Source organism: Ravibacter arvi, from assembly GCF_039540405.1.
Classification (GTDB): Bacteria; Bacteroidota; Bacteroidia; order Cytophagales; family Spirosomataceae; genus Ravibacter; species Ravibacter arvi.
On sequence record NZ_BAABEY010000018.1, the window covers coordinates 57,672 to 115,342 of the forward strand.

Genomic DNA, 57,671 nt, shown 5'->3' on the forward strand with positions numbered 1-57,671 from the left:
GCTGACCGATTTCGGCCTGGATTTCTCGCTCTTCGGTGGAAAGCTCTCGGGAACCTTCGATCTCTACCGGAAGATCACGGACGATATTCTGTACAACATAGAAATCCCGCTGAGCATCGGCCTGGACGCGCCCACGGTCAACTTCGCTAAAATGGAGAACAAAGGCTTCGAGCTGGAGCTCAGCCATACCAACCGGCTGGGTGGCTTGAAATATACCGTCCACGGCAACTTTTCGACCAACCGCAACAAGGTGCTGAAAGTGAGAGCACCTTTTTATGACACCAACAATACGATCCAGGAGGGGCTTCCGTGGATGTCGAACTATATGGTGGAGTGGATTGGGATTTTCCAGTCGCAGCAGGATATCGACAATAGTCCGGCACACCCGTTCAATCCCAAGCCGGGCGACCTGAAATTCAAGGATCAGAACAACGACGGTGTAATCAATGCCGACGACCGCGTGGTGGTCGACGGCGCCTACCCGGACTTTTACTACGGCGGCGGGCTGAACCTTTCCTGGAAGCAGTTTGACTTGTCTGCCTTTTTCCAGGGCCTGGAGGGGATGAAGTTTTTTGTAGACCGCTGGGGAACGGTCCCCTTTACCCAGGGCGCGGCCCCTACGGTTGAGTTTGCCAAAAACGCCTGGACTGAAGAAAACAAAACCAATAAATATCCCGCCATGTACCAGGACGGCTACGGCCCGGTTACCGGCACCCGGTCTACCTTCTTTCTCCAGGATGCTTCCTACCTGAGGCTAAAAAATCTTGTCGTCGGGTATACGCTGCCTGTAGCGCTGGCGCGGAAGGTAAAGATGAAAAACCTCAGGGTTTACGTCTCAGGCGATAACCTGCTGACTTTCACGAAGTATCCCGGCGCAGATCCCGAACGGCTCGGGGTAGGACGCCAGCGGTTTGCGACCTATCCGCAGGTAAAAATACTCTCAGCCGGGTTAAATGTCAGATTCTAATCTCTTGAAGCATATGAACAGGTTTATAAAGGTATTTCTGGGGACGGCCATCGTAGGGACGCTTTCATCCTGCGAAGATTTTCTGACTAAAAATCCGCCGGATAAAATATCCATTCAGACATTCTGGAAAAGCGAGACCGACGCTGAAATGGCGCTGGCCGGGATCTACAGCCGTCTGCTCAACAATACGTTTGATATCAACCAGCTTGACTGGGACGCCATAAGCGATGATTTTTATCTTTTCGGGACTTACGGCCGGATCGATAATATCGCCAAGGGAATAGTGGAACCTACCACGGGCGGCGTCGTGGAAGCAATTTATCAGGACGCCTATCGCGGTATTTCCTCCTGCAATGTTTTCCTTAACAATATCGACCGAACACCCGTAAGCGAAGAAAAAAAGAATGCCTTTAAAGCGGAGGCATTGTTCCTGCGGTCACTCTTTTACTTTACGCTGACGGAGTTTTACGGGGGCGTGCCGTTCTACCTTACCGCGGCAACACTTGAAAATGCGTTCGTCACCCAAACGGCTAAAGCAGAAATTATCAGCCGGTTGGTAACCGACCTGGATTTCGCGATTGCCCATCTTCCCGATGCCGCCTACAAAGGGCATGCAGTCAAAGGATCGGCGCACGCGCTGAAGGCTAAAATATTGCTTCACCAGGGGAAATGGGCCGAGGCTGCAGACGCTGCGCTCCAGGTAATGCAGTCGGGCAAATTCAGTCTTTCGGGCAAATACCCGGACCTGTTCCTGGCCGCCAGGCAGGATAATAACCCTGAAATTATCTTTTCCGCACGCTACCTGAATCCCGACCGGTACGCGACCGAAGGGGCCGATATGAAGTACGGGGCATCGCTGGCATTGAACGCTCGGCAGGATTTTGTAGACGAGTTTGAGTGCACAGACGGAAAGCCCATTTCCGAATCACCGCTCTACCGGCCGGACAGTATTTTTAAAAACCGTGACCCGCGCCTCTCCTTCACAATCAGGCATGTCTCCGAGCCTATTGTCAACCCGGATAACGGGATGAAGCATGTGAGCAGCGTAAGCGGGCTGCATAGTCCTTATGCGGTCAGGAAATACGTAGATCCCACCCATCTGCCGTTGTCGTATGCTACCCGGAGCGACCAGGATTTTGTGCTGCTGCGCTATGCGGAAGTGCTGCTGATCTATGCGGAAGCCCGCAATGAAGCGAGCGGCCCCGACCAGGGCGTCTACGATGCCGTGAACCAGGTGCGTAACAGGCCCGGGGTAAAAATGCCGCCGCTCCCGGCAGGTTTGGATAAGGAGGGGATGCGCCTGAAGATCAGGCATGAACGCCGTGTGGAGCTGGGAGCCGAAGGCCGCAGGTACCTGGACCTGAAACGTTGGAAAACAGCCGAAACGGTTATACCTTCCATTGTAGATCCCGGGGGCGTGCGCAGGAATTTCGATCCGTCCCGGCATTACGTTTTCCCCTTTCCTCAAAGTGAAGTTGATGTCAATACGTTGCTCCGGCAAAACCCGAATTATTAGCCCGCCGATACGGCTTTTCCTCCTGGCCCTTTGTTTAGGGTGGATGGTGCAAACCGCCCATACCGTCCGGGCAGACGACGGGACCAGGCCTCCCTGCAGAAGCTGTGAAAGCCTGAAAGAACTCCTGCTTCCCGATGTGCGTGTCGACTCCGTATCGGTATTGACCCAAAAGGAGGTCTGCGTGCTGAAAGGGGTGATAGGAAGGGAGATCACTTTTGAGCTGTTGCTGCCGGCCCGGTGGAACGAGCGTTTCGTAATGGGCGGCGGCGGCGGTTTCGTGGGGTATGTGATGAACCGCGCAAGAAACATGGCCTTTGACGGCTTCGCAACGGTAGGAACCGACACCGGCCATAAAGGTACCGATGCCGGTTGGGGGCTCAACAATATGGAGCGGCAACTGAACTTTGGTCATGCTGCAGTTCACCGGACGGCCGAAGTGGCAAAGGCGGTCATCCGCCACTACTATGCCGCCCCGCCCCGGTATTCGTATTTCATTGGACTTTCCAGGGGTGGCGGACAGGCGATGATGGAAGCCCAGCGGTATCCGCAGGATTTCGACGGCATAGTGGCCGGAGCCCCGGCCTTTAATTGGGTAGGGATGGCTGTGAAATTCAATCTGAACACGCGGGCCCTGTATGGTTCTCCCGAAAACCGGCAGCCCGTCATCACCAGCGACCACCTGCAGGTATTACAGCGGCATATACTGGGACATTGCGACGCATATGACGGGGTAAGGGATTCGATAATAAGCGACCCGCTCCGGTGTAGCTTTAGCCTGGAAGATCTTCCGCGGTGCAAAAACGATATGCCGGGAGCTGATTGTTTCACGGCGAAGCAGGTAGAGACCCTGAAAAGCATCTATGCCCCCGTCAGGGACGGTGATCAAGTAATACACAGCGGGTTTCCCCCGGGCGGGGAGAACGAGAAGACCGGTTGGTTTCCTTCGGTTACGGGGCCGATAGAAGGCAGCAGGCCCTATCCGACCTGGCAGGCATTCTACGGGATGGAAACGTTCAGATACCTGGTTTTTAATGACAGCGAATGGCGGTATGACCGCTATGACTGGCAACGGGTTTACCGCGATACGCGTTATGCGGCGGCCTACCTCAATGCAGCACAGACAGATTATTCGGCCTTCAAGGCCCGTGGCGGGAAAATGATCCTGTACCAGGGCTGGGCTGACCCGCTGATATCGGCGCTTGACCTGGTCCGCCACTATGAGGAAGCCGCTGCTGCGGATACTCATCTCGAAAACAATATCCGCTTGTTTATGCTGCCCGGCGTTACCCATACCGGCGGCAGAGGGCCGGGTAAGGCCGACTGGTTCAGGCTGATAACCGATTGGGTGGAAAAAGACATGGCGCCGGAAAGGGTGATCCTTTCGAAGACGGAAAACGGTAAAGTGGTTATGACAAGGCCGGCATTTCCTTACCCGAGGGTACCCGTATACGACGGCGCCGGTGACCCGAATCTGGAAAGCAGCTTTAAATAAACGGCTCAATTGTGTTGGAAATGAAATTCATTTTAAAGTTTATCATTCTTTTGTTTGCCGCGCTACCCGGGCTTTCGCAGTCAAAACCGAATATCATCCTGGTTATGGCCGATGATCTGGGCTGGGGAGATGTCGGATTCAACGGCAACCCGTTTATACACACCCCGCACCTCGATCGGATGGCCGCCGGCAGTATCCAGTTTACCCGCGCTTACGCGGCCGCACCGGTCTGTTCGCCCACACGGGCCAGTTGCCTTACCGGAAGAAATGCAGAGCGACACGGGATCTTCTTTGCCAACGTCGGTCACCTTCCCGCGGAAGAAATTACCCTGCCGCAGATCCTGAAAAAGGAAGGCTATTCGACCGGTTTTTTCGGCAAATGGCACCTGGGTACGCTGACCACCACACAGCGGGACGGGCACAGAGGCGGAAAGGAAAAAGAGCGGGAACATTTTGCCCCGCCCTGGTCGTTCGGGTTCGACAACGTACTGGCTACTGAAATCGCGGTCCCTACTTGGGACCCTATGAAGGAGCAGTCAACGCCCTCCAGGTATTGGACTGCCCCGGACCGGGAAGCAACCGGGAGTCTGGACGGTGACGATTCCAGGGTTATCATGGACCGCGCCCTGCCTTTTATAGAGAAATCAGCAAAAAATAAGACCCCTTTCTTTTCGGTGATATGGTTTCATGCGCCTCACAGCCCCGTAGCCGCCGGGCCTGCGTACCGGGCCCGGTATACAGGCTTCGACGAGGACCGGCAGCATTACTACGGGTGTATTACGGCCATGGACGAGCAAATCGGGCGTTTGAGAAGCTTTTTGAGACAACTGAAAATTGAAAAGAATACGATCATCATCTTTACTTCCGATAACGGCCCCGCCGGGGAGGGCGGGGGAATAGCGCAATACCCGGGGAAAAGACAGCAGGGCGTTCCCGGTCTTTTCAGAGGCAGGAAGGGTAGTCTTTATGAAGGAGGCGTGCGTGTGCCGGGACTCCTGGAATGGCCTGCCAGGTTTGGCAGTCACCGGAAAGTATCAGTGCCCGTTTCTACCTCCGACTACCTGCCTACCATCCTGGCCATCCTCGGCAAAAGCCCGGCTGCTCATCCGCGCCCGCTCGACGGTGTGGACCTCACCGGTCTGCTGGAAGGCGACAACCACCCGCGCAACCACCCGATAGCTTTCAAGTCCTACAAGCAAAGGGCTTATACCGACGACCGTTTTAAGCTTTATTCGCCGGACGACGGCGCCAGCTATGAGTTATATGACCTGCTGAACGATCCCTATGAAACAAAGGATATAGCGGCAGAGAACCGGGAGCGCGTATCAGATATGGCTGCGGCCTATGAACAGTGGCTGGCTTCGTGCCTGCGCAGCGCGAAAGGAGAAGATTATAAATAACCGGGACAAGATAAGTCAAGAGCGTTTCCAAACCACAAAGTGGTAATATGATCAGAGCATTCATACGGGTACCGGCGTGGTGGCCTGGCATAATCCCCGCGTTGTTTTTTCTGAATCCTGCGCCGGCAGAGGGGCAGGACAGCGGGCATCGTCTTCCCTACACCGCGGTTGCGCTGGCAGATCTGTCAGCTTTTAAAACGACCGGCGCCAACTGGCGAATAGCTGGCAATGCCAACGCAGACCGGAATGCGGCAGGAGATTTGTCAGTATCGCCTGGGGTGGGTATCCTGGCCAACCTGATGGATGCCGGTAACCGGGCACCCCTTTTGTCCCGTTTTGAGCACGGGGACCTGGAGCTTGAGCTGGAAGTTCTCATGGCCAAAGGCGCCAATTCCGGGATATACTTACAGGGGCGCTACGAGGTTCAGCTTCTCGATAGCTGGGGCAAGGAAAGCCTGAGCTACGGCGACATGGGCGGGATTTACCAACGTACGGACCCGGTCACACAGAAAGGGTACGAAGGCTACGCGCCGCTTGTCAATGCCTGCCGGGCGCCGGGTCTGTGGCAGAAAATTTACATACACTTCAAGGCGCCCGAATTTGACGATGGCGGAAAGAAAATTGCCGATGCCAGGTTCATAACGGTGTCTGTAAACGGCGTAGTAGTGCAGAAGGATATTGCCGTCAGCGGACCTACGCGTTCCGGCGCCTACACGGATGAGCAGCCGTACGGACCGCTGATGATCCAGGGAAATCATGGCAAAATAGCGGTCCGGAATATCCGGTACAAGCTTTATAACCGTAAAAAGGTCACGCTTCACCAGATGACCTGTACGGAATATCCCACTCCCGGAGATTCGCTCAGGAGTTTTGCTCCGCGAAATGCCGGGACCACCACGCAGGCAGACAGTCTTTCGTGGCGAAGGGAGGGAGCAGGAGATACGTTTCTCTTGCTTTTCAGGGGAGAAATGCAATTCCCGGAGAAGGGTGACTACCTGTTCAGCATACAGACCGGTGGCGGCGGTATGCTGGTGGTAGGCGGGGATACGGTCCTGGTTCACGACGGAGCTAACCCTTTCGACCGGGTAGCCGCCGGCCGCTACCGGGTAACACAGGAGCGGGTACCGTTTGAGCTGATATACAACAAACCGCTTCAATGGCGCGAAGGACTTGCCTTGTATGCAGAAGGGCCGGGTATGGAAATGCACCCCCTCCATTCGAAGGGGTCTGTTTTTAAAGAACCCCCTGTTGCGCCGGTCCTGATCCGTATCGGCAAAGACAAAGCAGAGGTACAGCGGAGTTTTGTGAACACCGGGAAGGAAAAGAAGACGCACTGCATTTCGGTCGGAACCCCTCAGGGAACGCATTTCTCAATTGACCTGGAAACCGGGAGCCTGCTGCAGGTATGGGACGGCGGCTTCCTGGACGCTACTCCGATGTGGCACCGGCGGGGGAACCAGCAGGTAGCCGTGCCGCTCGGACCGGTCATTGCTATGAAAGGGGACCATGGCTTCTCCAAAGCGGAGGGCGAGCCGCTAACGCTGCAGTTGAAATCGTATGTATTGGATAGAGAAGGCCTGCCCGAATTTTTTTACACCGGCGATGGGCTCGAGGTATCGGATAAGCTCGTTCCCGGCAAGGTGGGCAGAAGCCTCGAAAGGAGGCTGAAAGTCAGGGCCCGGCAACCTTACGTCTTCAGAGTAGCTTCCGGTACGGTGATAGAGCAGCTGCCCGGGGGCGACTACCTGGTCAACGACAAGGAATATTACCTTAGGCTAAAGGCCACCGGGAACGCGCCGGTGCTGCGCGCCAACGCCGAAGGTCAGGAAATACTGCTCAGGGCGGGCGGGAACGGGGTTTCAGAAATAGCATACGTCATATCGTGGTAACTAAAAATCGACAGTCAGGGGTGTTCCTGAAATGCCTGGCAGGGTTGATCCTCCTGACCGGAATGCGCACGGCATCGGCGCAGAATGCAACCGGTGACGACTACTACCGGATCGAGACCATACCCGTTCCCGCGGGCGTATCGCTGGAGGTGGGCGGAATGGCTTTTACTGAAAACGGCCGGCAGTTGGGCATCGCAACGCGCCGGGGCGAGGTGTGGGTGCTTGAAAACCCCTACCTGAAGGTCGGGGAAGCCCCGGTTTTTAGAAAGTTTGCTTCGGGCCTGCATGAACCGCTCGGGCTGGTCTCGCAGCCGGGAGGATTTGTACTTGCACAGAGAGGCGAGCTTACTTCGCTGACCGATACGGATAAAGACCGGGCGGCCGACAGGTTCAGGACAATCTACGCCTGGCCGCTGTCCGGCAACTACCATGAGTATTCCTACGGGCCCGTTTTTACACCACAGGGAAATATGCTGGCTACCCTCAACCTTTCGTGGATAGGCCGGGGCGAAAGTCTTGCCAAATGGCGTGGCTGGCTGGTGGAAATAACGCCGAAAGGAAAGATGACGCCGCTTGCGACCGGCCTCCGGTCTCCGGCCGGCCTGGTCGTCAACGGCAGGGGCGATATTTTCTACAGTGAAAACCAGGGCGATTGGGTAGGGGCAGGCCGTATTACCCACCTCCGGAAAGGCGATTTCGCCGGGAATCCTGCCGGGTTGAAGTGGACTTCGGAACCCGGCTCCCCTTTGAAGCTGAAAAAAGAGGATATACAGAATACCGGCCTGCCTATGCATGAAATAGCGGCCGGTATAAAAGCGTTCAAGCTCCCGGCCGTCTGGTTCCCGCACGGGGTGATGGGCGTTTCTACTTCCGATATGCTGTTTGACGATTCTAAAGGCGCGTTCGGCCCTTTCGCCGGGCAGATGTTCGTGGGCGACCAGGGGCATAGCAAAGTGATGCGGGTGTTCCTCGAAAATGTGGAGGGAGCCTACCAGGGGGCCTGCTTTCCCTTTGCCGAAGGCTTTTCGTCAGGGGTGTTCCGGATGAAATGGGGAGCCGACCACTCGATGTTTGTCGGGATGACCAGCCGCGGATGGAACTCGGTAGGCCCGGAGCCGTTCGGACTGCAGCGATTGCGGTGGACGGGCAAAACGCCGTTTGAAATCAGGTCTATTAAAGCCCGGCCCGACGGGTTCCTGCTCGAGTTTACGCGGCCTGCCGACCCGGGAGTGGCTTCTGACCCGTCGGCTTATTCAGTGATCAGCTTTACCTACCACTACTGGAGCAGGTACGGCAGCAAAGTGCTGAACCAGAGAACCTGTATGGTACATGAAGTACGGCTTTCGCCTGACCGGCTGTCGGCGCAGCTCATTGTGCACGGGCTGCGCAAGGGATATATCCACGAAATAAAAGCCCGGGACGTGAAGTCCGCGGCGGGTGAGCCGCTGCGCCATGCCGTCGGATATTATACCCTCAATAACGTGCCGGGAGGAAAAATCGCTGGAGATGTCGTTCACGAAGCCCATGTAAATGAAACGGACGGAGACGCGGATCATCACAAACGTATCAGGCAGTTGCCGGAAGGGTGGGGCAGTCCCGACCAGACGCTGACGGTAGGCACCCGGCCGGGTATGCTGTTTGATATCGCAGAGATAAAAGTCAGGGCGGGACAGAAGATAGCGCTCACTTTCAACAATAACGACGATATGCTGCACAACCTGGTGATTACCATGCCCGGCGACGCAGTGAATAAGGTAGGCGCTATGGCACAGGAGATGGGATTAAAGGGGCCCGAGCTTCACTGGGTGCCTCTAAGTGAGCAGGTACTGTTTCATACCGGCCTCCTGCAGCCCGATACGAGGGAAACTATTTATTTCGTTGCGCCGGAACCTGGAATATACCCGTTTGTATGTACCTTCCCGGGGCACTACATGACCATGAGAGGAAACCTGATCGTAGAATAAACTAATCCGATAATGAAATCTGACAGAAGAAAATTCCTGAAAATAGCCGGCGGACTGCTCGCGGCCCTGCCTTCAGGCGCTTTCCCGCTGCGTGTATCAAAGCCATTGCCGAGAGTACTCATTCTAGGCGATTCTATCTCCATCGGGTATACGCCGCATGTTGTAGAGTTGCTGAAAGAGGTGGCCGAGGTCTCCAGGCCCGCTGAGAACTGTCAGGGCACTACCAACGGCGTGAAAAAAATAGATACCTGGCTGGGTGATTCCCGGTGGGATGTGATACACTTTAATTTCGGCCTCCACGACCTGAAGCACGTGGACCCGGTTACTTTTCAGAACAGTACGCGCGAAGAAGACCCGAAACAGGCTGATGTGAAACAATATGCCCGTAATCTGAAAGCTATCACAGAAAAGCTGAAAAGCACAGGGGCGGTTTTGATTTTTGCCACAACCACACCGTTCCCGGACAAGCCGGACGGCCCCTTGCGCCGGGCTTCCGATGTGAAGGCCTACAACCGGGCGGCATTGAAGATTATGAAAAAAAACGGCGTCCTGATCAATGATCTCCACAGTTTTGCCCTCCCGAGGATGTCCGCATTGCAGATTCCTAAAAATGTACATTTTACCAAAGAAGGCAGTAAAGTACTGGCGGAGCAGGTAGCCGGCGTTATCAGAAAAGAAATACGATGAATAGCCATGAGCCTTGAGCTTTGAGGTATTAGCTACAAGCGGCACACAAACGACTGATGAATAAATAGCTCACCCCTCACAGCTCAAACCTTACAGCTCACCCCTCACCCCTCAAACCTTTCTATACACATGAAACAGATATTCTTTATTTGGCTTCTTTTGGTAGTAAGCCATAGTCTTCAGGGCGCTTCCGGAAAGGAGCAGGGCCCGGCCAAGCCGAATATTGTATTCATTTTTACTGACGATCAGCGCTACAACACCATCCATGCCCTGGGGGGACATGAAGTCATTACGCCCAATCTGGATGCGCTGGTGGCCGGCGGTACCACGTTTACGCATGCCTACAATATGGGCGGGTGGCATGGCGCGATCTGCGTCGCGAGCCGTACCATGCTCCTCACCGGGAAGTCGCTATGGCAGGCGCAGAAAATTGAAAGGGACCTTACCGGTCTGGTTTCCGGGGAGCAGCTCTGGGTGCAGCAGATGAAGAAGGCGGGGTATGAGACCTACATGACCGGTAAGTGGCACGTCAGGACGGACCCGTCCAAAATCGTGGATCACGTGGTCAACGAGCGGCCGGGCATGCCCAATCAGACACCTGAAGGTTACAACCGTCCGCTGTCGGAAAACGATACGCTGTGGACGCCCTGGAATACGAAGTTCGAAGGATTCTGGAAAGGAGGCCGCCACTGGAGCGAAGTACTGGCAGACGACGCCGTCAGCTTCATGGAGTCTGCCGCGAAGAAGCCGGAGCCGTTCTTTATGTACCTGGCTTTCAATGCGCCGCACGATCCACGCCAGGCGCCAAAGCGGTTTGTTGATCAATACCCGCTGGACAAGATCAGCGTACCGGCCAGCTACAAGGACCTGTATCCTTTCAGGGAAGAGATGGGTGCGGGCGCCGGCTTGAGGGATGAGCAGCTCGCACCTTTCCCCCGCACCAGGTATGCGGTAAAGAAGCAGATTCAGGAATATTACGCTTCCATTACCCACCTCGACGAGCAGATCGGCAGGATACTGTCGGCCCTGGCCAGGACCGGGAAGCTGGAAAATACCTATATCATTTTCACCTCCGATCACGGACTGGCGGTAGGGCATCACGGGCTCATGGGCAAGCAGAATATGTACGACCATAGTGTCAGGGTGCCCCTGGTTATTTCCGGGCCCGGTATCCCGAAGGGAGAAAAAAGGTCGCAACAGGTTTATCTCCAGGACGTGGCGTCTACCGCTTACCAGATGGCAAAGGTGGACAAGCCCGGTGAAGTTTTTTTCAACAGCTTGCTCCCGATGGCCCGTAGTGCCAAAGTAAAATCGCCTTACCGCGAAATCTACGGGGCGTACATGAACCTGCAGCGGATGGTGCGGACCGACCGGTACAAGCTCATCGTATACCCCAAAGCGGAAAAGGTAATGCTGTTTGACCTGCAAAAAGATCCCGAAGAAATGCAGGACCTGGCGGGACATCCCAGCCACCGCGCGGTTTTGGAAGAAATGAAAACCCGTTTGACCCGTCAACAGGCACTGTTGGGGGATACCCTTAATCTTGAACCTGTTTTCAGGTCGCCGGCCAGACGATGAAAAAAAGCCGTATCGCATATTTTTTGATACTTTGGGGGAGCTTCATTGGCACGTCCGGGGTGCAGGGACAGGGAGAAAACGAACTTTGGTACAAAGCCCCTGCAAAGGAGTGGACCGAAGCGTTGCCGGTAGGAAATGGCCGTATGGGCGCGATGGTATTCGGCGATCCGTACATGGAGCGGATCCAGTTTAACGAGGAAAGTGTCTGGGGCGGGAGCAGGATGGATAACAATAATCCAAAGGCGTTGGAGCATTTGCCTGAGATCAGGCAGGCATTGTTCAGGGGGGAATATACCCGGGCCTGGAAACTTTCCGATCAATACCTGCTGGGTACTCCCCCCCGTATCAGGTCCTACCAGACGCTGGGCGATGTGCTGATCAGGTATCACCGCGACGCCGCTCCCACAGATTACAGGCGCTCGCTGAAGCTGGACAAAGGGATAGTTGAAACCGTATATAAGGTTGAAGGAGTTAATTTTAAGCAGGAGGTGTATGCTTCAGCTCCGCATAATGTGATCGTCATCCGGTTGAGCGCTGACCAGGCTTTCGGAGCTGATGTTTCCCTGACGCGCGAAAAGGATGTGGATCAGTACCGGCACCAGGACGGGACCGCCTGGTTTGAAGGTCAGGTGCGTGATGAAGATTCGCCGTTGATGGGACCGGGAGGAAGGCACATGCGGTTTTGCTCGGCAATACAGGTCCTGGCTTGTGACGGGAAAGTCGTTTCCTTTGCAGATCAGGGTGCTTCCGGGTTCAGGATTTCGGAAGCGCGCCAGGTTACGCTGGTGCTGACCGCTGCAACCGACTATAATTTTGACCAGCTTGATACTGATGCTTCCATACAGCCGCTGGAGGTTTGTAAAGCCATACTCGGCCAGGTGAGCGGGACCAGCCCGGAGGTACTGCGGGACCGTCACGAAAACGATCACCGGCGTTTGTTCGACCGCGTGAAGTTCCGGATGGGCAGTGCTGAAAGGGACCGCCTGCCGACAGACGAACGGTTGGCGGCCGTGAAAGCCGGGAAGCAGGACAATGGGTTGATCACTTTGTACTTCCAGTATGCGCGCTACCTCCTCATGGCTTCGTCCCGTAAACCCGGGAGGCTGCCTGCAAATTTACAGGGAGTCTGGAATGACCTTTATACTGCGAAGTGGAATTCGGATTTTCATACCAACATCAACCTGCAGATGAACTACTGGCCGGCAGAGGTAGCGAACCTGCCGGAGACGGTGGAGCCGCTGTCCGGTTTCCTGACCCGGCTGACGGTACCCGGCGGCCGGACCGCCAAAGCTACCTACGGAACGGAAGGCTGGACGCTGCACCACCTGACGGATGTATTCGGCCGGACCGGCGTAGCGGACGGCGTATGGGGGTTGTCGCCTATGGCCGGCCCCTGGATGACCTTCCCGCTTTTCAGGCACTACGAATTTACGCTCGACAGGTCGTATCTTGAACGAACGTACCCGGTTATGAAAGGTTCCGTGCAGTTCGTACTCGGTTTCCTGGTAGAGTCGCCGGAGGGCTACCTGGTTACCAATCCTTCCCATTCGCCGGAAAATGCTTTTTTTGTCCCCCGTACCGACAAAAAAGAGAAAACGTTCCTTTGCTACGGCGCCACCATTGATACGCAGATTATTCACGGGCTGTTCTCCAATTTTATCAAAGCTGCGGCGGTTTTGAACCAGGATGCCGCGTTGGTCGAAAAGCTGAAGGAAACATTGAAGCGGCTTCCGCCCATGAAGGTGGGCGCAAACGGCACGCTGCAGGAATGGATGCATGATTATGACGAGGCGGAGCCGGGCCACCGCCATATCTCTCACCTGCTCGGGCTGTACCCGCTTTCACTCATTACAAAGGACACCCCCGTTTTGTTTGAGGCGGCCCGGAAGACCATCGAACGACGAATGGCCTACAGTACCCGTCATGTCGGCTGGAGCAGCGCCTGGATCATCAACTTCTATGCAAGGTTGTATGACGGCGAAAAAGCGGGCGACCAGGTACAAAAGCTGTTGCAGCAGAGCACTCTCGGCAATCTTTTTAATACCATTCCTCCTTTCCAGATAGACGGCAACATGGGCGGGGCTGCCGGGATTGCGGAAATGTTGCTGCAATCGCACAACGACCAGATCCACATCCTTCCGGCGTTGCCCGCCTCCTGGAAGGATGGCAGTATAACCGGCCTCAAGGCGCGGGGTAACTATACGGTGGATCTTAAATGGCGGAACGGTATACTGGTGTCGCTTTCAGTTCACAGTCCCGGGAGCAGGGTGTGCAGATTGCGGTACGGCGCCCGGGTGAAGGAGGTGCGTTTGAAAAAGGGTGAGAATTCGTTTTCGGTGAAAGAGCTTGGTTTTATTCGCCCCTCCGGGTCATCCCGACCGTAGCGGAGGGATCTCCCGGTCCCCGTACCCAATCCCTTTCAAAGGACTTTTTTATAGCAACAGGAGATCCTTTAGTTCCACCTGCGTTCCATTCAGGATGACCATCCGGCAGATGCGCTACCATTGACAACAACAGGTTTGGCGCCGCTCCAACCCCCGGGTCATCCCGACCGCAGCGGAGGGATCTCCCGGTCCCCGTACCCAATCCCTTTCAAAGGACTTTTTTATAGCAACAGGAGATCCTTCAGTTCCACTGCGTTCCATTCAGGATGACCATCCGGCAGATGCGCTACCATTGACAACCACAGGTTTGGCGCCGCTCCAACCCCCGGGTCATCCCGACCGCAGCGGAGGGATCTCCCTTTCCCCGTACCCAATCCCTTTCAAAGGACTTTTTTATAGCAACAGGAGATCCTTCAGTTCCACTGCGTTCCATTCAGGATGACCATCCGGCAGATGCGCTACCATTGACAACCACAGGTTTGGCGCCGCTCCAACCCCCGGGTCATCCCGACCGCAGCGGAGGGATCTCCCTTTCCCCGTACCCAATCCCTTTCAGAGGACTTTTTTTTTAGCACCAGGAGATCCTTCAGTTCCACTGTGTTCCATTCAGGATGACCATCCGGCAGATGCGCTACCATTGACAACAACAGGTTTGAGGCCGCACCAACCAACCGGAGGGTCATCCCGACCGCAGCGGAGGGATCTCCCTTTCCCCGTACCCAATCCCTTTCAGAGGACTTTTTTTTTAGCACCAGGAGATCCTTCAGTTCCACTGCGTTCCATTCAGGATGACCATCCGGCAGATGCGCTACCATTGACAACAACAGGTTTGAGGCCGCACCAACCAACCTCCGGGTCATCCCGACCGCAGCGGAGGGATCTCCCTTTCCCGGCATCCAATCCCTTTCAGAGGGCTTTTTTCTTGCAACAGGAGATCCTTCGACTCCGCTGCGCTCCGCTCAGGATGACCGTCCGGGTGGCAGCCTCCGGCTACCATTGACTTCCATTGACAACATCTATTTGTCATCTCCGCTACAAGGTGTTTTCGCAAAAAACTTCTTTCTCGGAATGACTCTTTTTTATCGATCAATACTTCACCACCTTTACCGAACGTTCGCCATCCTTTGTACTAATCCTGCAAACATATACCCCCGCCGTCAGCGTACCGCCGTAAACGGGGATTTCATGCCAGCCCGGACCAAATTGCGTTTCGCGGATAAGAAGTTGTTTCCGGCCGTTCATATCATGAAGTTCAAGCGAAACAGGCTGTGCTGCGGGCAGGAAGAACGCGATGCGGGTGGACGTAATAAAGGGATTAGGAGCGTTCTGAAGCAGCGTCAGCTCCTGCGGTTCCGGAAGGGAAAGTTCCACCATTTCGGATACCACCGTACACTGGCCGGGGTTGGTCGCCGAAAGAGCATACTGACCTGACTGAGTGGCCTCCAGCTGCGTACCGGTTTCTCCTGGAATCGGCTCGCCGTTACGCAGCCACTGGTAGCTGTTACCGGCGACGGCTGTGGTGGTGAGCAGCCGTTTGTAGGTGCCGATCACCTCCACCGAAATTTCGGGTTTTATCCTGGCATGGACCTGGAAGGGCGCGCTCTCGTTGCTGGTGAGTACCGGGCTGGTCGCTACGGTCCGGAGTTGGTAGGTGCCTGCCGGCAGAGCAGCGGGAATTTCTGCGTTCAATTGATCGCGGCCCTCTACCAGGGTGGCTATCGTTTTTGATTCGCCGGTTTGCACGTTAACCAGCTCCAGGCCGAAACGGTTGTCTTTCCCGAAGCTGGAATTGGAGGTCACCGTGACCGCTATTCTATCGCCGTGACAGTAGTGCGGGGCAGGGGTGAACCGCTGTATCTGTGTTTCGTCGAAGGCATGGACTTCCCCGCCGGTGGTCATGATGAGCAGTTTCTTGTGAAAATACTCAATATCAAATGCCTCTTTCAGGAAATTGAAGCCGTCGGTATAGCTGGTCAATACGTCGTTTTTCAGCTTCATCAGGGCATAATCCCGGAATCCCTCACGGTTGATGCTGTAAACGGCCATCCAGAGCTGTCCGGCGTCGTCAAACACGGCCTTTCGTACCGGAACCGCTTTCAGGGCCGGAATATTTTGCCAGCCTGACGCGTCGAATTTCGCCAGGCCGAACTCACCGTAAAGCCAGGTTCCGCCCTGCTGGTCGAAGCAAAAAGAAGCGGCAATTTCCCAGTAGGGGAACCTGGAATGGAAATTCCAGGCGCCGTTCGAGAAAATGTAGACGTCGCCGCCTTCCATCAGTGCCCAGACCCGTCTTTCCCGGTCGATCGACAAGGCACGTGCCTGGTAGTTCGGAAAAGTGCCGTCCTGGAAATACCTGAGGTTGCCGTTCTGCACCTGGGCGATTCCCATGGCGTCTGCAACAAAAAACAAGCCGTGGTCAGGCGTTACGCTCGCTTCCTGGGCATTGTATAGGTAAAGATCCCGGGACATTTCCGTTTGTTCGGCAGTTCCGTCCGGTTTCATCTTTACAATGGTTTTGGGCGGATGAAGCATCCATACCGTTCCATCCGGCGTGGCTCCGAATGCCGAGAAATAGTTGGGGATCTTGCCACGGGTAGAAGACGTGGTCCGCTCCTGCCAGTTTACCAGGTCGGTGGTGAAATAATAACCCGACGAAAAGTTGCCGTACAGGTACAACCGGTCTCCGGACTTGTAAAATTTCACTGCCAAAGGGTTTTGGCTGTCGTAGAGGTTGACATTCGAAAATTTAGGGAAGTTGGTCAGGTAGGTAAACCGGCTGTCCAGCCTCGCGGTCTCCAGGGGATACTGACGCCACCCGGTATATTTTCCGGGGGTGTCGCGCAGGCGCGTCCGTAAAAAGTAGTGCTCATTTTCTTCCAGTTTCGGAAAGAACCTGTATTTGTTGGTCTGGTACTGGTTCATCAGGTTGGATCTGGCAGAATCGCTGAAAACAATCGTTTGAAAATTTTCGTCACGGCCGATCTCCAGGAACTGCGTGAGGCCGATGGGTATCCGGCCGTATTGGCTTTGAAATGACAGGATGGGTGTGGCCGATGTGTTGACTAAGGGTGTGGAGGCGACTAGCTTATTCTCCCATTCCATGCTGAGGTTTTTCGGATAAGGCGACCACCTGGTCCATTCTTGTCCGTACCGTACCCGAAGCCGGATCATGTTATTGGTCGGGAGGCTATAAAAGCTGATTTCCTGGATGGGACGGCCGGAGGCGGCTGCGTCAAACCTGGTGACGACGTTCCCGGAGTAGGGTTCAAATACCTCAACCTCGTACGCGTCTGCGTGCTCTATGTTGCGGAAAGTGGCATCTACCCTGCCGTCAGGGTAAATATAGGGGGCGATCAGGACCGGAGGCAGGTGGTGCGTGCCGACACCGGGCATGGTAAATGACACCTGGTTGGACCATTCTCCTTTTTCAGCACCGTTCTCAGGCCGTACGCGGGCGAAGTAGCTTCCCGACGGCAGATAATCCGGTTGATAAAAAGCACTGTGCAATAACGTGTCTTCAGCAAGCTCGCTGAAGCCCGGATCACGGGAAACCTGTATCCTGAAATCACCGGTCCGGAATGTGCTCAGCCACGAGAAGGCGGGCAGCGCGGCGGCATCAGGCTGGGGAATTTCGCTCAACCGAAGCCGGACAGAGCCGACCGGCGTATAGCCTTCAAGGCGGTAGGGGTCGCCCTGTTGAACAATTCCCTCGGCGTAATCCCGCATCAGGTTACGGCAGTACGGATGAAATTCCAGTACACTTCTGCAATAGGACATAAGAGAGCCCACCACATAGTCGGTGAAAGGCGCAGTGCATTCCGGTGACTGCATTTCTACCGATGCACAAACGTCAATAGGACCTCCGGGCCAGTAGCACGAATGGGTGTGAGGGGAACCGAGCGTATGGCCCAGTTCGTGGCAGAGAAGATCTACCGCCAGTGTTGTGTTATCCGGTGCCGGGAAGTTGGAAGAGCACATCCGGCCGCCGCCATAAAACCAGCCGTTTCTTACCGACATGGAAACCACGCAATCCCGGTCTCCGGGTCTTTGCTTTGTCCAGTAATCAAAAACGTTGTTGTAGTAATCCGTGTCTGTATTGAGCGGGTAAGGCTCGGGATTCTCCCAGATCAGCAGATCCGATACCACCAGCCTGACATTGATTTCTTTTTCGAAGACTTCCGATGCGCTCCTGACAAACTCATGAACGACTTTGGTGATTTGCGTCTTGTCTTTTCGGTACAACAGGTAAGTGTTGTAGTTGATATCTATCGCCAATCTGTACACCAGCATTTCACCCATAGCGGTACGGGCAGTGGTCAGCCTGGCGGAATTCCGGAAATAGTTTTCCAGTTTCGGAAAGAGCGTGGCATCGCTGGTACCGCAGTGTGTGACCGGTGACTGTGCCGCCAGTTGAGGTGCGGTGATCGATAGTAACCAGAAACAGAAGAACGTAATGGTTCGTAAGCTGCCGGAAAAATTGTACCGGGACAGTGAGGGAGAATGGATTGTTTTCATGGTCCGGAGGTCTGACTCCTGGAAAATAGGGGAGTGTGTAAGGTATTTTACGTAAAGTGGTGAGGTGGGTTAGAGGTCGGAGCAGGGGATACTACCCGGAAAATTCATCCAGCATATCGAGTGAGGGGACAAAGAAAAGTGAGCCGGTCTTTGCCGTACTGAAATCCAGGATGCGGTCATAATTCTGCGGCGGATCACCAATGAACATGTTCCGGAGCATTTTTTCGACGGTGGTGAAAGTGGCGGCGTAGCAAATAAAGTAAGTGCCCATTTCATTGGTCGATACGTTCCCGAACGGCATATTGTCGCGGACAACCTTCAGGTCGTCGCCTACGTTGGACAGCGCAATATGGGAGTTTTTGGGTTTAACGTCGTCACTCATCTCGATATCGTCTGCCTTGGAGCGTCCGATTACCTTTTCCTGTTCGGCGACAGGAAGTGCCTTCCATTGCGCCAGGTCGTGGATGTATTTCTGTACGAAAAGGTAGCTGCCGCCTTTGTAGGCAGGGTCCTGCGCATTGATTACCGCGAAGTAATCGCGTTCGGCGCCGTGCGGGTTTTCGGTGCCGTCGACAAAACCCAGTATGGACCGGCTGTCCCAATACCGGAATCCCTGGATTTCCACCACGCATTCGGCGATTGCTTTTACAGCATCGGTAATGACGGAAGCCATGTCGTAAGCGTGACTTTTCACGTCGGAGCGGATATGAAAGTGGAGGTCTCCCCGCGTGGCAACTGCCGTATGCTTGCTTCCGGCAATGGGTTCAAAATTTTTCAGCTCCGCGGGCAGCGGCGTGGGAAGCTCCAGCCTGAGCCAGGCGTCGTGCCCGATCCCCATGACGCAGCTTGCCCTTGAGTCAGGGAAGCGGTCCAGCGCCGAGTTGTTGAGGTTGATCACCAGTGCACACAATCGCTGAAATACGGATTTTAGTTGGCCTGAATCAATATCTTGCCTGAAATTCCAGACTAAAAAATAGGTGTTGTTGTTGGGGTAGTCCGTCACGTTTTGCGGATTACCGGGACTAATTTTATTATCAGGTGCCATTTTATACTACTACATGTAAAACACATTGTACCGGTGCCCATCCGGGTCTGCAAACATAAACCCGTAATAGCCTGCCCCGAACGCCTCGGGTTGGGAGAGCATTTTTCCACCCGCCTTCACGACCTCGTCCGCCCAGTCGTCCACCTGCTTTTGGCTATCGGCCGAAAGCGTGAACAGTATTTCAGCTGCCGAATGCGCATCCGATACGACCATATTCATATTGGACTGCAGAACTTCCTTCCTGAAAAAATGTATAATAAAATCATTTTCTCCCATGATAAAACTGGTGAGTTGCTCATTGGGAGCGCCGTTGGGTTTGAAACCCAGGTCGGTGTAAAATTTCGTCGTACGTTCTAAATTGTCGACCGCCAGGTTGGCCCAGATCATTTTTGGTTTCATAGCGCCGGATGTTTTTTTGAAGTTAGGATTTTTCTTCCAGAACCTGAATACCCCAGGACTTTTTAAGAAAATCATTAGGGTAGTACCCTCTTTTTGTATCTAAGGGGGGAACACGAATTATTTTGCCTAATGATTTCAAATAGTTCGATAGATCCTATGGATGCAGGTTGTGGGAAACGTCCGGCAGATTCCCCGGTCGTCAAGGCACCTCCATCCACCGATGACGAAATCCTGATCAGAAAGGGGTTTGAAGTGGATGTTTACCAGGGGTGTGACCTGTTGTTCCGGCGCTACTACCAGCCGCTTTGCAGTCATGCGGCGCGCTTTGTATACGACAAAGCGGTTGCCGAAGACATTGTGGCCGACCTTTTCCAGGTGTTCTGGCAGAAGAAAGTATACGAACGCATTGACTATTCCTACCGTGCCTATCTCTACCAGGCAGTTCGCCAGAACTGCCTGCTTTACCTTCAGCGCGAAGCCGGGATAACGGTTTCAGCCGATCAGTATCCATCAAAGGAGGCCCTGGTGGCGACCGGCGGATCTCCAACCGACCAGATCCAGTACGACGAACTTGCCTTGCGGATTGATACGGTCATACGCTCGCTGAGCCCGTCGGTAAGAAAGGTGTTTTTATTAAGCCGTTTTGAAGGGCTGAAAAACCTGGAAATAGCAACCGAATTAGAAATATCTATCAAAACCGTAGAGGCGCACCTGACCAAAGCCCTCTCCCTTTTTCGTAAAGCACTGAAGAACGATGAATGAATCACCATTCCATATTACCAGGCCTATGGTGTTCGCTTATTTTGCGCACCGCGCTACTCCGTTGGAGAAGCAACAGATAGAAGCATGGTTAAAGACGGAAGAAGGAGCCGAAGCTTATTTTACCTACCTCGACGAGTGGGAACGGCAGTTCCCGCAATTCCAGGCAAACCTGGACGATGCCCGGCAGAAGTTTAGTTCTTTTATGCAGGAACAGCCGGAAACGCCGTATGCATCAGCGACAGGAGAACAACCGCCCGTCCATACGGATCGGGAAACAGAAGTAACACGGCTAAAACCCTTTTATGGCTGGGTAGCGGCTGCTTCGGTAATCCTGCTGGCCGGTCTCTGGTTGTTTAGGCCGGTGTGGTACTACCGTACGCTGTCCAGCGGGGACAAACAGCAGGTGTCCGTAACCCTGGACGACGGTTCGGAGGTAGTGCTTGGGGCGAATTCTTCACTGCGGTACCCGCGGTTTGGTTTTGACAGGCGGGTGCGCGAGGTATGGCTGGAAGGCGATGCGGAATTCAGGGTGGAGCATTTCCCTGATGGACGGCGTTTCAATGTGCATACGGCGGGAGAAATGGTGATAGAAGTCCTGGGAACCGAATTTGTGGTGAATAACCGGCTGAAGACTACAAGGGTGATGCTAAAAACAGGGAGTATCCGGCTCACACATCCTGTTGTGGCGCAACCGGTGCTGATGGAACCGGGCGACCTGGTCACCATTTCCTCAGAACAGAAAATCTACCGGGAGAAATTGCCGGATAAAGCCGGAAAATTCAATTGGAAAGTATTGGATTTTGAGTTTAAAGATACGCCGCTAAAAACGGTCGCCAGGCAGTTACAGACTGCCTACGGGGTAAGGGTGGAGATCGATCAGCCGGAGATCGCCGCACGTACCGTTTCCGGTTCTTTCAGCGCCGAAACCGCGGAAGACCTGCTGGACGCAATTGCCGAGATGATGGGTTTGACCGTTGAAAAGACAGCCACGGGGTACGTGGTCAGGAAGTGAAACGAGGGTATATGTCGTTCCGAGAAAGAAGTTTTTTGCGAAAACACCTTGTAGCGGAGATGACAAATAGATTTTGTCAATGGAAATCAATGGTAGCCGGAGGCTACCACCCGGACGGTCATCCTGAAGCGGAGCGCAGCGGAGTCGAAGGATCTCCTGTTGTTATAAAAAGTCCTCTAAAAGGGATTGGGTACGGGGAAAGGGAGATCCCTCCACTGCGGTCGGGATGACCTCCGGTTGGAGCGGCGCCAAACTTGTTGTTGTCAATGGTAGCGCATCTGCCGGATGGTCATCCTGAGCGGAGCGCAGCGGAGTCGAAGGATCTCCTGTTGTTATAAAAAGTCCTCTGAAAGGGATTGGGTACAAGGAGCGGGAGATCCCTCCACTGCGGTCGGGATGACCTCCGGTTGGAGCGGCGCCAAACTTGTTGTTGCCAATGGTAGCGCATCTGCCGGATGGTCATCCTGAGCGGAGCGCAGCGGAGTCGAAGGATCTCCTGTTGTTATAAAAAGTCCTCTGAAAGGGATTGGGTACGGGGAGCGGGAGATCCCTCCACTGCGGTCGGGATGACCCGTGCACGGCCGACAAAAAAAGTAAAAAAATATTAGGGTATCCCGGCGGTCTTGTATCTGTAGGGGCAGACCAATGCCGTTGGCGTACACTGTTGACATTCTTTTACCTAACCTTTAATCTGCATATAATGAAATGTTATTTACCTGACGCTTTCATCAGACGAAAGTGGCTTCGTTACGGATTGAGCTGCTTCCTGCTTGCTCAGTCGCCGGTATCCGCCCAATTGCTCGCCCAGGTGGAAAAAGTGCCCGGGTCACCTGCGGAGCAGACTTCGCCGCTCACGCTTACCGAAGCGCTGGCAAGGCTGAAAGTGCAATACCGGGTAAATATCCTTTTTGAAGAGAGAACGCTTCTCCATCACACGGTTTCGCCCGAAGTGTTAAAATCGAACACTACATTGGAAGCCAGTCTGAAAGCCCTTCTCGAACCCTTGGGGCTCCGGTTTAAAAAGAAAAAAAACAACTACATCATCCTGTCCGGAAACGCACAGTTAAAAAAGGAACCGGAAGCGGAATCACAAAGACTGGCGCCGGATGTCCTGCCTCCTGCATCCGCTGATGGAGGCAGCAGCCTGCTTTCTTTCAGAACAAAAGCGGAGCGTTTGGTTTCGGGGAAAGTGGCCGATGAAAAAGGAGAAGGTTTACCGGGCGTAAGCATTTTACAGAAAGGCACCCAGCGCGGCACTATCACCGACGGTGCAGGTAATTTCAGCCTGGAGATAACGGGCGGGGAAGCCATCCTGGTATTCTCGTTTGTCGGTTTTCGTAGCCAGGAGGTCGCAGCGGGAAACAGGGCCACGCTGGACGTCGTGATGCAGGTAGACGAAAAAAGCCTGGAAGAGGTAGTGATCGTTGGGTATGGTACACAAAAAAGAGTCAACATGACCGGGGCTGTGGACGTTATTTCCGGTGCGCAACTGGAATCCAGGCCGGCACCGACGGTATCACAATTGCTGCAGGGACAATCGCCCGGGTTGAATTTTTCGGTTGGAAGCAGCGGTATGGAGCCGGGAGCCTCGATGAATGTTAACATAAGGGGGATCGGCTCATTAAACGGCGGCAGCCCTTTTGTGCTGATCGACGGTTTTCCCGGGTCAATGGATCGCCTGAACCCGAATGACATAGAATCCATTTCAGTGCTGAAAGATGCCGCGGCTTCCGCTATTTACGGCGCCAGGGCCCCGTACGGCGTGATTTTAATTACGACTAAGAAAGGAAAACGCGAGGGGAAAATGACCGTTTCCTACAATGGGAACGTCTCCCGGAATACCCCCGACCGCCTGCCGAGCATGCTGGATTCCTATACGTTTGCACGGGTAATGAATGAAATGGGAGACAACGCCGGAGGACGGGCTTATCCCCAGGCGACGCTGGACCGGATTATCGCCTACCAAAAGGGAGACTGGGACTACCTGAAGCAATTTCTGCCGACAGACGCCACCCACTACGAGACGGTGGCGTTGCCGGGCGGCCGCTGGGCGCATACGAACGACAGCCACGCCAACTACGACTGGTACAAAGATTTCTACGGGCACAGCATCAATCAAAACCACAACGTTTCGATACAGGGCGGAAGCGCGAAAGCCGGCTACTACCTTTCTGCCGGATATGTAGGGCAAAACGGCGTGCTCAACTACGGGGTGGATACCTATCGCCGGTACAACCTGAATGCCAAAATAAATATGGCGGTTAACGACCGTTGGGATATCCGGTACGAAACCCGCTTTATGAAAGCCCCCCGCGAACGGTTCAATTCGGAAAACGGATCGGCTGAAACCGGGTATGACCTGCTATTCAGGCAGATCACCAGGACTGTGCCCACCCAGGCGAAGTATGACCCGTATGGAAATTACTCCATGATCTCGAAAATCCCTGCCATAGAATACCGCGGAACGGACCGCACCGAAACAACCGACAACTGGCAGATTTTAGCTACCGAGTTCAGGCCGCTGAAAGGCTGGAAAATTAACGCCGATTTTGCCTATAACGGTATTGCCGTAGACCGTTCCAACCGGAACAACCTGCTTACCGAGTTTTATTCAGACGGGAGGATTGTGCCCCTGGCTTCAACCGTCCCCAACCGCATCGAGCAGATTACCCAGAACAACCACTACTGGGTGGCCAATCTTTTTACTACCTACGACTGGCAAATCAACGCCAACCATCACTTGCAGGCCATGGCTGGTATGCAACAGGAGTACGATAAAACCCACGCCATAAATGTGGCAAAAACAGCGCTGGTGGTAGAAAGCGTGCCGTCTCTGCAAACCGCCAACGGAGATGTGACGGCCTCGGAACGACTGTTGAACTGGTCTACGCAGGGCTATTTTGCCAGAGTGACCTACGATTTCAAAGAAAAATACCTTTTCGAAGTAAACGGCCGCTACGATGGAACTTCACGGTTTATCTCCAACCGGAGATGGGGCTTTTTCCCGTCTTTCTCCATGGGATGGAACCTGGACAAGGAAAATTTCTGGCGGAGCATTCAACCCTATGTAAACAGTTTTAAAGTCCGCGCTTCCTGGGGCCAGCTCGGCAACCAGCAGGTTAGCCCGTACCAGGACCTGGCCCTTATGCCGCTTAATACCGGCAAGCTGAACTGGATTTTCCGTTACGGTGACAATCGCCAGGCCGGCTATACCGGAACGCCGGTGCTGGTGAGCCCGAACCTGACCTGGGAAACGGCAACCACGAAGAACCTCGGTTTTAACCTTTCTTTCCTGGATCACAGCCTGACCACCGATGTAGACATTTACGAGCGGGTCACTACCGATATGATCGGTCCCTCCGAACCGGTGCCGGGCGTGCTCGGTGCCGCGGTTCCTTCGTCCAATAACGCCACCTTGCGAACCAGGGGCTGGGAAGTCGCTTTGAAATGGAATAAGCGGGCCAACGCCAATTTGTCGTATTACGCTGGATTAAACTATCACGACGCCCGCTCTTTTGTGTCTAAATACAGGAATCCAACGGGATTGATCACCGACTGGTACCCGGGTAAAGAAGTAGGGGAGATATGGGGTTTTACGGTGAACAAACTATTCCAGACCGATGCCGAAGTAGAAGCCTACCGGGCCAACGTGGATCTCTCGAACATTTTTAACAGCTGGTCGGCGGGCGATGTAAAATACGAGGATATTAACGGCGACGGGAAGATCAATCGCGGCGCCAACACATTAAGTGATCCCGGCGATCTTTCCATCATCGGGAACAACTCTCCGCGCCACCAGTTCGGTCTCAGCGCCGGGGTGAACTTCAGGTCCTTTGACTTTTCTTTTTTGATCAGGGCAACGGCCAAGAGAGATTATTTCTTTGCTACAGGAAGCAACAATATCAGGTACTGGGGGGTAAATACCATCTATTTTACGGGGATGACGCCCGAGCACCTGGACTATTTCCGTGACAAGGAAGGAGATGCGGCGACAGGGTTGTATGAAGGACGGGACAATCTTAACCAGGATGCATTCTGGCCCAAGCCTTACCTCGACCAGGCTCAGAATGATAAAAACCGCCATGCGTCTACGCGTTACCTGGTAAATGCCGCCTATATCAGGCTGCAGAATATGCAGCTGGGCTATACCCTTCCTTCCGGCCTGCTTAACAAATACAGCATACGCAACCTGCGGGTGTATGCATCCTGCGAAAACCTCTTCACCCGGACCGGGCTCATGAAGGGTATGGACCCGGTAGCGCTTACCGGGTTTGGTGGGGGAGCCGGCGCTACCTACGGCTCCGACAGGATTATTTCATTGGGTCTATCACTTTCCTTATAAACCAAAGACATGGCATTGCGACACAAAATATACAGCCTGCTGTTGATTCTTTCATTGTCGGCATGTGATCCTGGTTTCCTGGATCGTCCGCCTTTGGATGCCATCAGCTCAGACGCCTATTGGCAAAAAGCAAGAGATCTTGAAAATTATGTTTTACAGTATTACCCGACCTTACCCGGTCACGGTACTTACGGCGGAGGATACGGCTATCCTATTAACCATTCGGACGACGCCATACTGGTAACGCCGAGCCTCGAAATGAACGGGGTCAGGGGGACGGTCGGCGGGCGCTGGATTTCGGACTGGACCTCCATCAGGAGCATTAATATCTTTTTCGATAACTACCGGAAATGTAAGGATGACTTTGAACTTTACAGACACTATGTAGGCGAGGCGCACTTTTTCAGGGCCTGGTATTACTTTATTCTACTCAAAAAATACGGGAGTGTTCCCTGGTATTCGTCGGCGCTCAGGCCGGATATGTCCGCGGAACTTGCTTTGCCCCGAACGCCGCGCCATGAGCTGGTGGACCACCTGCTGGAGGACCTGGACAAAGCTTCCGAGTATCTTTCCCTCCGGAGTGTGGTAGGCAATAACCGGCTTAATAAGGAAACTGCCCTGGCTTTTAAGACAAGAGTCGCCTTGTATGAAGGTACCTGGCAGAAATATCATGCCGGAACGCCCCTGGCAACCCAGGGAGCAAATCCTGCGCGGTATTTCCAGGCGGTAGTAGACGCGTACAAAGAATTGTCGGGGAAAGGCGGGTACCAGGTAGGACTGCACGACGATTATTATGAAATGTTCGGGTTGGACGACATGTCGGCCGTTAAGGAAGTGCTGTTTTATAAAACCTACAACTATGCAGACGGCCTGAGCAATGACGTACAGTATGCGACCATTTTATCCCCGGTGGAAATCGGCATCACCTGGAGCCTGGTTTCATCATATCTCGACAAAACCGGGAAACCCTATGATCTGGCCGCCCGGGCAGTAGAAAAGCAGGGCAATGACTTTCTGACCCAGTTGAGTGCCGACCTTGACCCCAGGTACCGGGCTACGGTATGGGCGCCCGGAGATCTCCAGGTGAGCAGCAGCAACCTCCGTTTTAGCAAACCACCGATCGACCAGTCGGGGATGAACCTCTGCACCACCGGCTTCCAGTTGAAAAAAGGCTCGAATCCGCGGTCCACGGGAGCGGGGAAGGGCGGAAGCGGGAACAGTGAAACCGGGTACATTTATTTCAGGTACGGTGAGGTAGTTCTCAATTACGCGGAAGCGCTTTATGAGCTGAATGGCGAAATAGATTACGAGGCTTTGAATACCCTGAGGCATCGGGTTAATATGCCTGATTTCAAGGTAGTTGCGCCGCAAAGCGACCCGGAAAGGGTGGATTACGGTTACCCGGTGCCGGATGCGCTTTATGAAATCAGGCGCGAGCGAAGGGTAGAGCTGGCAATGGAAGGGCACCGTACGGATGATTACAAGCGTTGGGCAGCTCATAAGCTCTTTAAGGGAAAGCGGCCCAAGGGATACCCGTTCAGGAAGGAGGAGTTTCCGAATTTTAAAGCACGGGTTGACGAAAAGGGATTAATTGACTATTACCAGGCGGCGATGCCGGCAGGGTATGGTTTCAGGGAGAACCAGGACTATTTGAGCCCTATTCCCCAGGATGAGCTTTCGTTAAACCCGAATCTGGTACAGAACCCGGGCTGGCAGTAAATTGCCGGCCCGGTTCCAAAAAAAGAATATAGGGTGGTAGTAAGTGCACGCAACCTGTTATCTTCGGTGCTGTTTTAAGTGGAATCTCAAGCGGGGAGAGCCAATAGCCAGGCGAGAGATTTTATAATTCAGCACGTAGAGTTTTTTGACGATGGATGACAACAGTTTGACGGATAGGGATTTCTGGTTGAAATATTGGGAAAGTAAGGAGAATCTTGTTTTTGAAATCCCCCGCCAGTACCCTTTCCTGAAAGAACTCGAAAGGTTGGTCCGGGAAAGAGACATTCGCACGCTGCTTGAGATCGGGGGTTTTCCCGGGTACTACTCCGTTTGGGGACAGAGGAACGGTGTGACAGCTACACTCCTGGATTTCGTGGTTCATCGTCCGCTGTTAAAGCGTCTGGAGCAATCAAACGGTGTTGAGGAGGGCACGGTGAGAGTGATCGAAGCGGACCTTTTTTCGCTACCGGCCGACCCTCGTTTTGACCTGGTATTGTCGAACGGGTTAATTGAGCATTTTCATGATACCGAAGATGTGTTGCGAAGGCACACGCAGTTTTTAAAGCCGGGAGGGGTGCTTTTTGTGACACTTCCCAACTTCCGCGGGCTAAATGGCTGGTTTCAAAAGAAGTTTGATCGTGAAAATTACGACAAACATAACCTTGCCAGTATGGACATAAAAAGGCTCACTGCCATCTGCCGGCAACTGGAATTGAGGGAGGTAGATGTCAGGTATTCCGGCTACCTGATGTTGTGGTTCGAAAACCCGGAAAACAAGCCGCTGTGGGCCCGGGCTTTGATGAAGTCATTGTGGTTTCCCCTGAAGGTTTTCTTTAAAATATTCCCTTTCAATACAAAGGCCTTTTCACCCTACATTGTTGTAAACGGCGTCAAACCTACCTGAACTTACCGGGATAAAAAGAAAACCACAGAGAGCAAAGCCTACCTAAAGTGTCATCTGCAAACGGTTACAATACGAAACCTTTGTGCTCTTCGCGGCCTCTGTGGTAAAAAGGTAAACCGCAGAGGAACACGGAGTACGCAAAGTGTAACTTCGATGCTATTGCTTTAAAACAGCTTCGTAAAGGCCGATATATCTTTGGGCGATGAGCTTTTCATCATATTCTCCCAACACCTTTGTGCGGGCCGCTTCTGAAAGCCTGCCGTTGGCATTTTGTTCCAGCACCCATTGGATTCCTTCCGCCAGGGATTCAGGAGATTTGAAATCGGCTACGTAGCCATTTTCGAGATGGTTGATCATTTCAGGAATGCCGCCGGTACGGAAACCGACAGCCGGCGTACCACAGGCAAGCGCCTCCATTATCGTATTCGGGAGGTTCTCTTCCAACGAGGGCGTTACGTACAGCGAGGCCGCGTTGTAGATATCCACCATGGATGCTTCATTGCCCACATATCCGAGATGGTGCGCCGTTATTGGAAGGTCGCCAATTTCATCGGTATCGCCGCCTCCAGTCACGAGCAACTGCAGATTCTTTTTTATAAACGGCTTTGATCCGATCAGCATTCTCAGCGCTTCCTTTAAATAAGAAAACCCTTTTCCTGCAGCCGAAACCTTGGCTGCGGCGAAGAGAATATAGTCTTTGCCGGGATCCAGGTTGAGCCTGATCCGGGCTGCATGCTTATCGGAAGGTTTGTAAACGCTTGTATTGATCGGATTTGGAATATTGGTTAAACGAATATCCTTCATTAAGCTGCTACGTCCGGCTCTTTCTTCCAGCCATCGACTACATGCCACAGCGGTAAGAGTTGTAGCCGGAGTCCATTCCTTTTTTTTTCTGCCAAGTCTCCGGTAAGACAAATCCGACTTCGCGGGCTTTTTTAAAAATTTACAGTCGCCGCACGATTTCATATAGTGATCACAATCGCCGCTGTGATGACACCCGCCCGTAAAAGGCCACATGTCATGCATCGTCCACACCACCGGCTTGCCAAGCTTCAAAAGACGCCCTATCGAATCTATAGACAGAAAACCAAAGTTTACCCAGTGCAGGTGAATAATATCCGCTTCCAAAACAAGGTTTTGTCTTGCAATGTCCGTACCGGACACCGCCGGGGAGAAAGCATAACGGACCTCCGGATTCCGTTCAAAAGGAACGAATGCAAGACGTTCTGTAACAAAACGCTGCCAAAAAAAGGCTTTCCCGATGAAGCCGGTGTCAAGTCCCGTTACGTTTTCTGTTTCCCTGGATGTCTTGCCAACGAGTAGACGTGATTCAACTCCATTTCTGTTGAGTGCGTCGTTGAGCCTCGAAGCTGCTATACCTGCCCCGCCGGATAGGTGAAAGGTGCTCAGGTGAAGGACTTTTGTCATTGCGAGGCGTAATTTGAGCCTTATTTGCCCGGAATCGGATTTTAACAAAAATGATGACAGGGGGTCGAAAAAGAAGCCACCCCTATTCAACGGTGCAATATAGTACTTATCCGGCGATCACAACTTTTAGAACGACGGAGGCATCAGCTGATTCTGTTCTCCCTTTGCACGCTCTTCTCTGTGTATAACGCAAACCTCCGACTCTATCCTGCATTTGCCTGGGTACCTTATCCGGTTAGTGCCAGGGTTCATGCCGAACGGCGATGGGGGCAGGTATCAGAATATGATCGTTTTATTTCTGTTATATTTTATTCGACTTATTGGATAAAATGAATTTGATATCGTCAATTATTTCCTCGTCTGATTTTGCCATATCAATAAAATATTCTGTTTGCCACGATTGTGTTTTTTTTGCCTGTTTATTTTCTGTGTCGGCCCATCTTGGATAAACTCTGAAACCTCGTTTCCCCTCATCCTGGCCTGTTGCCAGGATTTTCTTTTTGCTTAAAACGATTTTTGGGAAGAGAAAAAAGCCAAAGTTACCGTCCTGTTCGGTGGCAATGATATAAAAGTCAAAATTGTCACGGATGCTGAAGGGTTCGGTTTGTTTATTCGGGCCTCGTTTCCAGAGCGTTACAAATAGTCCGACCTTCTTGGGAGTTATTTTGGCTTTCCTGAATTTCATGCTTAGCTGATCAAGGCTGAAGTTGAAGCCGGAGTATTCCTCACATTCTTCTTCAGCTACCAGGTGGGTGGTTTTTTTTCCAGTTGCTTTTGACAGGAAAATTTCAATTCGGTTCAGTGCCTCGGTCATTTTCTGAGGGGAGCTGGGGGAAAAGAGGTTATAATTGACGACATACCGATATCCGCCCGGCAGATGTTCTCCCCCAAAAGAGGGATAGATTGATGGATACGGGTATCCTACTTTTGTTATATGGCCATCGTGCCAGCACTGCCTTTGGAAATACATCACACATACTTCGCCAACGGAGGGTGCGCCATTTTGGGGTGCCATCTAAAAAAGGCGCCGATTTACCTGCCAATTTAAAATAAACTCAATTATGTCAAACTGCAATGTAACATTTTACAAAAAGACGGACGGGAAAAAAGGAACCGACGGTTACAAAAACTACGATGGACCACAAACGGTGTCCGACCTCAGCCAGGTTTTATGGGACGGGACAACCTTTGATAACGACATGAAAGACGATATCAGCTGGGTCGATACGAGTTCTCAAACCTGGGTGCGCGTTTATTCAAAGGCTAACTTCCAGGGCCGTACCGCGCTGATCGGCCCTGATCAGCATATCAGTATGAAATCGCTTCGGGACGAAAACAATGAGGGTGACATGGATGACACCATCGAGAGTTTTCAGCTCTACGACCGGAAGCCGGATGTCGATTCCAGTCGGGTCATTGCCAATCTGCTAGCGCTCTATCCGGCTTCGGAGCGTATCAGGAAAAATAACCGCTACGCAACCGAATGGTATGCACAGGATTCGCAGTACCGTATTTACGATCCGTCCATTGTGCTTGAAGGCGGCAAGGTGTCATTTTTCATGGATATGGATCACATCCAGGCCGAGCAGGATGATCATGCGACGGTGAGCTTCAGCATGGACCTCAATGGTGGTTTTGTTGACCGGATTACCGTGACCTATGACATCGCCGAGGCTACTCAGATTCCGGAATGGGCCATCAAGCTAATTGACGGGTCGATTGAGGCCGCCAAATACGGGGCCATGGCCATTGCCGACGGTGCTGTGATTGTGCTCACGGACGGGATTGGCGTTGTTGCAACGGTAGAGATCAACATGCTGATTAAGTATACGGCAGAAGCATTGACTTTCTGTGTTGATCACCTGAACGTTGTGCTCGGAGCGGTGTTCAAATTTCAAAGCGACGGTGGTACGGCCAATTTCCCGGCCATAGTATCCCACGGTATTGCCCGCCTTGTCCTCGCTTATTACCAGGAGTTGTATGGACCCGATACGAATGAGGCCATGGCATTTGACGAACAACGCTTCTTCAGTACGCTTGGATCAGGAAGGTGGATCGAAACAAAGCACAATCCGTTTGTTGAGTTTAAAGAAGATGTTTATTCCTACCGGGCATACTATCCTGACAATACCTTTTTCTATGCCCGGGGCGGCGTCCTGGCTTCGGTCAAGGTCGATGCCATTACCGACAACCAGATGGATGACCACCTGGTGCTACAGGCCATTTTTGATCCGCAGGGCCGGTTGTTCGCCGTTGCCGGAAGCGTCGATATTTTTTCGATAAAGAACATTTCAGATTATACAGCGCCGGCAAGCGGTGTGTTTGCGTATAATGCCGAAGGGAAGATTATCCATGTCGTGCAGGGGGGCGAGGAAGTGACTGAAGTGCAGGGTTATAGTTCGCTGGAGGCGGCCTTTGCCGATAGCCTGAAGGGAGCGCTAAGAAAAGCCGGAGACGAATACAACATCAATATAACGGATCGTCAGGTCATATTGGTGGATGCCGCTGTATCGGTATTGAAAGCGATGGGTGCTGCTGTTTCAAGGTAACTTTCGTCCTGTCCAAAGCCCGAAACGAACTCGTTTCGGGCTTTGGACGGGGATGATCTTGCCGAAGCGTTCGGAAAACTGTTATCTCTTTTCGATTGAAATTTACTTTATCATGGGTAGGGTTATTCGCATCACCAGTCCTTCGTCGTTCTGAATCTCCAGCGCGCCATTCATCTCTTTAACCCGGCTTTCGATTGAACTCAACCCCATGCCCTTTTTTAGCCCCTTTTGAGACTTGTCAAAAACACCGTTGTCGCTTATTTCAAAAACAACCTGCCGATCGTTCTTGTATAAAAATACGGTGACAATATTCGCCCTGCTGTGTTTTATGATGTTGGTTACCGCCTCCTGCAGAATGCGAAGCAGGCTAATTCTTTGACCGGTAGATAAGTCGGCTGCGCTATTTTCATCGATCTGTATTTCAACTTCAAATTTATTCTGTGGCAGCGCGGAGTTTGCAATGAACCGCACTGATTCGGAAAAAGTTGCCTGTTGTTTGTGTCTTAGCTCGTAAAACCATTCATGGCTTTTGCCTCTGGCGGCTTCATACACGTTTTCAATCTGCTGCTGAAGTTGCGTCAGTCTGGCTTTGATGGATGCTTCCCGGACTTCTCCTGCCAGAACCTCCGCTTGTTGGCGGGCACTAGCGATCGTTGCGGCAAAATCGTCATGCAATTGCTGCGCCATCCTTTCCTGCTCTTTCTTGACGGCGTGGTGCTTTGCTTCTTCCATTGAAGCTATCGTGATGTCGGTATTGCGGTTAAGGGTCTCGATGTCTGCTTTTAACTTACGCTTGGTCCTTTGCAACATCTGCAGCACCAGTAAAACGATGATAACGGCAGCAAAAGAAATCACCAGTATCCAGGTAGTTTTTTGCCGTTTTTCTTTTTCGGAATCAATAAGTCTGTTTTTGTTAAATTCAGATTCTGTATATGCATAGAGCAGATCCCGGGTCTGGTTATTAAGCGAAATCAATTCCTCCTTTTTCAATTCAAAAGCCTGCTGCATATTCTGAAAGGCGGACTGATACCGGCCTTGGCCGGCAAATATCCTGGCTTGCATTGACAAAGTCCCCGGCGCTTTGGCAGTGGTGAAATTCCCCATCTGCTTATAGCGGTTTAGATAAAACTGGGCGCTGTCGAGGTCTTTTACTTCTATTGAATAATTGATTCTGAAATTTGTCAGAATGGCCTCTCCAAAGCCAGTATAGCCCCGCCATTTTTCATTCCCCGCCCAATGTTGCAGGAAAACAGCCAGGCTGTCCAGGTGCTTCTCAGCCTCGTTGTAATTTTTGTAGGCAAGAAAATTCAGGGTAAACTTCGCCATCATCAGGCTTGAAGGAATCAAAATATGCCCGGGTTTTACTTCTATGTTTTTTTCTTTGTAAACGCTGTCCAGCTGTTCGGCAAGTCGGATGCAGGCCAGCGCGCTATCGGCTTTTTCAAGATTGGAAAAGGCCTGTGCTATAGACGATAAAGTCACCGCCGAGTTGATGGCTTCTTTATCTGACAACTTGCCCGCGGCGTATAAAGCCGGCAATAGCGCCATATCCCCGGCATGCTGATTGTACAGGGAGGCAACTTTGGTGTAATTTTGCGCCCCGCTATAAAACCGGCACTGCTGATCCAGCGAATAAAATGATTTGCCACCCCGGTTTGCAATTTCGGCATCGGCTTTCACGCAGAAATAACTGGCTTCCCCCTCTCTTCCCTGCACCCGTGCATTGTTGGCAAGCAACAGGTAGTATACCCCTTTTTTGTCGTATAGCTCTTTGTTCTTCCATATCAATTCGCGGCAGAACCTTAATTTTTCCAGGTACTCGGCAACCGGGTAATAGCGTCCTGCTGTTACTTCACGGTAGTTGAGCTGAACGATGCTGTCCACATAGCCCGCCGCGGAAATTTTTTGTTGCTCGTACAGCTTCCGGTAGCGCATCCATTCGTTGTCTGCATCCTGTGGCTGACCGTAGCCTGTAAGCACAAAACAAAAATGGAGGCCCAGTAGCAGCAAGAACTTTCCGGGCCGTGAAGAGGCGGGTTTGATCTTCATATCAAATCTATTTTCCTGGCATAGGCCAGCAGCTCGGTAATGGTCTTCGTCCTGGTCTTGTCCATCATCCTTCTGCGATGTGAGACAATGGTATGCCTGCTCAGGATCATTTTTTCGGCAGTAGCGTTTACGGTCAGCCCGTTGGCAAAATGAATCAGGATTTCGACTTCCCTGGCCGAGAAGGGGTTGGTTTCTCCCTGGTTATAGGCGGATAACATCTGGCCGATAACAGGTGAAATGTACTCCCTCCCGCTTTGAATAGCCTGTATACAACTCACGATTTCGTCCGACCTGGACGATTTGCTGAGAAACCCGTCGATCCTGTAGGTGAGGATATCATTGATCAGAATAGGGTTGGTTACACAGCTTACTATCACGACGTAAATCGGCCTGTATATTCTCTGCAGGTCCTGGATAACCCTCAGGGCGGTGGTATTTCTCAGGTAATAGTCGGCAAACAGGAACAATCCGGGTTGGCCCTTCATTTTCAGCAGGAAGTCCGTCAGCGCGCCCTCCTCCGTGAAGCTATGAATATGCTCAAAAAGGCCCGTTTTTTCAATGAGACAGGTAAACGAATCTGCAAAGAGCTGATGGTCGTCCAGCACCACTGCCAGAGGTTTCCGGGCGGGATAAAATCGCTTCATAATTCTTTGCCGACAACAATCAACTGTGTAGTAGCCGCTACCGGGTGCTGGTATCTATACGAAATAACGGAAATTTTTTGACAGCCCGTCAAAATCGTATCTAATTTTTTTGTCGATTAACATGTACATGCTAATCGGTATAATTCTATAACACGTATATGTCCAAAATCTCCGGGGCGGTAGCCGGGGCAGAAAGATAGTGCCAGATTTGTCGACTGAATCGTCAGTCATACACTTGTCACATTATGAGCCATAGTAAAATGCAAACGCTCCCTTCAACCCCCTGACTATCCCCATTACTTATTGAATTAACCAACTTTAGAATTTCATGGACACACTTAAGAAATTATTCACGGGCACGTAACCATTCTTCCTTCTACCAATCTGTTCTTTTTAAAATCAACAAATTCCTGCAAAACAATGAGAGGAAAAATACAATTTTTGTTCGCAACGGCATGTATATTGCTAATTATGAACTGCGGCCTGACCGCCGTGGCCCAAGGCGACTGTTACGCTACCCAGGGCTGCTCCGATTACAGCAACTTCGGTTACAATTCTACCATCGCAGGCACGCTGGAATACGATAACTATATTTCGGCTTTTCACACAACTGCTGTGAGAGATATTGATGGTACGCTTAAAATATGGGGAGAAGCTTCCAAGCCCGATGGCGTTGGTTTTTTTGCAGTTCCCACGCCCATCAACGTAGGAAACTTTCCCGGTCTTACCGGAACTCCCCTGAAAATTGCAATGGGAAGTAATGATCGTTTGGGGTCAACTACGGCTCGGGGCATACAAATGATCCTACTCACCAGTGACGACAAACTTTGGGTATGGGGACCCGACAACATCGTGCTTGACGGCTCGCTAACCACCAGCTATTCCGCCTTCGAGCAATTGAGCCTCGGACTTCCTCCCGGTGTTACGGCAAGTCAGGTGAAGATGATGTTCGCCACTTACAGGACCCTGGTGATTACTACCTGTAGTGGTGATGTATGGGTGCTTTCGATGGTATCTGAAATGCGCGGGGATGGAGGCGCCGGCAGCTCAACAGCCTGGTCCAGGGTTCAAAAGTCCACCGGGGGATATCTGACGAATATCGTGGCGGTCCGGGGCGCCCATCGCATTACTAATCAAGTCAGCTTTACACCTTCTTTTGGCGCTTTGATGGCATTGGATGCCAGCGGGAATCTTTGGACCTGGGGCCCTACGGCACTTTTAGGTTCGGGCGGCGCTTTGGCAAATGTTCCCATTTCGAAAGCTACGCAAATGACCTTGCCTGCGGGATCCTCATCCAGCGCCATCAAAATGATTGGCGTCACCCCCAACTGGAATAGTTATCCTACTTATTACGCACTGTATGAAAATGGCAGCTTATTTGCAATGGGCAGTAACGCGTATAATCAAATCGGGGATTGGACCACTACAGATAGAAGTAGCTGGGTACAACCGCGCTACACCGGCGCTTCCGGTCCGGTAATGAATGATATTAAGTGGATTTCCCCTCAGGAACATGACAATGCATATCCATTCATTAATGTGATAACCAGCGGTAAGAAATTATTTAACTGGGGGCGTGAATCGGGTAATGATTTGGGAAGGAGCGCGGAGTCGAGCATGTCAGCGAGCGCAAGCGTAAACCCGGGAGAGCCGACTAATTTCGAAACAGGCTACAGCAATTCAGGGATGATCGCAGTTGAGAGTGGAGGGCATACCACCCTGGTGTTGAAAGAGTGTGTCAATAATTTTGGCTACGTGGGCCATCGGATAAATGGCAGTATGGGTGACAATACAACGGATAATGGCCCCACAGGTGATGGCGTTACTGACGATGTTTTCCACTTCAGAACCAACGCAGTGCAGGTATGCGGCGCTCCCACGGTAGACGTTACGCTTACCCCTTCTACCATAGGTCCTTACTGTAAAACCAATACAACCGTCAGCATGATAGGCAGCCCGGCGGGTGGGACCTATGGTATCGACCCATCCACACCAGGTATTGCGACTATCGATCCGGTCACGGGAGTGCTTACTTTTATTGGTACCGGGACATTGCGTGTAACTTATATGGTAGCAACAAGCAGTTGTGGTGATGAAACTACAGTAAGTACCCTGCTTAATGTGAGTGATTGTAACAATGCGACCCTTACCCTACCTGGTCAGGTGTGGATAGATGACGATCAGGACGCCATTATTGATGCTACAGAAACGGGGACCGACAATGGTTTTTGGGCTAACCTTGTAGCAAACACTGTAATAGCTTCGGTAAAGGTAAACCCGGATGGCACTTTCCAGTTTGTGATAAACCATGACATTTTCAACAGCGGTGGCAGCTATTTTGTAATACTTACCAACAATCCCTACAAAGCGGGTGATGCACTTACAACGCCCGGAAGCACGCCCTTAAATTCTTACAACTATACCGGTACCAATCGTGGTAATACCTCAGGATGTACCAACACCCCTTGCCGCTCTGGTTACATCAACCTGGGGGATATCAGCACCGCACCTGCCAACTCAATCCTTCCGACGGCCAATTTCGGTATTACCAACAAACCGCTACCGGTCACGTTGATTTCGTTCAACGCAAAAGCAGAAGGCAAAATGGCAGTGCTGAACTGGGCTACGATATCGGAACTGAATAATAAAGGTTTTGAGCCGCAGCGCAGCCCCGATGGCCGGAACTGGAAAACGTTGGGTTTCGTTGCGGGCAAAGCCATGAATGGCACCGGCAAAACTGAATACAGCTTCCCGGATAACACCCTGCCTGCAGGAACAAACTACTATCGCCTGAAGCAAATCGATCTTAACGGCGCCTTCGAATACAGTCAGATGGTCAGTCTGAGAGCAAACGGAGAAGCCGTATCGGCCGAGCCGTACCCTAACCCGGTTTCAGACAGGGTATTTCTGCAAAACATCGCTCCCGAAATGGTAAAAGGCCTGAATGTTTTAAGCATAGATGGCCGGTCTTTGTACGAAACAACCCGGGTGACTGCTGAGGGAATCGACGTTTCCGGTTTGCCTGACGGCTTGTATGTAATGAAGATTAAGCAGGCCGACGGAACTACCAGTTCGCATAAGATTGTGATTACTCGCTAAATCCATCCCCCGGTACCGCGCTTCCTCATAAAAGAGGCTGCGGTACCGGTCCCTTCTACGGGATAACGGACAAAACCGGCTATAACTTTACCGGTAGCGCTCCTTTCACCGGAACAAGTTACTGCCGCCTCAAGCCAATCACCCGTTAAGTCTGTACGTGGTATTGCAGCTTCCGCTTGCCCCTCAAGGAGGAGGTTGTAATGCTGCGGATCAGCACACATTACAAAGGAATAGAACATGCCCAGCATCTTATTTATTGACAACAACCCCTCGTTGTTCTCCGCAGGATTGGAGCTATTGTTAGCCCAAAACAACCCCGACAACCTAATAGAGCTGACTAACCTGCCGGACCTGGTCAACGGCTGCAGCTTACACAAGGATCCTGATATTGCAATGGTTTTTGTTGACAGCAGTCCGACCAGCGTCAGGCTGAAGGATATACGGGTAATTCAGCGTCATTTCAGGAATGCAGCCGTGGTTTTGGCAGGCACGACGCATGCGTGCGGGGATATGCTTGATTGGTTCCGGCTTGGGGTACGCGGTTATGTGTACCTGGAGCATGAAACCAGTGAATTGTACCGCTGTATCGACCAGGTGGCAACAGGAGGCCGCTACATAGGCGCACATCTTTTAGATACGATCCTCTTGGAGCTTAACATTTCAAAAAGTAATCACAGCAGCGTTTGCGCCACGCTTTCGCGCAAGGAAATGCTGGTGGCCCAGGCCCTTTCGGAAGGACTGCGGGTGACCGACATATCGGAAAAATTCGGGAATAAGTGTTCCACCATATCCACCATCAAAAAGGCCGTATACCGGAAGCTCGGGATTACCAGACCCGTACAACTCTACCAGCTAATGCGCATATATGAATCCGAAAAAAGCGGGGATATAGAAAGTTTAATACGATAACCGGGCAAAAGTATTGGCGCGAACTTCAGGCATTATCAAGGACTTTGATCGATAAAGGAAAGCCCGCCAGGGGAATTTATTATTGAAAAGGTCAGAAATTCGACCTCAAAAAAGCATAAAAAAAGCCCGAAACGAACTCGTTTCGGGCTTTTAGCGGTCCGGACGGGACTCGAACCCGCGACCCCATGCGTGACAGGCATGTATTCTAACCAACTGAACTACCGGACCATTATTTTAAAGAACCCACTGTTATAGTCGGTGGCGACGCTCAGATTCATAACCGTTGTCGTGAATCGTGGTGCAAAAGTATAGGCAGATTGGATACAACGCAAGTGTTTGCCCGAAAAAACTTTCATATTTTTTTGCGGAGCGCCTGTCTGAAAACTGCGTTTCCGACGTAATGCGGTTATCTTTGCGGAGTTACGATTTTTTTGCAGCACATGATTCCCTTGAAAAAAATTATCGCAGCCCTCGAAGAATGGGCGCCTTCTGCCTACCAGGAGAGCTACGACAACGCCGGGCTTCTAACCGGCTCGCCCGATTGGGCCGTCAAAGCCGTGCTGATTACCCTTGATGTTACCGAGGAAGTGGTGCACGAGGCAGTGGAAAAAGGGGCTAACCTGATCGTGGCGCATCATCCCATTATTTTTAAAGGGCTGAAAAAGCTGAACGGGACCAACTATGTGGAGCGTACCGTCATAGCCGCCATTAAAAATGATATCGCCATCTATGCCATTCATACCAACCTGGACAATGTCGCTACCGGCGTCAACTACAAAATAGCCAGCATCCTCGGGCTGGAGCGGGTTTCAGTGCTGGCGCCCAAACAAGGACTGTTGAGTAAACTCAGCTTTTTTGTCCCCAGGGAAAACACGCAGACAGTTCTGGACGCCGTGTATCAGGCCGGCGCCGGAAAAATAGGGGACTATAGCGATTGCAGTTTCCGGGTGGCGGGAACAGGTACTTTCGTGCCGGGTGCGGGTGCCCATCCGCATATCGGTGCCCAAAACAGGAAGGAGGAGGTGCAGGAAGACCGGGTGGAATTGATGTTTCCTGCCTTTCTGGAGAACCGGGTAATTGCCGCTTTGAAAAATGCCCACCCGTATGAGGAAGTCGCCTACTATGTTCAGGCGCTGGCCAACGAAAACCAGGAGGTAGGTTCCGGTGCAATCGGGTTACTTGCCCATGAAATGACAGCCCGTTCTTTCCTGGATTTCCTGAAGGAGCGACTGAATATCAGGGTGATCCGCCATACCGCCGCGCCCGGACGTATGATACAAAAGGTGGCCGTTTGCGGAGGTTCCGGCAGCTTTATGCTCAAGCCGGCGCGCAGGGCAGGGGCCGACGTCCTGGTAACCGCCGACTTCAAGTACCACGAGTTTTTTGACGCCGAAGGACAGATCATGGTCTGTGATGTCGGACATTATGAGAGTGAAGTGTTTACAAAAGATTTATTGTTCTCATATTTGTCAGAGAAATTTGATAATTTTGCACTCTATTTGTCAGAGGTGAATACTAACCCGGTGACATACCACGTATAAATATATATGGAAAGCACGATTGCACAAAAGCTGGAGGCCCTATTGAAGCTTCAGGAAATTGATTCAAAACTGGATGAGCTTCTGAAAATCCGGGGCGACTTGCCCGATGAAGTGCGGGATTTGGAAGACGAAACATTGGGGTATCAAACCCGGAAAAACAAATTCGTCGGAGAAATTGAAGAGCTGAACGGAGATCTCCAGGCTTTTTCGAATGCTCAAAAGGATGCTGAAAAGCTGATTTCCAAATATAAGGAGCAACAAATGAACGTGCGGAACAACCGTGAGTTCGATGCCATCTCTAAGGAAATCGAACTGCAGGAGCTGGATGTTCACCTCGCCGAAAAACGCAGCAATGAAACCAGGGCGCGTATCAGGCTGATCGAAGATGAGCTTGAAAAAATCAACCAGATCCTGGCAGAACGCGAAGAAGCTTTGAACGAGAAAAAAGCGGAGCTGGAGGTAATTGTGGATGAAAGCCGTGAGGAAGAAAAGCAGATCCGGGCATCGCGCGAAAAGCAAACCAAAAAAATTGAAGAGCGTCTTCTGAAGTCTTACGAGAAGATCCGCTCCAACTCCCTCAACGGCCTTGCGGTAGTGCAGGTACAGAGAGGCGCCTGCGGCGGTTGTTTCAATATTGTTCCCCCGCAACGCCAGGCCGATATCCGTGACAACAAGCGTATCATCGTTTGTGAGCACTGCGGCCGGATCCTTGCAAGTGTCGAGTCGCCTGTTTCTGTTGGGAAATAAGACCGGTTCCGGACTACCGCAGCATTTGTATCGAAATCATCAGGAAGGTTGTCTGTCAGGCAACCTTCTGTATTTAAGGACGCTTTGAAAAGTTTCGGACGCCCGGTTTACAGGACAGCGCTTTTGTTGTACCTGGTCATGAACTCCCTTGCTTCACATGCAAAGGGAGACTTTGAATTTACACCCGCCCTCATCGCTGCCTATTCTGATATTCAGAAACTCAGGATTGAAAAAGCACGGTCCGTGCTGGATCTTGAAGCCGGCAAAGGGACAAAAAATGGCGTAATCCCTTACCTGGAGAGCTATTCCGACTTTTTCTTTTTCCTGATTACAGACAGCCAGCGAGAGTACAATCGCTTCCTGAAGAGCCAGGAGGACCGCCTCGAATTTATAGAAGGCCTGTCCGATGAGTCGCCCTATCAAAGAATGTTCATGGCCGAAGTAAGGTTGCATTCCGCCTTTGTCAAGCTTAAGTTCGGCAACCGGACGAGCGGCTGCTGGGACATTATCAAAGCGAACCGCCTGCTGCTGGAAAACCTGAAAAAGTTTCCTGACTTTATCCCGCAATTGAAGGCATTGGGCCTGCTGCACGTTATGATAGGCTCAGTGCCGGAGGAATATCAATGGGTAGCACGGCTGATGGGGCTAAGGGGAAGTATCAAAGAGGGAATGGCGGAATTGAAACGGGTAGAAACAGGTTCGCGGCTGTTCGCGAAGGAAGCCAGGGTGACCTCGCTATTGCTCCACGCCTATATACTCGCCCCCGACGAGGAAATGATACAGAGGCTGAGGGAGCTCCCTTATAATGAGCCGGATAACTTGTTGTTCCATTTTCTCTCCGCGTCAATTCTCATGAAGCGCGGGCAAAGTGAGGCAGCACTCGCCATTCTCCAACAGGCGCCCGCCGCCAACGGTTACCTGCCCTTTCCTTTCCTCCATTATATGAAGGCCGAGATCAACCTCCAGAAGGGCCTGTATCCCAGCGCAAGGGCCTCCTATGTGGACTTTATCAAACATACAAGGGGAGTGAATTTCGTGAAAGACAGCTTCTTCAAACAATACCTCTGCCAATGGCTCGACGGGCAGCCGGCAGACAAAGGTATATTGGCATCGGTTGCCAAAGTGGGCGGGGGCAACGTTGAAGCCGACAAGCACGCACGGAAAGTTGCTGAGCAATTTCTTGCCGGCAGGATCGGGGCTGAGCAAAAAGTGTTGTTTGAAGCCCGGTATGCTTTCGACGGCGGCTTCATCTCCAGGGCGCGATCCCGCCTGAAAGGGCTGACGGAACAGTCATTTAAATTACCGCAGGCCAGGGTCGAATACCTGTACCGCATGGGCCGGATTGCACAGCACGAAAATGAAAATTCAGAGGCGCTCCGCTTTTTTGAAAAGACAGTAACACAAAGCGAAGGGACAGATCTGTACTTCGGCGCCTCGGCAGCCCTGCAACTGGGGTACCTGTACCAGGAGGCCGGGGATCCCCGGAAAGCTGCTGTGTACTTTCGTAAAGCCATGTCATTTAAACGGCACGAATACAAGAACAGCATCGACAATAAGGCGCGTGCCGCGCTTACCGAAATGGGGGTGAAGTAATCTGTCGGGCGTGATTGATTTTCTTGACGGAGTTATGTAACTTCGTTTTCTATACTATACGAAAATAATGGACAAGATATCAACATCGCTTTCGCGCAATATCAGGAGTTGGGATGAGTCGGACCGTCCCAGGGAAAAGTTGCTCCAAAAAGGACGTAATCAGTTAACAGACGCCGAGCTTCTCGCTATTTTGCTCCGGTCAGGTACGGTTTCGGAATCGGCGCTGGACGTGGCCAAAACACTGCTTTTTGAAGCGAATAACAGCCTGTATGAGCTGGCAAGGAAAAGCCCGCAGGAAATAATGCGCGTCAAAGGGATAGGAGAGGCCAAGGCACTTACCCTGATTGCCGCAATGGAACTGGGACGACGCAGAAAAGACATCGAAGTGGGCGACAAAGCAAAAATTACTTCTTCCAGGATGGCTTATGAAACGCTCCGCCACCATTTACAGGACAAAAGCCATGAAGAGTTCTGGATCCTGCTTCTTAACCGGGCCAACGAAGTAATCAGGTCCGTCCAGGTGAGCTCGGGCGGTGTTAATAGTACCGGCGTGGACTCCCGGATCATTTTCAAGCATGCCATCGAAAACCTGGCAAGCGCGATGATCCTGGCACACAACCATCCTTCAGGCACGCTCAGCCCCAGTAAGGAAGACATGGAATTGACACGGAAACTCTCGGAAGCCGGAAAGATCCTGTCGGTCCCGGTGCTGGACCACCTGATCTTTACCGACCATGATTACCTGAGTTTTGCAGACAACGGGATCCTGTGAACAGCTATAAGCTGGTCAGTTCCTTGAAACGGATAGTCTGGCGGCGCGAAATCTCAATTTTATCGCCCCCCTGCAGGGTTACCAGCAAACCGCCGCTGAACCAGGGCTCTATTTTATCGACCCATGCCAGGTTGATAATGTGCTTGCGGTTGGCGCGGAAAAATGCCTGCTGGTCGAGCCGTTCCTCCAGGCTGTTCAGCGATTTCAGGACCAACGGTTTCTGATCGTCAAAATACAAACGCACATAATTGCCCATTGATTCGAACAGGCGTACCTTCGACAGCTTTACAAACCAGCAACGGTCACCATCTTTCACAAAGACCTGGTCATCCTGTCCGAGGATCTTTTCGGTACGGTTTATTTCCGCCTTGGGTTGCCCGTCGCCCGCCGGGAAATTCTCTTCTATGCGACTGATCGCTTCTTTCAGTCTTTCCGTATCAATCGGTTTGAGCAGGTAGTCCAGCGCATTGTATTCAAATGCCTTGATCGCATATTCATCAAAGGCGGTTGTAAATATTACATCCGGGGCGCTTCCTTTCAGCGCGCTCAGGAGCTCAAATCCGTTCCTGCCCGGCATCTGTATGTCCAGGAAGAGTAATTCCGGTTCCAACTCTTCTATCAGCTGCAGTGCCTCGTCGGCATTTGCTGCTTCCCCTACAATCTCTATTTTCGGGAACTCCTGCAACAATCGCCGGAGTTCAATTCTGGCAAGCCGTTCGTCGTCTACAATCAGGGTTTTCATGTGTATAAAAGTTTTTAGCTGTTAGGAGTGAGGTCAAAGGCGTGCCGAACTGATTATTTACAGACCGGATCAGGCACTGTGAAAGCCCCGCGACTCATGGCTATTTCTTGATAAATTGTTTTTAGATCAGTTGGTTGGGTACCGGTAAATTTCAGGATATGCTTTTGGAAATCAATGGAATGTTGAGCTCAACAGAAACCTCGTTTTCGGTGAGTTGGAAAATTTCTACGCGTGCGTCTACCCCATACAAGAGAGAAAGCCGTTCGGCCGTATTTTTTAACCCGATGCCGCTGGAATCATTTGACTCCAATACACCTGAATTTACAATGGAAACCGTCAGTACGTCTTCTTTCACTGAAGTGGTCACGTCAATATTTCCCCCGGAAACAATCTTGGAAACACCGTGCTTGACACCGTTTTCTACTAATGTCTGGAGCATCATGGGCGGTACCTGGCAGAAAAGCGAGGCCGGATCGGCGCGCACCGAAAACTGAAGACGGTCTTCATACCGGATTTTCTCCAGGTTCAGGTAATCCTCAACCGTCTTAAGCTCTTCCCGCAAATCAACTGTCTTGCGGCGGTCTACCAGCAGCGAATTTCTCAGGATATTGGACAACTGCGTGATACCTAACTGGGCTTTTTCCGGGTTTTCAACAATCAGTGCCCTGATGCTGTTGAGGGCATTGAATGTAAAATGCGGGTTAAGCTGAGACCGCAATACCTTGGCTTCTGCTTCACGGATAGACGTTTTGAACATAATTCTTTCCAGGTCAGACAAACGGTGCTGCTCCACGTAATGGTAGATCGTATAAGACAATACCCAGGTGAGCATAAGCTTGCACCAGTTGGCCAGGTAACCCCAAAAGACAAAAGGCTGGTTGGCCAGGTTGTCTGCGAGGATCTGCTTATCGATCGGATGGTTGAAAATCGTCATAACCGTGCCCAAAACTGCGACCGACAAGCCTACCCGGATGCTTAACCGCGAAAGCGGCAGGTTGCTCCAGCTCCATTTTTGAACAATGAGCCGGTAGAAGTGCGTCAGGATAATCGCCATCAGGATATTGGCGACGGTCATAAAGAAGTCGGAGAGTTCGAAGCCGTATTGCAGCGCATAAGGAACGTATTCGAACGCCATAGCGCCCGTCCAGCCCACTATTTGCAACAACCAGTATAAGCGAGTTTTTGTCATCAAAATACCTCAGACACACTTTTTGTACCTTCTGGTTGCAAATGTAGCAATTTTCAGAGCGGACGCCCCTGTGGTAATACACCGGAGGAACGTGGACCTTATCAAAGGTCGATTTGTGTTTTGATCTGTCCCGGCATTTCTAGCCCGATACGTGGAGGGTCAACAAATGCGTGATATCATTGGTTAGCAGCACTTCAAATTGATTCCTGTCGGGGTAGTATTCCAGCTTATAGAGACAGAGGTTGTTATGAGGATATTTGTCCATTTGGTCGAGCGACTCATCCAGCAGCGTTGCCAGTAGAATCCGCATGGCCCGGCCATGTGTTGCGATGAGAATATTTCGCTCGTGGCTTTTGGAAAGAATGTGTTCTATAACCGGAAGCTGGCGGCTCTGAACCTGGATCGGACTTTCTCCACCTTCAAGGGCCTGGTTGACCCGGCCTTCTTTCCAGTCATGTAAAATCGACTTATACGCATTGTCCTCCCCGAAAGTATGCGCCGTACCCTCGTAGATCCCCCAGGAGATTTCGTTGAGGCCGGCCATAGGCTGATGGGGAATTCCTGATTGGATAAACCTGGCTACGGATTGCTGAGTCCTCACCAATGCCGAGGTATAAATCTTGTCAAAAGGCACGTGACCGTAAGCATCGTAGAAGGCATCGGCCTGCGCTTTGCCCATTTCATTTAATTCGGCGTCGATCCCGCTCCCCTGCACCACGCTTCTGCGATTGTAATCGGTTTCACCGTGACGTATCAGAAAAATAGTTTTTCTTCTCAAATTTGTATTATTTTAATAATAAATTTAGAGAAATTCAAAAATTTCACCTAGATTGGCGATGTAAATTTAACATTTTTTAGATAATGTTCACAACGAAACCAACTTTGGATGCACTGAATGCAATGAGTGAAGGTACCATTGCCGGCCATATCGGAATCGTTTTTACAGAGGTTGGCGAAGACTACCTGGTGGCAAAAATGCCCGTTGACAGCAGGACGATGCAGCCCATGAGGCTGCTTCACGGCGGGGCATCGGTAGTGCTGGCAGAAACGCTGGGCAGCGTAGCGTCCTACCTGTGTCTGCAGGACCCGGAAAAGCAAAGGGCGGTCGGGCTGGAGATAAACGCAAATCACGTTCGCGCTGCGCATAATGGTGACGTTTTTGGAAAGGTAACGCCCATCCACCTTGGCCGCACCACCCATATCTGGGAGATACGTATCGCTACAGCAGAAGGAAAGCTGGTTTGTATCAGCAGGCTGACGGTCGCGATTCTGTCTTGAAAACCAGAAGCTTAGCGGTAGACCGAATTTATTGGTTAGTAATTTTGTTCAAAAGGCCTGGTAAGTAGTAGTCGTCATCAATTTTGAAAAGCGATTACAAATGTTAACAAATGTTATCCAAGTCTGAATATGGAAAACACGTCCTCCCCGGTGGCGTTAATATATTTAGATTTGCGAAACTCGTATTGGTATTAGATGGTCCATGATGAGAATAACGCGCTAGAAGCCAGTACTTCGTTAGCGACTAAAACAATTGGAGCAGAATTTATCTGGGAAGCCGCCCTGGCTTTCGGGCATCCTGTAGCCATTTGGAGGCTCCCCGAAACCGACAACGTGCGGTTAATTGTCTCCGAAGAAATGCTTCCCGCTGAAGTAATTCCTGATTTAGAGAAGTTGCCGTCCGGCTTCCTGATGGCGCCTTTCAGCGGGAATGTCCTTTTCCTGGAGGGCAGCCTGTCCGTTTCCTTTTCAATCAGGCATCCGTTTGTTGCTGCGGCTGTGGGGGAAACCGGGCATTTTTCTGAACCGCTGTTCGAGAAAGCCGCGGCCCTGCAGTCTGCCGCAGCAGAAAGTATCCCGGAAAACAAGCTGCTTCCCAGGATGCCGGAAGGGCTTGCGGAACGCTACAAACGTATTGTGCAACTGGGAGCGGATGCGGTCCGGCAGGGCGAACTTTTTAAAGTGGTTCTGTCGAGAACGAAATCATTTGACATGGTGCCGGGCTTTAGTTTGGTGCGTGCGTTTTTGAAGCTGGAAGCGGTTTATCCGACTGCTTTCGTTTCGATGGTTAGCCTGCCCCATCTTGGAGAGGTATGGCTGGGGGCATCGCCCGAGTTGCTCGTGGGAGTAAAGAAACGACGCTTCTTCCGGACGGTAGCCCTGGCCGGAACCCAGTCCGCCAAAGACGCGGCCGGGCAGCTGAAGCCCAAATCAAAAGTACTCTGGAGTGAGAAAGAAATTGAAGAACAGGCGATTGTGAGCCGGTATATCATTGAGTGCTTTAAAAAAATCAGGCTTCGGGAATATCGTGAAACGGGGCCGAAGTCGTCGAAAGCAGGCAATCTCTACCATTTGAAGTCCGATTTCGAAGTAGATCTTGAAGCGGTGAACTTTCCTGAACTCGGTTCTGTGATGCTGCGTTTGCTGCACCCTACCTCGGCGGTTTGCGGTATGCCCAAGGAGCAGGCGCTCCACCTCATCGCGACACTGGAAGGCTATGACCGGGCTTTCTACAGCGGCTACTGGGGGCCGGTAAATGTGGACGAAAATACCGACCTTTTTGTGAACCTCAGAACGCTGAAAGTGAATGGTGATGTTATGACGTTGTTTGCGGGAGCAGGCATTACGGCCGATTCAATCCCGGAAGACGAATGGTTGGAAACCGAGCTGAAATGTGACACGCTGCTGGGTGTTATTGACCCGAGTGTCAGTTTTTTAAATTAATCTTGTCAAAAAGACAGTATTCCAGGAGCATGTCCGTCGTTCTTTTGCCGTAACCCAATTAAATTACCCTTAGCTGAAACTATGAAAATAGAAGTACTGCTCGCCATGATCCCGATCGGATTGGTGGCGTGCACGGAGAAAAAAGACACTTTTAAGCAAAACAACCAATCGCCGCCGATTGTGGATGTGGTGGTAGCGCAAACCAATAATTTGGCGGCTACCATAGAACTGAACGGTTCGATCGTTTCAAACGAGTTTGTTCAGCTCATGCCGGAAACCAGCGGGAGACTGATTTTTCTTAATGTACCAGAGGGAAAAGTGGTAAGCAAGGGAACCGTGATTGCGCGGATCAACGATGCGGATCTACAGGCGCAGTTGAGAAAGACGCAGGTTCAGCTGGATATGGCTGAGCTCTCGGAAGAACGCCTCAGAAAACTCCTAGCTGTAAATGGTGTTAACCAGGCCGATTTCGACCTGGCGCAGAACCAGGTAAACAGTCTCAAGGCAGACCTGGAAATAACCAAAGCCCTGATTGACAAAACCGTTGTGACGGCCCCTTTTACCGGGCGTGTCGGGCTGCGGCAGATTAGCGAAGGAGCGTTTGTGACCTCGTCGACGGTGATTGCTACCATGCAGGAAACCAACCAGTTGAAGGTTGACTTCAATGTTCCCGAAGAATATATAGCGTATATCAAAGTCGGTACAATGGTCGACGTGGAAGTGGATAAAGCGGAAGGGGTGACGATCCAGGCCCGTATCGTGGCGACAGAGCCGCAGGTGGATGTTACTTCCCGGAACATTACCGTACGTGCCGTACTGCAGAAGAATACCGTCAGCCCGGGGGCATTTGCCAAAGTCTACCTGCACCAGGGCGACGTCCGCAGGGTGATCCAGATTCCGGCCAACAGCATTATCCCCGAGGCGAAGGCCAAGAAGGTAATACTGGTTAGAAACGGGAAGGCAGAACAGGTGGAAGTGGAAACCGGGGTGCGCCAGGCCAGCCTGGTCGAAATTACCCGGGGCGTATCTGCGGGAGATACCGTAGTGGTGAGCGGCGTGCTTTTTGCACGGGCCGGCCGGCCGGTAAAAGTGCGGGATGTAAAAGGTCTGGATGCCTTTGCTGAAAAGACCTTGTGATATGAATGCGGCCCGAATTTTCTTAAACCTAACTTTTTTATAGACGAGAGCCATGAATATATCTGAGTTGTCTATCAAGCGACCGGTATTGGCAATCGTGATGAATCTCGCGATTGTGCTCTTCGGCGGAATCGGGTATTCCTACCTTTCCCTGAGAGATTATCCGGCGGTAGACCCGCCTACCGTCAACGTGAGAACCAGTTACGTAGGCGCCAATGCCGATATTATTGAAAGCCAGATTACAGAGCCCCTGGAAAAAGCCATAAACGGGATTCAGGGAATCCGGAGTATAACTTCTACCAGCCAGATTGGCTCCAGCTACATCACAGTGGAGTTTAACCTGGAGGTGCCGCTCGAAGAGGCGGCGAATGATGTGCGCGATAAGGTGAGCCAGGCACTGCGGAATCTTCCCCAGGATATTGACGCCCCGCCTGTTGTGGTAAAATCGGACGCCAACAGTGACTTTATCCTGATGCTGGCCATCCAAAGCCCGACCAAAGGGCTTATGGAGCTGAGCGATTACGCAGAGAACGTCTTGCAGCAAAGGCTGCAAACCATTAACGGCGTGAGCGCGGTTAACATATTCGGGCAAAAGAAATACGCCATGCGTATCTGGCTGCTGCCTGACAAGATGAACGCGTACAATGTATCTTTTAACGATATCAGCCGCATTCTGACTGCTGAAAACGTGGAAATGCCCGCGGGGAAAATTTACGGCGACAATACCGAGCTTACGATCCGGACCATGGGACGGCTCACGACAGAAGAAGATTTCAATAAACTGATCGTGCGCGACGACGCCTCAATGGGGATAATACGCCTGGAAAACGTGGCTAAAGTAGAATTGGGGCCTGAAATGGAGGAGCAGTCGTGGAAATTCAATGAAGTTTATTCGGTGGGCCTTGCAGTGGTCCCGCAGCCGGGAGCCAACTATGTGAAAATATCGGAGGAGTTCAACAAAAGGCTTGCGGAAATTACCGAGTCCAATAAGTCCGACATTACTTTTAACGTACTGATCGACAATACCCGCCTGGTGAAGCAGAGTATCGAGGAAGTGGAGGAAACGCTGGTGATTGCTTTTATCCTGGTAGTAATGGTAATCCTCTTCTTTTTCAGGGATTTCGTTATAGCGATCCGGCCGCTGATTGACATCCCGATCTCGCTTATCGGCACGTTTTTCATCATGTACCTCGCAGGCTTCTCCCTGAATATCCTGACGCTCCTCGGGATTGTGTTGGCTACCGGGCTCGTAGTGGACGATGGAATTGTGGTAACAGAAAATATCTTCCGTAAGCTGGAAGAGGGGATGCCGATCCGGAAAGCGGCCATAGAAGGCAGTAAGGAGATTTTTTTCGCCGTTATTTCGACGTCAATTACCCTTGCCGTAGTTTTTCTCCCGGTTATTTTCCTGGAAGGTTTCGTCGGGAGCCTCTTCCGTGAATTCGGTGTCGTTTTGGCTGCTGCAGTGCTTATTTCGGCCTTTGTCTCGCTCACACTTACACCTGTTCTTAACGTATACCTGCACAGGAAAAACACCGGGAACGGATGGGTCTACAAGAAAACCGAGCCTTTTTTTGAAGGGATGGAGAATGGCTACAACCGCATGTTGAAAGGCTTTATGCGGGTACGCTGGATGGCTTGGGTGATTGTCCTGGGTTGTGCGGGGCTTATCTATTTTACCTACACCCACCTGCAAAGCGAGCTGGCGCCGATGGAAGACCGTAGCTCCATCCGGTTTACGCTGACCGCGCCGGAGGGAACCAGCTACGTGGAAATGCAGAGTATTTCGGATCAGCTCACCCAATACCTGAATGATTCAATACCTGAGCGCGACTTTGTCTTCTCGTCTACGCCAAGCATGCGCAGCACCGGCGCCAACAGCGGTATGGCGCGCATCGGGCTCGTGCCGGCCAATGAAAGGATCAAGTCGCAGAATGATATTGCAAACGATATTAACAGGAAATTGAAGGATTTCAACGGGGCGCGTATTTTTGCAGCCCAGGAACAGACCATTTCCGTCGGCCTTGGCTCCCGGGGCGCCCTGCCCATTCAGTTTATTCTACAGAATCTTGACTTTCAGAAACTTGCCGAAGTGATCCCGGTTTTTCTTGAAGAGGCGTCCAACGACCCCACATTCGGTAATGTGGATGTAAACCTGAAATTCAACAAGCCGGAGCTGAACATTGAAATCGACCGGATTAAAGCACGCGACCTGGGCCTGTCTACGGCTGACATTGCCGCAACTATCCAGGGCGCTTTCAGTGGCCGTCGCCTTGCCTATTTTATCATGAATGGCATGCAGTACCAGGTAATTGGCCAGGTAGAACATTCTGACCGTACCGTTCCGGAGGATATTTCGAAACTGTATGTCCGTAATAATCGCGGACAGAATATCCCCTTGATGTCGGTTGTGAAGATAGAAGAAGCCAGCGGTCCGCCAACGCTTTATCGTTACAACCGTTACAAGAGCGCCACCATTTCGGCGTCGCTGGCAGAAGGGAAAACGATAGGCGACGGGGTGAATGCCATGCGCGCCATATCGGCGCGGGTGCTTGACGAAAGTTTCCAGACTTCGCTCTCCGGCCCGTCACGCGATTTCGAGGAAAGTTCTTCCAATACGCTTTTCGCTTTTTCACTGGCACTTGTGCTCATTTACCTGGTTTTGGCCGCACAGTTTGAGAGTTTCCGGGATCCGCTGACGATCATGCTGACTGTACCGCTGGCGTTGGCAGGGGCGCTCACTACGCTCTATTTATTGGGTCATACCATCAATATCTTCTCGCAGATCGGGATGATCATGCTGGTGGGGCTGGTTACCAAGAACGGGATATTGATTGTGGAGTTCACCAACCAGAAAAGGGAGGCCGGCATCCCCATGCGCCGAGCTGTGGTGGAAGCGGCTACACAACGCCTGCGGCCCATTCTGATGACCACGCTGGCTACCGCGTTCGGCGCCTTGCCTATTGCCATAGGTTTCGGCGCTGCGGCAACCAGCCGGGTTCCCCTGGGGGTGGTCATCGTCGGCGGGTTGGCTTTTTCGCTGATTCTGACCCTGTTTGTCATACCGGCGGTATATACTTTTATCTCCGGGAAGGATAAACCTCACCATGAAGAGAAAACTCAATTAGAACCGGAACTGGCCGTATAGTGGCCGGAAAGACAGGGCGTTTTATGAATTTGAAAATTATTGGGAAAGCCGGTATTGGTTTGATTGCCGGTTTTTGTTCGCATAGCCTGAGCGCACAGGATAGTACTGCGGTTGATTTAAGAAATGCGATCGAGACCGCGCTGAAGAATAGCCTCGAAATAAGTATTGCCAAAAATGAAGTGGAAGCCCGCACGCTCCTGAACCATTACGGGGTGGCAGGTGGTTTGCCCGGCGTGGCCGCGACGATCAGCAATACCGAACAGGTGATGAACATACACCAGCGTTTGCAGAATGGCACGAATATTGAGCGGGCCGGTGCTGCCGGAAATAACCTTTCGGCCGGCCTGGCAGGCTCTATGGTACTGTACAACGGCCACAGAATTGTGTCTACCAAAAAACGCTTGGAGCAATTGCAACAGCAAGGCGAAGAGTTGCTGGTCGCTAATATCCAGAACTTGATTGCCGACGTGTCGACCGCCTACTACGATATTGTCAGGCAACAAAGTTACGTGAAGACCATCCGCCAGTCCATTCTGGCCTCTGAAAAAAGGTTGGAAGTACTGGAAACGCGCAGGTCAGCGGGAATGGCCAATAACGCCGATGTTTTTCAGGCCCAGATTGACATCAATACCGCCAACCAGTTGCTGATGAACCAGATGCTGGTGGTGGAAGTAGCGAAAGCCGAGTTACTCCGCCTGATGACGGTCGATCCGGGCACCCGTCTGGCCGTGTCTGATACAATTGTTGTTTCCAGGGATGTGTCCCTGGAAGCCATACTGGAACGACTGCCGGCAAACACCAATATTAAAGCCGCTGATAACCAGATAAGGGTCAATGAGTTGATTCAAAAGGAGATATCGGCTCAGCGGTACCCCACGGTTCGCTTAAATGCGGGGCTGAATTACAGCCGGGTCCAGAGCGCAGCAGGTTTTAACCTTCTGAACCAGTCGTACGGCCCCAATATAGGTCTTAGCCTTGCCGTACCGATTTACAACGGCAATGCGTACAAAAGGCAGCAGGACGCAGCAGCCGTCGATGTAAAAACGGCCAGGAAGCAGAAAGAGATATTGGAAAGGGATTTCCGTGCCGATGTGTACAAGACCTACCATGCTTATCAGAATGCATTGAAGCAGCTTGAGACGGAAACCAGGAACTACCGCCTCACTCAGGACCTTCTTAACCTGACAATGCAGCGCTTTGAGTTAATCCAGGCAACCATTATTGATGTACGTGAGGCCCAGAAAAGCTTTGAAGACGCCGGGTACCGGCTTGTCAACCTGAGCTATGCGGCTAAGGCAGCTGAGATTTCGCTGCAGCGCATCGCGAATCAGTTGAACTAGATTTTTTCCCGGTTGGGTCTTTTGACAACGGATAAAGTGCTTTTATTAGGAAGCTGGGCAAAACCTATGGTATCTTTGCGGATAGTTCCGGTTTTAAATTAATCCTGTAGTAAAAAGCCTATGTTGTTTTTGGGAAAGTACAATGAACTCACCATTGAGCGCCTGACCAGTGTGGGGCTCTACCTGAGTGAACCGGAAGGAGCCGAGGTATTGCTTCCGAACAAGTATGTTACCGAGGACATGCAGGTGGGAGAAACTACCAGGGTTTTTGTCTACAAGGACTCTGAGGACCGTCCTGTTGCAACCACCCAGACGCCGAAGCTTCTCCGGAACGAATTCGGATATTTAGCCGTAAAAGAGGTCAACAGCTATGGGGCTTTCCTGGACTGGGGCTTGGAAAAGGATCTTTTTGTTCCCTATAGCGAGCAGGTGACGCCAATGCGTGCCGGTGAGTCCTATATCGTTTTTCTTTACCTGGATCGTAGGACAGATCGCCTGTTGGCCACGGCAAAATGGCGGCAGAACCTGGACAATGAGCGCTTGCTTGTGCAGGAAGGCGACGAGGTAGAGTTGCTGGTGGCGGAAAGAACCGACCTGGGGTACAACGTCATTATCAATAATTACCACATTGGGCTGGTCTTTTACAATGATGTCTTCAAGAAAGTAACCGTAGGCCAGCGTACTACCGGTTATGTCAGGACCATACGCGACGGGAATAAGATTGATGTTTCGCTGGAAAAAATCGGTTATGAAAAAACCGAAGGCCACGCAGATCGGATTTACGAGCTCCTGAAATCAAACGGCGGGTTTCTCGCTCTGAACGACACAAGCAGCCCCGAGGAGATTGAGCGCGCGCTTGAGATGAGTAAAAAGAACTTCAAAAAAGCGATAGGCGGCCTTTACAAAAAGGGTGTCATAACGCTGGAGCAGGAGGGGATCCGGCTTGTACGTTAACGTATATTGTTGTCTCCACCGGTATCATTTTCCTGATTAGAAAGCCACGAATTCACGAATGAAAAAAGCCAGATTCGTGAATTCGTGGCTAACCTCAGTGGGAAATCCCTCCGCTACGGCAGGGATGACGGGGTCAAAACTACGCGAGGTCGCGGCCGCCGTTTAGTTTCTCCTGTAAAACCTCAAGCTCCTCCCATTTGTCGTCTCTTGCCAGCGCGGCCTGCTCGGGCCAGGTCTGCGGATCGTGAATCCGGAACCGCGGGCCCGCATTTTGCAGGATTTCGGCGATTACTTCGGCTTTGGTATCTGCGAGCTGGCTGAACTGGTAGATGCCTGCGCTGTTCAACAATTTTTCAATCTTGGGTCCGATACCTTCCACCACTTTCAGGTCGTCCCTGGAAATAGGAGTGTCGGCCTGCAATGCTGCAGCCTTTATACCTCCGGAAGCGGGCGCCTGGCGGGCCTTACATTCGTCCAGGTCTGCTTCTTTGGAAACCAGGACTTGTTCAAGCTGTTCACGCTGGCCTTTTGTGATCCAGCGTCCGATCATATACCCTATCAGGGCTGCTATCAGCAGTATTATGACCATTTCCGGGATGGCCACCGTAGTTGACAGGGGAGTAAGTTCCAATAATATCATATCTCAATTGGTTGAATAATTGATCAGTTTGACGATTGTTTTACGGCTCCACTCCGCCATCCAGCTCTTCCTGCCACTTTTCCAGCTCTGCCCATTTGCCTTCATGCGCCAGTTTGGATTGGGCCGGCCAGGTGCTGGGATCGTGAATTTGAAAGGCCGGGCCGGCTTTGTCGAGAATCTCACGCAGTGAAACGGCGGAGGCAGCGCTCAGTTGCGCAAAATTTTTGATCCCTGCAGCATTGAGCAGTCTCTCGATTTTAGGCCCTATTCCCTCAATGAGCTTTAGATCGTCGGTTCTTGTCAGCGCTGCCACAATCAGGTCGGGCTGCACTACAACCAGGCTTTTTCTGCATTTTTCAAGCTCAACGCCTAAACGAGCGAGGTGATCTTCGATCTTGTTAATTGCCGACATGCCCTGACGGTAGCCGATGATGTAGCCTAAAACTGCCGACACCAAAATCATGAGCAGGTGTTGCCACCAGGCGTCTAACAAGTTGTGCGGATTTAAATCAAACATAGTCTTGTTATATTTTGGTTATTGTGAGACAACAATAGAAACCCTTCTGTTAGCGGCTTTCCCGTCGGGTGTATCATTAGACGCCTTGGGCTGCGTTTGCCCCTTGGCAGTAACCATGATCTGGCTCTCGGGGATGCCGAATTTCACCAGCACATCCCGTACCGATTCGGCCCTGCCTTGTGACAGCTTCAGGTTGGCACCGGCGTTTCCTACGTTGTCGGTATGACCTGTCAGTGTGAGCTTTTTATCCTTATTCTGTGCAAGAAACAGCTTTGCTTCCTCCAGGAATCTTTGGTTGTCACCGGTTTCTATGTAGTTGGTACTTCCCGTGTTGAAATACAGGTCCAGCGGTTTAAAGATGTCCTGGAACTTTTGCTCCTCCGCCAGGTTGTTTTCAGTAAGGGTCAGCGCGTCGATAAAGGTGTGGTCGATGCCGCCCCAGACGGAATCACGGATAAAAACAAGATCATCCGTAAGCCTGCTTTTTGTCGAAAAAATTGAAGCCGGTATACCTTTGCCAACATAGTAGGCTTTTACCGCCTCGGCACGTGCAATGCCCAGATCGGGAAAACTGCTGGTGTTCGTTTCGCTGCCCGCGTACAGGCCGGTGATAATAAGCCTTTTATCGGGCAGGCTTTTGAGGTAGCCACCTACAGAATCGAGTACGGCGCCCAGGCCTTCGGTATTCACCTGGTGCCCTGATTTGGCAAACGAAAAATTGGTGGGAGCGGTGAGCATAAGTGCTGCACCGTCCATTACGTGCAACGGGGGGATGGCTGGTGTGACCTCCGCTTCCGCAACGGGGGCAGGATCGTGGCAGAGGAGTTTGATTTTGCAAACATGCCACCAGGTTGACCCGGCGATCCAAACTACCAGTAGCGCGATCCAGACAGAATTACTGCTATTCATAGTGCAATGGAATGTGTTAGTGAGAGGTTATAAATTTTCGGAAGTTAATAATTATGTAATTTCGATCGTTAGTATACGTCGTTTTTTTTGGGATAAAAAAAAGCTGCAATTGCAGCTTTTTAATTTTACAGTATTTTCATAAATCCTTAACGGTTCATTGAGATCAGGAACTCTTCGTTGTTCCTTGTACCTCGCATGTTGGTCAACAGGAAGTCCATTGCTTCTACCGGGTTCATATCGGCCATATGCTTTCTCAGGACCCAAACTTTTTGAAGTGTTTCCTTGTCCAGGAGCAGGTCTTCTCTGCGGGTTCCGGAGGTCATTACGTCGATAGCCGGGAATACGCGCTTGTTGGATAGCTTCCGGTCAAGTTGCAGTTCCATATTACCGGTTCCTTTGAATTCCTCGAAAATAACCTCATCCATCCTGGATCCGGTCTCGATCAGTGCGGTTGCGATAATGGTCAGC

General features: G+C 51.7%; 48 protein-coding genes and 1 tRNA gene (2 of these 49 cut by a window edge). 29 read left to right on the forward strand and 20 right to left on the reverse strand.

Annotation, left to right across the window (positions count from 1 at the left end; genetic code table 11):
- The 9 genes from ABD852_RS08665 to ABD852_RS08705 form a co-directional block, all read left to right on the forward strand.
- A protein-coding gene (locus ABD852_RS08665; protein WP_345027919.1) for a SusC/RagA family TonB-linked outer membrane protein crosses the window boundary here: on the forward strand, positions 1–967 show its final stretch. The gene continues 2,432 nt to the left of window position 1, outside the view; only the last 967 of its 3,399 coding nucleotides appear in the window; its start codon lies off the left edge, out of view; its stop codon occupies positions 965–967.
- Between the two features lie 13 nt (positions 968–980).
- On the forward strand, positions 981–2,483 hold the full coding sequence (locus tag ABD852_RS08670; protein ID WP_345027920.1) for a RagB/SusD family nutrient uptake outer membrane protein: 1,503 nt from the start codon (positions 981–983) through the stop codon (positions 2,481–2,483).
- Positions 2,484–2,526: 43 nt separating this feature from the next.
- Positions 2,527–3,975, forward strand: coding sequence for a tannase/feruloyl esterase family alpha/beta hydrolase (locus ABD852_RS08675; RefSeq protein ID WP_345027922.1), 1,449 nt, complete (start codon positions 2,527–2,529; stop codon positions 3,973–3,975).
- A gap of 20 nt (positions 3,976–3,995) precedes the next feature.
- Positions 3,996–5,375, forward strand: a complete 1,380-nt coding sequence (locus ABD852_RS08680) for a sulfatase family protein (RefSeq protein WP_345027923.1) — start codon at positions 3,996–3,998, stop codon at positions 5,373–5,375.
- Between the two features lie 47 nt (positions 5,376–5,422).
- Positions 5,423–7,264, forward strand: coding sequence for a 3-keto-disaccharide hydrolase (locus ABD852_RS08685; protein WP_345027926.1), 1,842 nt, complete (start codon positions 5,423–5,425; stop codon positions 7,262–7,264).
- Entirely contained in the window at positions 7,258–9,228 is a 1,971-nt protein-coding gene (locus ABD852_RS08690) for a plastocyanin/azurin family copper-binding protein (protein ID WP_345027927.1), read from the forward strand. The genes ABD852_RS08685 and ABD852_RS08690 overlap by 7 nt, the downstream gene beginning before the upstream one ends.
- Positions 9,229–9,240: 12 nt before the next feature.
- Positions 9,241–9,915, forward strand: a complete 675-nt coding sequence (locus ABD852_RS08695) for an SGNH/GDSL hydrolase family protein (RefSeq protein ID WP_345027929.1) — start codon at positions 9,241–9,243, stop codon at positions 9,913–9,915.
- 129 nt (positions 9,916–10,044) lie between these two features.
- Entirely contained in the window at positions 10,045–11,493 is a 1,449-nt protein-coding gene (locus ABD852_RS08700; protein WP_345027932.1) for a sulfatase family protein, read from the forward strand.
- On the forward strand, positions 11,490–13,877 hold the full coding sequence (locus ABD852_RS08705) for a glycoside hydrolase family 95 protein (RefSeq protein ID WP_345027933.1): 2,388 nt from the start codon (positions 11,490–11,492) through the stop codon (positions 13,875–13,877). Before ABD852_RS08700 ends, ABD852_RS08705 begins: the two co-directional genes overlap by 4 nt.
- Here the strand turns inward: ABD852_RS08705 and ABD852_RS08710 are convergent.
- From ABD852_RS08710 to ABD852_RS08745, 8 genes are all read right to left on the reverse strand, one after another.
- Positions 13,846–13,998, reverse strand: a complete 153-nt coding sequence (locus ABD852_RS08710) for a hypothetical protein (protein ID WP_345027934.1) — start codon at positions 13,996–13,998, stop codon at positions 13,846–13,848. The two genes, ABD852_RS08705 and ABD852_RS08710, sit on opposite strands and share 32 nt — an antisense overlap.
- Positions 13,992–14,138 (reverse strand): hypothetical protein, encoded by a 147-nt coding sequence (locus ABD852_RS08715; protein ID WP_345027936.1) that lies wholly within the window; start codon positions 14,136–14,138, stop codon positions 13,992–13,994. Before ABD852_RS08715 ends, ABD852_RS08710 begins: the two co-directional genes overlap by 7 nt.
- A 25-nt stretch (positions 14,139–14,163) precedes the next feature.
- Positions 14,164–14,310, reverse strand: a complete 147-nt coding sequence (locus tag ABD852_RS08720; RefSeq protein WP_345027937.1) for a hypothetical protein — start codon at positions 14,308–14,310, stop codon at positions 14,164–14,166.
- Positions 14,311–14,335: 25 nt separating this feature from the next.
- Positions 14,336–14,692, reverse strand: a complete 357-nt coding sequence (locus ABD852_RS08725) for a hypothetical protein (RefSeq protein WP_345027938.1) — start codon at positions 14,690–14,692, stop codon at positions 14,336–14,338.
- Between the two features lie 41 nt (positions 14,693–14,733).
- Positions 14,734–14,904, reverse strand: a complete 171-nt coding sequence (locus tag ABD852_RS08730) for a hypothetical protein (RefSeq protein ID WP_345027942.1) — start codon at positions 14,902–14,904, stop codon at positions 14,734–14,736.
- 59 nt (positions 14,905–14,963) lie between these two features.
- The gene (locus ABD852_RS08735; RefSeq protein WP_345027943.1) at positions 14,964–18,392 is read right to left on the reverse strand and encodes a zinc-dependent metalloprotease; all 3,429 of its coding nucleotides are present in this window, start codon (positions 18,390–18,392) and stop codon (positions 14,964–14,966) included.
- Between the two features lie 91 nt (positions 18,393–18,483).
- On the reverse strand, positions 18,484–19,437 hold the full coding sequence (locus tag ABD852_RS08740; protein ID WP_345027945.1) for a Dyp-type peroxidase: 954 nt from the start codon (positions 19,435–19,437) through the stop codon (positions 18,484–18,486).
- 9 nt (positions 19,438–19,446) lie between these two features.
- Positions 19,447–19,836 (reverse strand): VOC family protein, encoded by a 390-nt coding sequence (locus tag ABD852_RS08745; protein ID WP_345027948.1) that lies wholly within the window; start codon positions 19,834–19,836, stop codon positions 19,447–19,449.
- A gap of 156 nt (positions 19,837–19,992) precedes the next feature.
- Here ABD852_RS08745 and ABD852_RS08750 point away from each other — a divergent pair, with 156 nt between their 5' ends.
- From ABD852_RS08750 to ABD852_RS08780, 7 genes are all read left to right on the forward strand, one after another.
- Positions 19,993–20,598 carry an RNA polymerase sigma-70 factor gene (locus ABD852_RS08750; RefSeq protein WP_345027950.1) on the forward strand — a complete coding sequence of 202 codons (606 nt, stop codon included), beginning with the start codon at positions 19,993–19,995 and terminating at the stop codon, positions 20,596–20,598.
- On the forward strand, positions 20,591–21,610 hold the full coding sequence (locus ABD852_RS08755; protein WP_345027951.1) for a FecR family protein: 1,020 nt from the start codon (positions 20,591–20,593) through the stop codon (positions 21,608–21,610). The genes ABD852_RS08750 and ABD852_RS08755 overlap by 8 nt, the downstream gene beginning before the upstream one ends.
- A gap of 59 nt (positions 21,611–21,669) precedes the next feature.
- On the forward strand, positions 21,670–21,840 hold the full coding sequence (locus ABD852_RS08760) for a hypothetical protein (RefSeq protein ID WP_345027952.1): 171 nt from the start codon (positions 21,670–21,672) through the stop codon (positions 21,838–21,840).
- Between the two features lie 55 nt (positions 21,841–21,895).
- Complete coding sequence (locus ABD852_RS08765) at positions 21,896–22,078, forward strand: hypothetical protein (protein ID WP_345027953.1); 183 nt, start codon at positions 21,896–21,898, stop codon at positions 22,076–22,078.
- Between the two features lie 232 nt (positions 22,079–22,310).
- On the forward strand, positions 22,311–25,952 hold the full coding sequence (locus tag ABD852_RS08770; RefSeq protein ID WP_345027954.1) for a SusC/RagA family TonB-linked outer membrane protein: 3,642 nt from the start codon (positions 22,311–22,313) through the stop codon (positions 25,950–25,952).
- Between the two features lie 9 nt (positions 25,953–25,961).
- On the forward strand, positions 25,962–27,671 hold the full coding sequence (locus ABD852_RS08775) for a RagB/SusD family nutrient uptake outer membrane protein (protein WP_345027957.1): 1,710 nt from the start codon (positions 25,962–25,964) through the stop codon (positions 27,669–27,671).
- 151 nt (positions 27,672–27,822) lie between these two features.
- Positions 27,823–28,575 (forward strand): class I SAM-dependent methyltransferase, encoded by a 753-nt coding sequence (locus tag ABD852_RS08780; protein WP_345027958.1) that lies wholly within the window; start codon positions 27,823–27,825, stop codon positions 28,573–28,575.
- 156 nt (positions 28,576–28,731) lie between these two features.
- On the opposite strand, the gene ABD852_RS08785 is transcribed toward ABD852_RS08780, so the two are convergent.
- Complete coding sequence (locus ABD852_RS08785; protein WP_345027959.1) at positions 28,732–30,003, reverse strand: glycosyltransferase family 4 protein; 1,272 nt, start codon at positions 30,001–30,003, stop codon at positions 28,732–28,734.
- Positions 30,004–30,304: 301 nt separating this feature from the next.
- The gene (locus ABD852_RS08790; protein ID WP_345027962.1) at positions 30,305–30,817 is read right to left on the reverse strand and encodes a MepB family protein; all 513 of its coding nucleotides are present in this window, start codon (positions 30,815–30,817) and stop codon (positions 30,305–30,307) included.
- A gap of 247 nt (positions 30,818–31,064) precedes the next feature.
- Here ABD852_RS08790 and ABD852_RS08795 point away from each other — a divergent pair, with 247 nt between their 5' ends.
- Entirely contained in the window at positions 31,065–32,552 is a 1,488-nt protein-coding gene (locus ABD852_RS08795) for a hypothetical protein (protein ID WP_345027964.1), read from the forward strand.
- A 102-nt stretch (positions 32,553–32,654) separates the two neighbouring features.
- On the opposite strand, the gene ABD852_RS08800 is transcribed toward ABD852_RS08795, so the two are convergent.
- Positions 32,655–34,601: a sensor histidine kinase gene (locus ABD852_RS08800; protein WP_345027965.1), complete on the reverse strand. Its 1,947-nt coding sequence runs from the start codon at positions 34,599–34,601 to the stop codon at positions 32,655–32,657.
- Positions 34,598–35,245, reverse strand: coding sequence for a LuxR C-terminal-related transcriptional regulator (locus ABD852_RS08805; protein WP_345027966.1), 648 nt, complete (start codon positions 35,243–35,245; stop codon positions 34,598–34,600). Before ABD852_RS08805 ends, ABD852_RS08800 begins: the two co-directional genes overlap by 4 nt.
- A gap of 471 nt (positions 35,246–35,716) precedes the next feature.
- Here ABD852_RS08805 and ABD852_RS08810 point away from each other — a divergent pair, with 471 nt between their 5' ends.
- Together ABD852_RS08810 and ABD852_RS08815 are read left to right on the forward strand one after the other, a co-directional pair.
- On the forward strand, positions 35,717–38,344 hold the full coding sequence (locus ABD852_RS08810; RefSeq protein WP_345027967.1) for a T9SS type A sorting domain-containing protein: 2,628 nt from the start codon (positions 35,717–35,719) through the stop codon (positions 38,342–38,344).
- Between the two features lie 237 nt (positions 38,345–38,581).
- Positions 38,582–39,253: a LuxR C-terminal-related transcriptional regulator gene (locus ABD852_RS08815; RefSeq protein WP_345027968.1), complete on the forward strand. Its 672-nt coding sequence runs from the start codon at positions 38,582–38,584 to the stop codon at positions 39,251–39,253.
- A 154-nt stretch (positions 39,254–39,407) separates the two neighbouring features.
- Here the strand turns inward: ABD852_RS08815 and ABD852_RS08820 are convergent.
- Positions 39,408–39,481: transfer RNA gene (locus ABD852_RS08820), tRNA-Asp, on the reverse strand.
- A 212-nt stretch (positions 39,482–39,693) separates the two neighbouring features.
- On the opposite strand from ABD852_RS08820, the gene ABD852_RS08825 reads away from it, so the two are divergent.
- The 4 genes from ABD852_RS08825 to radC all read left to right on the forward strand — a co-directional run bounded on the left by ABD852_RS08825 (position 39,694) and on the right by radC (position 43,906).
- Positions 39,694–40,794, forward strand: coding sequence for a Nif3-like dinuclear metal center hexameric protein (locus tag ABD852_RS08825; protein WP_345027969.1), 1,101 nt, complete (start codon positions 39,694–39,696; stop codon positions 40,792–40,794).
- 6 nt (positions 40,795–40,800) lie between these two features.
- Positions 40,801–41,541, forward strand: coding sequence for a zinc ribbon domain-containing protein (locus tag ABD852_RS08830; RefSeq protein ID WP_345027972.1), 741 nt, complete (start codon positions 40,801–40,803; stop codon positions 41,539–41,541).
- 48 nt (positions 41,542–41,589) lie between these two features.
- A complete protein-coding gene (locus tag ABD852_RS08835; protein WP_345027976.1) occupies positions 41,590–43,134 on the forward strand; it encodes a tetratricopeptide repeat protein in 1,545 nt (514 codons plus the stop codon).
- A 67-nt stretch (positions 43,135–43,201) separates the two neighbouring features.
- Positions 43,202–43,906, forward strand: coding sequence for a RadC family protein (gene radC, locus ABD852_RS08840; protein WP_345027977.1), 705 nt, complete (start codon positions 43,202–43,204; stop codon positions 43,904–43,906).
- Between the two features lie 4 nt (positions 43,907–43,910).
- Here the strand turns inward: radC and ABD852_RS08845 are convergent, their stop codons facing one another.
- From ABD852_RS08845 to ABD852_RS08855, 3 genes are all read right to left on the reverse strand, one after another.
- Positions 43,911–44,648 (reverse strand): LytR/AlgR family response regulator transcription factor, encoded by a 738-nt coding sequence (locus ABD852_RS08845; protein WP_345027978.1) that lies wholly within the window; start codon positions 44,646–44,648, stop codon positions 43,911–43,913.
- Between the two features lie 151 nt (positions 44,649–44,799).
- Positions 44,800–45,813, reverse strand: a complete 1,014-nt coding sequence (locus ABD852_RS08850; protein ID WP_345027979.1) for a sensor histidine kinase — start codon at positions 45,811–45,813, stop codon at positions 44,800–44,802.
- Between the two features lie 163 nt (positions 45,814–45,976).
- Positions 45,977–46,615, reverse strand: a complete 639-nt coding sequence (locus tag ABD852_RS08855; protein ID WP_345027981.1) for a histidine phosphatase family protein — start codon at positions 46,613–46,615, stop codon at positions 45,977–45,979.
- Between the two features lie 83 nt (positions 46,616–46,698).
- Between ABD852_RS08855 and ABD852_RS08860 the strand changes: the two genes are divergently transcribed.
- The 6 genes from ABD852_RS08860 to ABD852_RS08885 all read left to right on the forward strand — a co-directional run bounded on the left by ABD852_RS08860 (position 46,699) and on the right by ABD852_RS08885 (position 55,137).
- Positions 46,699–47,115 carry a hotdog fold thioesterase gene (locus ABD852_RS08860; protein WP_345027982.1) on the forward strand — a complete coding sequence of 139 codons (417 nt, stop codon included), beginning with the start codon at positions 46,699–46,701 and terminating at the stop codon, positions 47,113–47,115.
- 195 nt (positions 47,116–47,310) lie between these two features.
- Positions 47,311–48,558: a chorismate-binding protein gene (locus tag ABD852_RS08865; RefSeq protein ID WP_345027983.1), complete on the forward strand. Its 1,248-nt coding sequence runs from the start codon at positions 47,311–47,313 to the stop codon at positions 48,556–48,558.
- A gap of 81 nt (positions 48,559–48,639) precedes the next feature.
- On the forward strand, positions 48,640–49,695 hold the full coding sequence (locus tag ABD852_RS08870; RefSeq protein WP_345027984.1) for an efflux RND transporter periplasmic adaptor subunit: 1,056 nt from the start codon (positions 48,640–48,642) through the stop codon (positions 49,693–49,695).
- Positions 49,696–49,747: 52 nt separating this feature from the next.
- Positions 49,748–52,843 carry an efflux RND transporter permease subunit gene (locus ABD852_RS08875; RefSeq protein WP_345027985.1) on the forward strand — a complete coding sequence of 1,032 codons (3,096 nt, stop codon included), beginning with the start codon at positions 49,748–49,750 and terminating at the stop codon, positions 52,841–52,843.
- A 23-nt stretch (positions 52,844–52,866) separates the two neighbouring features.
- A complete protein-coding gene (locus ABD852_RS08880; protein ID WP_345027986.1) occupies positions 52,867–54,183 on the forward strand; it encodes a TolC family protein in 1,317 nt (438 codons plus the stop codon).
- A gap of 120 nt (positions 54,184–54,303) precedes the next feature.
- Complete coding sequence (locus ABD852_RS08885; RefSeq protein WP_345027987.1) at positions 54,304–55,137, forward strand: CvfB family protein; 834 nt, start codon at positions 54,304–54,306, stop codon at positions 55,135–55,137.
- Positions 55,138–55,276: 139 nt separating this feature from the next.
- Here ABD852_RS08885 and ABD852_RS08890 read toward each other — a convergent pair whose 3' ends face one another.
- The 4 genes from ABD852_RS08890 to rho all read right to left on the reverse strand — a co-directional run.
- Entirely contained in the window at positions 55,277–55,777 is a 501-nt protein-coding gene (locus tag ABD852_RS08890) for a hypothetical protein (protein WP_345027988.1), read from the reverse strand.
- A 40-nt stretch (positions 55,778–55,817) separates the two neighbouring features.
- Positions 55,818–56,294: a hypothetical protein gene (locus ABD852_RS08895; protein ID WP_345027989.1), complete on the reverse strand. Its 477-nt coding sequence runs from the start codon at positions 56,292–56,294 to the stop codon at positions 55,818–55,820.
- An 18-nt stretch (positions 56,295–56,312) separates the two neighbouring features.
- On the reverse strand, positions 56,313–57,203 hold the full coding sequence (locus ABD852_RS08900; RefSeq protein WP_345027990.1) for an OmpA family protein: 891 nt from the start codon (positions 57,201–57,203) through the stop codon (positions 56,313–56,315).
- 146 nt (positions 57,204–57,349) lie between these two features.
- A protein-coding gene (gene rho, locus ABD852_RS08905; protein ID WP_345027991.1) for a transcription termination factor Rho crosses the window boundary here: on the reverse strand, positions 57,350–57,671 show its final stretch. 1,487 nt of this gene lie beyond the right edge of the window; 322 of the gene's 1,809 nt are visible here — the last part of the coding sequence; its start codon lies off the right edge, out of view — the gene reads right to left on this strand; the stop codon is at positions 57,350–57,352.

Bases quoted from the DNA above. Each gene is read 5' to 3' on its own strand.
- ABD852_RS08845 (WP_345027978.1), bottom strand. From the start codon at position 44,648: ATGAAAACCCTGATTGTAGACGACGAACGGCTTGCCAGAATTGAACTC.
- ABD852_RS08770 (WP_345027954.1), top strand. From the start codon at position 22,311: ATGAAATGTTATTTACCTGACGCTTTCATCAGACGAAAGTGGCTTCGT.
- ABD852_RS08750 (WP_345027950.1), top strand. From the start codon at position 19,993: ATGGATGCAGGTTGTGGGAAACGTCCGGCAGATTCCCCGGTCGTCAAG.
- ABD852_RS08700 (WP_345027932.1), top strand. From the start codon at position 10,045: ATGAAACAGATATTCTTTATTTGGCTTCTTTTGGTAGTAAGCCATAGT.
- ABD852_RS08775 (WP_345027957.1), top strand. From the start codon at position 25,962: ATGGCATTGCGACACAAAATATACAGCCTGCTGTTGATTCTTTCATTG.
- ABD852_RS08675 (WP_345027922.1), top strand. From the start codon at position 2,527: ATGGTGCAAACCGCCCATACCGTCCGGGCAGACGACGGGACCAGGCCT.
- ABD852_RS08815 (WP_345027968.1), top strand. From the start codon at position 38,582: ATGCCCAGCATCTTATTTATTGACAACAACCCCTCGTTGTTCTCCGCA.
- ABD852_RS08680 (WP_345027923.1), top strand. From the start codon at position 3,996: ATGAAATTCATTTTAAAGTTTATCATTCTTTTGTTTGCCGCGCTACCC.
- ABD852_RS08830 (WP_345027972.1), top strand. From the start codon at position 40,801: ATGGAAAGCACGATTGCACAAAAGCTGGAGGCCCTATTGAAGCTTCAG.
- ABD852_RS08765 (WP_345027953.1), top strand. From the start codon at position 21,896: ATGGTCATCCTGAGCGGAGCGCAGCGGAGTCGAAGGATCTCCTGTTGT.
- ABD852_RS08685 (WP_345027926.1), top strand. From the start codon at position 5,423: ATGATCAGAGCATTCATACGGGTACCGGCGTGGTGGCCTGGCATAATC.
- radC (WP_345027977.1), top strand. From the start codon at position 43,202: ATGGACAAGATATCAACATCGCTTTCGCGCAATATCAGGAGTTGGGAT.
- ABD852_RS08870 (WP_345027984.1), top strand. From the start codon at position 48,640: ATGAAAATAGAAGTACTGCTCGCCATGATCCCGATCGGATTGGTGGCG.
- ABD852_RS08780 (WP_345027958.1), top strand. From the start codon at position 27,823: ATGGATGACAACAGTTTGACGGATAGGGATTTCTGGTTGAAATATTGG.
- ABD852_RS08710 (WP_345027934.1), bottom strand. From the start codon at position 13,998: ATGGTAGCGCATCTGCCGGATGGTCATCCTGAATGGAACGCAGGTGGA.
- ABD852_RS08715 (WP_345027936.1), bottom strand. From the start codon at position 14,138: ATGGAACGCAGTGGAACTGAAGGATCTCCTGTTGCTATAAAAAAGTCC.
- ABD852_RS08695 (WP_345027929.1), top strand. From the start codon at position 9,241: ATGAAATCTGACAGAAGAAAATTCCTGAAAATAGCCGGCGGACTGCTC.
- ABD852_RS08895 (WP_345027989.1), bottom strand. From the start codon at position 56,294: ATGTTTGATTTAAATCCGCACAACTTGTTAGACGCCTGGTGGCAACAC.
- ABD852_RS08810 (WP_345027967.1), top strand. From the start codon at position 35,717: ATGAACTGCGGCCTGACCGCCGTGGCCCAAGGCGACTGTTACGCTACC.
- ABD852_RS08890 (WP_345027988.1), bottom strand. From the start codon at position 55,777: ATGATATTATTGGAACTTACTCCCCTGTCAACTACGGTGGCCATCCCG.
- ABD852_RS08825 (WP_345027969.1), top strand. From the start codon at position 39,694: ATGATTCCCTTGAAAAAAATTATCGCAGCCCTCGAAGAATGGGCGCCT.
- ABD852_RS08865 (WP_345027983.1), top strand. From the start codon at position 47,311: ATGGTCCATGATGAGAATAACGCGCTAGAAGCCAGTACTTCGTTAGCG.
- ABD852_RS08740 (WP_345027945.1), bottom strand. From the start codon at position 19,437: ATGGCACCTGATAATAAAATTAGTCCCGGTAATCCGCAAAACGTGACG.
- ABD852_RS08875 (WP_345027985.1), top strand. From the start codon at position 49,748: ATGAATATATCTGAGTTGTCTATCAAGCGACCGGTATTGGCAATCGTG.
- ABD852_RS08885 (WP_345027987.1), top strand. From the start codon at position 54,304: ATGTTGTTTTTGGGAAAGTACAATGAACTCACCATTGAGCGCCTGACC.
- ABD852_RS08755 (WP_345027951.1), top strand. From the start codon at position 20,591: ATGAATGAATCACCATTCCATATTACCAGGCCTATGGTGTTCGCTTAT.
- ABD852_RS08760 (WP_345027952.1), top strand. From the start codon at position 21,670: ATGACAAATAGATTTTGTCAATGGAAATCAATGGTAGCCGGAGGCTAC.
- ABD852_RS08705 (WP_345027933.1), top strand. From the start codon at position 11,490: ATGAAAAAAAGCCGTATCGCATATTTTTTGATACTTTGGGGGAGCTTC.
- ABD852_RS08790 (WP_345027962.1), bottom strand. From the start codon at position 30,817: ATGACCGAGGCACTGAACCGAATTGAAATTTTCCTGTCAAAAGCAACT.
- ABD852_RS08725 (WP_345027938.1), bottom strand. From the start codon at position 14,692: ATGGTAGCGCATCTGCCGGATGGTCATCCTGAATGGAACGCAGTGGAA.
- ABD852_RS08860 (WP_345027982.1), top strand. From the start codon at position 46,699: ATGTTCACAACGAAACCAACTTTGGATGCACTGAATGCAATGAGTGAA.
- ABD852_RS08745 (WP_345027948.1), bottom strand. From the start codon at position 19,836: ATGAAACCAAAAATGATCTGGGCCAACCTGGCGGTCGACAATTTAGAA.
- ABD852_RS08900 (WP_345027990.1), bottom strand. From the start codon at position 57,203: ATGAATAGCAGTAATTCTGTCTGGATCGCGCTACTGGTAGTTTGGATC.
- ABD852_RS08880 (WP_345027986.1), top strand. From the start codon at position 52,867: ATGAATTTGAAAATTATTGGGAAAGCCGGTATTGGTTTGATTGCCGGT.
- ABD852_RS08735 (WP_345027943.1), bottom strand. From the start codon at position 18,392: ATGAAAACAATCCATTCTCCCTCACTGTCCCGGTACAATTTTTCCGGC.
- ABD852_RS08720 (WP_345027937.1), bottom strand. From the start codon at position 14,310: ATGGAACGCAGTGGAACTGAAGGATCTCCTGTTGCTATAAAAAAGTCC.
- ABD852_RS08670 (WP_345027920.1), top strand. From the start codon at position 981: ATGAACAGGTTTATAAAGGTATTTCTGGGGACGGCCATCGTAGGGACG.
- ABD852_RS08800 (WP_345027965.1), bottom strand. From the start codon at position 34,601: ATGAAGATCAAACCCGCCTCTTCACGGCCCGGAAAGTTCTTGCTGCTA.
- ABD852_RS08795 (WP_345027964.1), top strand. From the start codon at position 31,065: ATGTCAAACTGCAATGTAACATTTTACAAAAAGACGGACGGGAAAAAA.
- ABD852_RS08805 (WP_345027966.1), bottom strand. From the start codon at position 35,245: ATGAAGCGATTTTATCCCGCCCGGAAACCTCTGGCAGTGGTGCTGGAC.
- ABD852_RS08730 (WP_345027942.1), bottom strand. From the start codon at position 14,904: ATGACAAATAGATGTTGTCAATGGAAGTCAATGGTAGCCGGAGGCTGC.
- ABD852_RS08785 (WP_345027959.1), bottom strand. From the start codon at position 30,003: ATGACAAAAGTCCTTCACCTGAGCACCTTTCACCTATCCGGCGGGGCA.